Origin of the sequence: Acidovorax sp. HDW3 (genome assembly GCF_011303755.1) — a bacterium.
In the GTDB taxonomy this organism is placed as follows: Bacteria; Pseudomonadota; Gammaproteobacteria; order Burkholderiales; family Burkholderiaceae_C; genus Paenacidovorax.
Map to the genome: position 1 here is coordinate 656,796 of NZ_CP049885.1, position 55,943 is coordinate 712,738.

General features: G+C 66.0%; 54 protein-coding genes and 1 tRNA gene (2 of these 55 cut by a window edge). 41 read left to right on the forward strand and 14 right to left on the reverse strand.

The features are described from left to right. From G7045_RS02920 to G7045_RS02935, 4 genes are all read left to right on the forward strand, one after another. Nucleotides 1-164 carry the 3' end of a coniferyl aldehyde dehydrogenase gene (locus G7045_RS02920; RefSeq protein WP_166157074.1) on the forward strand. Its footprint begins 1,276 nt before the window's first position, so 164 of the gene's 1,440 nt are visible here — the last part of the coding sequence; the start codon falls outside the window, past its left edge; the stop codon is at nucleotides 162-164. Between the two features lie 159 nt (nucleotides 165-323). After that, a complete protein-coding gene (locus G7045_RS02925; RefSeq protein ID WP_166157077.1) occupies nucleotides 324-845 on the forward strand; it encodes a GNAT family N-acetyltransferase in 522 nt (173 codons plus the stop codon). A gap of 78 nt (nucleotides 846-923) precedes the next feature. Beyond that, nucleotides 924-2,024 (forward strand): class I SAM-dependent methyltransferase, encoded by a 1,101-nt coding sequence (locus G7045_RS02930; protein ID WP_166160327.1) that lies wholly within the window; start codon nucleotides 924-926, stop codon nucleotides 2,022-2,024. Between the two features lie 45 nt (nucleotides 2,025-2,069). Continuing rightward, the gene (locus tag G7045_RS02935; RefSeq protein ID WP_370521701.1) at nucleotides 2,070-3,059 is read left to right on the forward strand and encodes a tRNA dihydrouridine synthase; all 990 of its coding nucleotides are present in this window, start codon (nucleotides 2,070-2,072) and stop codon (nucleotides 3,057-3,059) included. On the opposite strand, the gene mnmH is transcribed toward G7045_RS02935, so the two are convergent. The 7 genes from mnmH to sufB all read right to left on the reverse strand — a co-directional run bounded on the left by mnmH (nucleotide 3,001) and on the right by sufB (nucleotide 10,414). Then, a complete protein-coding gene (gene mnmH, locus G7045_RS02940) occupies nucleotides 3,001-4,071 on the reverse strand; it encodes a tRNA 2-selenouridine(34) synthase MnmH (RefSeq protein WP_166157080.1) in 1,071 nt (356 codons plus the stop codon). The genes G7045_RS02935 and mnmH overlap by 59 nt on opposite strands. A gap of 36 nt (nucleotides 4,072-4,107) precedes the next feature. Continuing rightward, on the reverse strand, nucleotides 4,108-4,662 hold the full coding sequence (gene sufT / locus G7045_RS02945; protein ID WP_166157083.1) for a putative Fe-S cluster assembly protein SufT: 555 nt from the start codon (nucleotides 4,660-4,662) through the stop codon (nucleotides 4,108-4,110). Next, complete coding sequence (gene sufU, locus G7045_RS02950) at nucleotides 4,659-5,126, reverse strand: Fe-S cluster assembly sulfur transfer protein SufU (RefSeq protein ID WP_166157086.1); 468 nt, start codon at nucleotides 5,124-5,126, stop codon at nucleotides 4,659-4,661. The genes sufT and sufU overlap by 4 nt, the downstream gene beginning before the upstream one ends. Further along, a complete protein-coding gene (locus G7045_RS02955; protein WP_166157089.1) occupies nucleotides 5,123-6,364 on the reverse strand; it encodes an aminotransferase class V-fold PLP-dependent enzyme in 1,242 nt (413 codons plus the stop codon). Before G7045_RS02955 ends, sufU begins: the two co-directional genes overlap by 4 nt. A 465-nt stretch (nucleotides 6,365-6,829) precedes the next feature. Next, entirely contained in the window at nucleotides 6,830-8,053 is a 1,224-nt protein-coding gene (locus G7045_RS02960; RefSeq protein ID WP_166157092.1) for a SufD family Fe-S cluster assembly protein, read from the reverse strand. 2 nt (nucleotides 8,054-8,055) lie between these two features. Continuing rightward, nucleotides 8,056-8,838 (reverse strand): Fe-S cluster assembly ATPase SufC, encoded by a 783-nt coding sequence (gene sufC / locus G7045_RS02965; RefSeq protein WP_166157095.1) that lies wholly within the window; start codon nucleotides 8,836-8,838, stop codon nucleotides 8,056-8,058. A 94-nt stretch (nucleotides 8,839-8,932) separates the two neighbouring features. Next, on the reverse strand, nucleotides 8,933-10,414 hold the full coding sequence (gene sufB / locus G7045_RS02970; protein ID WP_166157098.1) for a Fe-S cluster assembly protein SufB: 1,482 nt from the start codon (nucleotides 10,412-10,414) through the stop codon (nucleotides 8,933-8,935). Between the two features lie 246 nt (nucleotides 10,415-10,660). Here sufB and rpsO point away from each other — a divergent pair, with 246 nt between their 5' ends. The 34 genes from rpsO to G7045_RS03140 all read left to right on the forward strand — a co-directional run bounded on the left by rpsO (nucleotide 10,661) and on the right by G7045_RS03140 (nucleotide 45,068). Beyond that, the gene (gene rpsO / locus G7045_RS02975; protein WP_166157101.1) at nucleotides 10,661-10,927 is read left to right on the forward strand and encodes a 30S ribosomal protein S15; all 267 of its coding nucleotides are present in this window, start codon (nucleotides 10,661-10,663) and stop codon (nucleotides 10,925-10,927) included. Nucleotides 10,928-11,148: 221 nt separating this feature from the next. After that, on the forward strand, nucleotides 11,149-13,386 hold the full coding sequence (pnp, locus tag G7045_RS02980; RefSeq protein ID WP_166157104.1) for a polyribonucleotide nucleotidyltransferase: 2,238 nt from the start codon (nucleotides 11,149-11,151) through the stop codon (nucleotides 13,384-13,386). Between the two features lie 84 nt (nucleotides 13,387-13,470). Beyond that, nucleotides 13,471-14,463, forward strand: coding sequence for an NAD(P)H-quinone oxidoreductase (locus G7045_RS02985; protein WP_166160329.1), 993 nt, complete (start codon nucleotides 13,471-13,473; stop codon nucleotides 14,461-14,463). Nucleotides 14,464-14,468: 5 nt separating this feature from the next. Further along, nucleotides 14,469-15,218, forward strand: coding sequence for a triose-phosphate isomerase (gene tpiA, locus G7045_RS02990; RefSeq protein ID WP_166157107.1), 750 nt, complete (start codon nucleotides 14,469-14,471; stop codon nucleotides 15,216-15,218). A gap of 35 nt (nucleotides 15,219-15,253) precedes the next feature. After that, a complete protein-coding gene (gene secG, locus G7045_RS02995) occupies nucleotides 15,254-15,625 on the forward strand; it encodes a preprotein translocase subunit SecG (RefSeq protein ID WP_166157110.1) in 372 nt (123 codons plus the stop codon). A gap of 116 nt (nucleotides 15,626-15,741) precedes the next feature. Beyond that, nucleotides 15,742-15,826, forward strand: a tRNA-Leu gene (locus tag G7045_RS03000). Nucleotides 15,827-15,902: 76 nt separating this feature from the next. After that, nucleotides 15,903-16,262, forward strand: coding sequence for an NADH-quinone oxidoreductase subunit A (locus G7045_RS03005; protein WP_166157113.1), 360 nt, complete (start codon nucleotides 15,903-15,905; stop codon nucleotides 16,260-16,262). A 38-nt stretch (nucleotides 16,263-16,300) separates the two neighbouring features. Further along, on the forward strand, nucleotides 16,301-16,780 hold the full coding sequence (locus tag G7045_RS03010) for an NADH-quinone oxidoreductase subunit B family protein (protein WP_166157115.1): 480 nt from the start codon (nucleotides 16,301-16,303) through the stop codon (nucleotides 16,778-16,780). A gap of 10 nt (nucleotides 16,781-16,790) precedes the next feature. Next, a complete protein-coding gene (locus G7045_RS03015) occupies nucleotides 16,791-17,399 on the forward strand; it encodes an NADH-quinone oxidoreductase subunit C (RefSeq protein ID WP_166157117.1) in 609 nt (202 codons plus the stop codon). 26 nt (nucleotides 17,400-17,425) lie between these two features. Beyond that, nucleotides 17,426-18,679: an NADH-quinone oxidoreductase subunit D gene (locus tag G7045_RS03020; protein WP_166157120.1), complete on the forward strand. Its 1,254-nt coding sequence runs from the start codon at nucleotides 17,426-17,428 to the stop codon at nucleotides 18,677-18,679. Then, nucleotides 18,676-19,167, forward strand: coding sequence for an NADH-quinone oxidoreductase subunit NuoE (nuoE, locus tag G7045_RS03025; RefSeq protein WP_166157123.1), 492 nt, complete (start codon nucleotides 18,676-18,678; stop codon nucleotides 19,165-19,167). The genes G7045_RS03020 and nuoE overlap by 4 nt, the downstream gene beginning before the upstream one ends. Next, nucleotides 19,164-20,519: an NADH-quinone oxidoreductase subunit NuoF gene (nuoF, locus tag G7045_RS03030; RefSeq protein ID WP_166157126.1), complete on the forward strand. Its 1,356-nt coding sequence runs from the start codon at nucleotides 19,164-19,166 to the stop codon at nucleotides 20,517-20,519. Before nuoE ends, nuoF begins: the two co-directional genes overlap by 4 nt. Nucleotides 20,520-20,534: 15 nt before the next feature. After that, complete coding sequence (gene nuoG / locus G7045_RS03035; protein ID WP_166157129.1) at nucleotides 20,535-22,652, forward strand: NADH-quinone oxidoreductase subunit NuoG; 2,118 nt, start codon at nucleotides 20,535-20,537, stop codon at nucleotides 22,650-22,652. Continuing rightward, the gene (gene nuoH, locus G7045_RS03040) at nucleotides 22,649-23,725 is read left to right on the forward strand and encodes an NADH-quinone oxidoreductase subunit NuoH (RefSeq protein WP_166157132.1); all 1,077 of its coding nucleotides are present in this window, start codon (nucleotides 22,649-22,651) and stop codon (nucleotides 23,723-23,725) included. Before nuoG ends, nuoH begins: the two co-directional genes overlap by 4 nt. A gap of 14 nt (nucleotides 23,726-23,739) precedes the next feature. After that, entirely contained in the window at nucleotides 23,740-24,258 is a 519-nt protein-coding gene (nuoI, locus tag G7045_RS03045; protein ID WP_166157135.1) for an NADH-quinone oxidoreductase subunit NuoI, read from the forward strand. A 35-nt stretch (nucleotides 24,259-24,293) separates the two neighbouring features. Continuing rightward, nucleotides 24,294-24,941: an NADH-quinone oxidoreductase subunit J gene (locus tag G7045_RS03050; protein WP_166157138.1), complete on the forward strand. Its 648-nt coding sequence runs from the start codon at nucleotides 24,294-24,296 to the stop codon at nucleotides 24,939-24,941. Beyond that, nucleotides 24,938-25,246, forward strand: a complete 309-nt coding sequence (nuoK, locus tag G7045_RS03055) for an NADH-quinone oxidoreductase subunit NuoK (RefSeq protein ID WP_166157141.1) — start codon at nucleotides 24,938-24,940, stop codon at nucleotides 25,244-25,246. Before G7045_RS03050 ends, nuoK begins: the two co-directional genes overlap by 4 nt. Nucleotides 25,247-25,276: 30 nt before the next feature. Next, nucleotides 25,277-27,307, forward strand: a complete 2,031-nt coding sequence (gene nuoL / locus G7045_RS03060; protein ID WP_166157144.1) for an NADH-quinone oxidoreductase subunit L — start codon at nucleotides 25,277-25,279, stop codon at nucleotides 27,305-27,307. 13 nt (nucleotides 27,308-27,320) lie between these two features. Further along, the gene (locus tag G7045_RS03065; protein WP_166157147.1) at nucleotides 27,321-28,796 is read left to right on the forward strand and encodes an NADH-quinone oxidoreductase subunit M; all 1,476 of its coding nucleotides are present in this window, start codon (nucleotides 27,321-27,323) and stop codon (nucleotides 28,794-28,796) included. 24 nt (nucleotides 28,797-28,820) lie between these two features. Then, complete coding sequence (nuoN, locus tag G7045_RS03070) at nucleotides 28,821-30,314, forward strand: NADH-quinone oxidoreductase subunit NuoN (RefSeq protein ID WP_166157150.1); 1,494 nt, start codon at nucleotides 28,821-28,823, stop codon at nucleotides 30,312-30,314. After that, nucleotides 30,314-30,622, forward strand: coding sequence for a DUF2818 family protein (locus G7045_RS03075; protein ID WP_166157153.1), 309 nt, complete (start codon nucleotides 30,314-30,316; stop codon nucleotides 30,620-30,622). The genes nuoN and G7045_RS03075 overlap by 1 nt, the downstream gene beginning before the upstream one ends. Before the next feature lie 360 nt (nucleotides 30,623-30,982). Continuing rightward, complete coding sequence (locus tag G7045_RS03080) at nucleotides 30,983-31,291, forward strand: DUF3649 domain-containing protein (RefSeq protein WP_166157156.1); 309 nt, start codon at nucleotides 30,983-30,985, stop codon at nucleotides 31,289-31,291. Then, on the forward strand, nucleotides 31,288-32,979 hold the full coding sequence (locus G7045_RS03085) for a PepSY domain-containing protein (protein ID WP_166157159.1): 1,692 nt from the start codon (nucleotides 31,288-31,290) through the stop codon (nucleotides 32,977-32,979). The genes G7045_RS03080 and G7045_RS03085 overlap by 4 nt, the downstream gene beginning before the upstream one ends. Nucleotides 32,980-32,983: 4 nt before the next feature. Continuing rightward, nucleotides 32,984-33,328: a DUF3325 domain-containing protein gene (locus G7045_RS03090; RefSeq protein WP_166157162.1), complete on the forward strand. Its 345-nt coding sequence runs from the start codon at nucleotides 32,984-32,986 to the stop codon at nucleotides 33,326-33,328. Nucleotides 33,329-33,419: 91 nt separating this feature from the next. Continuing rightward, nucleotides 33,420-35,564, forward strand: a complete 2,145-nt coding sequence (locus G7045_RS03095; RefSeq protein ID WP_166157165.1) for a TonB-dependent siderophore receptor — start codon at nucleotides 33,420-33,422, stop codon at nucleotides 35,562-35,564. A gap of 262 nt (nucleotides 35,565-35,826) precedes the next feature. Next, a complete protein-coding gene (locus G7045_RS03100) occupies nucleotides 35,827-36,993 on the forward strand; it encodes a PepSY domain-containing protein (RefSeq protein WP_166157168.1) in 1,167 nt (388 codons plus the stop codon). Next, complete coding sequence (locus G7045_RS03105) at nucleotides 36,990-37,220, forward strand: hypothetical protein (RefSeq protein ID WP_240919256.1); 231 nt, start codon at nucleotides 36,990-36,992, stop codon at nucleotides 37,218-37,220. The genes G7045_RS03100 and G7045_RS03105 overlap by 4 nt, the downstream gene beginning before the upstream one ends. 89 nt (nucleotides 37,221-37,309) lie before the next feature. Continuing rightward, a complete protein-coding gene (locus G7045_RS03110; RefSeq protein ID WP_166157171.1) occupies nucleotides 37,310-38,035 on the forward strand; it encodes a DUF4198 domain-containing protein in 726 nt (241 codons plus the stop codon). 42 nt (nucleotides 38,036-38,077) lie between these two features. Then, nucleotides 38,078-40,183, forward strand: a complete 2,106-nt coding sequence (locus G7045_RS03115) for a TonB-dependent siderophore receptor (RefSeq protein ID WP_166157174.1) — start codon at nucleotides 38,078-38,080, stop codon at nucleotides 40,181-40,183. A gap of 245 nt (nucleotides 40,184-40,428) precedes the next feature. Beyond that, nucleotides 40,429-41,199, forward strand: coding sequence for an ABC transporter ATP-binding protein (locus tag G7045_RS03120; RefSeq protein ID WP_166157177.1), 771 nt, complete (start codon nucleotides 40,429-40,431; stop codon nucleotides 41,197-41,199). Nucleotide 41,200: 1 nt separating this feature from the next. After that, a complete protein-coding gene (locus G7045_RS03125; protein WP_166157181.1) occupies nucleotides 41,201-41,911 on the forward strand; it encodes an ABC transporter ATP-binding protein in 711 nt (236 codons plus the stop codon). Nucleotides 41,912-41,949: 38 nt separating this feature from the next. Next, a complete protein-coding gene (locus tag G7045_RS03130) occupies nucleotides 41,950-43,146 on the forward strand; it encodes an ABC transporter substrate-binding protein (RefSeq protein WP_166157184.1) in 1,197 nt (398 codons plus the stop codon). A 36-nt stretch (nucleotides 43,147-43,182) separates the two neighbouring features. Further along, entirely contained in the window at nucleotides 43,183-44,067 is an 885-nt protein-coding gene (locus G7045_RS03135; protein ID WP_166157187.1) for a branched-chain amino acid ABC transporter permease, read from the forward strand. Between the two features lie 17 nt (nucleotides 44,068-44,084). Further along, the gene (locus G7045_RS03140) at nucleotides 44,085-45,068 is read left to right on the forward strand and encodes a branched-chain amino acid ABC transporter permease (protein ID WP_166157190.1); all 984 of its coding nucleotides are present in this window, start codon (nucleotides 44,085-44,087) and stop codon (nucleotides 45,066-45,068) included. On the opposite strand, the gene G7045_RS03145 is transcribed toward G7045_RS03140, so the two are convergent. The 5 genes from G7045_RS03145 to mutL form a co-directional block, all read right to left on the reverse strand. Then, nucleotides 45,065-45,358 (reverse strand): hypothetical protein, encoded by a 294-nt coding sequence (locus G7045_RS03145; protein WP_166157193.1) that lies wholly within the window; start codon nucleotides 45,356-45,358, stop codon nucleotides 45,065-45,067. The two genes, G7045_RS03140 and G7045_RS03145, sit on opposite strands and share 4 nt — an antisense overlap. Before the next feature lie 91 nt (nucleotides 45,359-45,449). Further along, nucleotides 45,450-46,523 carry a PLP-dependent cysteine synthase family protein gene (locus G7045_RS03150; RefSeq protein WP_166157196.1) on the reverse strand — a complete coding sequence of 358 codons (1,074 nt, stop codon included), beginning with the start codon at nucleotides 46,521-46,523 and terminating at the stop codon, nucleotides 45,450-45,452. Nucleotides 46,524-46,560: 37 nt separating this feature from the next. Next, nucleotides 46,561-47,574, reverse strand: a complete 1,014-nt coding sequence (miaA, locus tag G7045_RS03155; RefSeq protein ID WP_166157199.1) for a tRNA (adenosine(37)-N6)-dimethylallyltransferase MiaA — start codon at nucleotides 47,572-47,574, stop codon at nucleotides 46,561-46,563. A gap of 75 nt (nucleotides 47,575-47,649) precedes the next feature. After that, entirely contained in the window at nucleotides 47,650-48,993 is a 1,344-nt protein-coding gene (gene gdhA / locus G7045_RS03160; RefSeq protein WP_166157202.1) for an NADP-specific glutamate dehydrogenase, read from the reverse strand. Nucleotides 48,994-49,169: 176 nt separating this feature from the next. After that, a complete protein-coding gene (mutL, locus tag G7045_RS03165; protein ID WP_240919257.1) occupies nucleotides 49,170-51,041 on the reverse strand; it encodes a DNA mismatch repair endonuclease MutL in 1,872 nt (623 codons plus the stop codon). Between the two features lie 67 nt (nucleotides 51,042-51,108). On the opposite strand from mutL, the gene G7045_RS03170 reads away from it, so the two are divergent. After that, nucleotides 51,109-51,753 (forward strand): DedA family protein, encoded by a 645-nt coding sequence (locus G7045_RS03170; RefSeq protein ID WP_166157208.1) that lies wholly within the window; start codon nucleotides 51,109-51,111, stop codon nucleotides 51,751-51,753. Nucleotide 51,754: 1 nt separating this feature from the next. On the opposite strand, the gene G7045_RS03175 is transcribed toward G7045_RS03170, so the two are convergent. Both G7045_RS03175 and tsaE read right to left on the reverse strand, forming a co-directional pair. Then, a complete protein-coding gene (locus G7045_RS03175; protein ID WP_166157211.1) occupies nucleotides 51,755-53,155 on the reverse strand; it encodes an N-acetylmuramoyl-L-alanine amidase in 1,401 nt (466 codons plus the stop codon). Further along, complete coding sequence (gene tsaE / locus G7045_RS03180; protein ID WP_166157214.1) at nucleotides 53,152-53,685, reverse strand: tRNA (adenosine(37)-N6)-threonylcarbamoyltransferase complex ATPase subunit type 1 TsaE; 534 nt, start codon at nucleotides 53,683-53,685, stop codon at nucleotides 53,152-53,154. The genes G7045_RS03175 and tsaE overlap by 4 nt, the downstream gene beginning before the upstream one ends. Nucleotides 53,686-53,697: 12 nt before the next feature. Between tsaE and queG the strand changes: the two genes are divergently transcribed. Then, entirely contained in the window at nucleotides 53,698-54,771 is a 1,074-nt protein-coding gene (gene queG / locus G7045_RS03185) for a tRNA epoxyqueuosine(34) reductase QueG (protein ID WP_166160331.1), read from the forward strand. A gap of 171 nt (nucleotides 54,772-54,942) precedes the next feature. Next, nucleotides 54,943-55,943 carry the 5' portion of a diguanylate cyclase gene (locus G7045_RS03190; RefSeq protein ID WP_240919258.1) on the forward strand. It continues 1,561 nt past the right edge of the window, so only the first 1,001 of its 2,562 coding nucleotides appear in the window; the start codon lies at nucleotides 54,943-54,945; its stop codon lies beyond the right edge, outside the window.

The window sequence follows — 55,943 nt, forward strand, 5'->3', positions numbered from 1 at the left end:
GCGATAGTGGCATTGGCGCCTACCACGGCGAGATCGGTTTCTTGCGCCTGACGCACCAGAAGGCGGTGCTGCTGCAGTCGCCGCTGTCCATGGGCTGGCTGTTCTACCCGCCCTACGGCGCGCGTTTTGACCGCGTGATGGCGCTGCTGCGGCGCTGGTTGTGAGGGGATGGCGTGAGGGGATTACGGCTGGCTTGTGACGCTTGTCAAGGCCGAAACCAGTATGTGCACGGGGCAGTTGCACAGGGGGGCTAGAGGTGTAGCGGGCAAATTTGCGACAATCGCAGGTTTTCCGAATTTCCCCCTCTCTCCCGGTTCCCCCCCATGTCGAGTATCCAGGTTCGTCCGGCCACGTTGCGTGATGCCAAGGCCATTGCACAGATTCACACCACTTCCGCGCAAGAGGCTTACAAAGGGCTGTTGCCCGATGATCAATTGAAATCCATGTCTTCGGTGGAGAAGCGCCAGGCTTACTGGCGCGAAGCCATCGAGTACTGCGAGCCCCAGGTGCAAGTTGCCGTCGATGGCGACAAGATCGTCGGCTTCGTCGGTTTTGACCGTTCGCGCGACGCCAAATCGCGCCAAACCACGGGCGAAATCTGGGCCATCTACGCCGCCCCCAGCCACTGGAACCAGGGCGTGGGCGTGGCCTTGTGGGACGCCGCCCGCGACGGCCTGTCCGAAGAGGGCTGCACCACCGTCACCGCCTGGGTGCCGCTGCGCAACGAGCGCGCGCTGCGCTTTCATGAAATGGCCGGCTTCAAGCGCGAGATGAGCACCGCCAAGACCGCCGTCGTCGGCGGCGTGAAGATCGAAGAAGTGCGCCTGCAGCGCCCCCTGAGCTAAACCACCGTGACTGCCGCCGCCACCCTCAGCTGGCACGAGCAAGGCCAGGAACGCAGCGCCCTGTGGCGCAGCGAGAGCATGGCCGCGCCGCCCCGGCGCGTGCAGTGCGTGGACGACACCCTGAACGCCGACGCCGCCTACCGCCTGGCCTGCGAGGGCACGGCGCTGCTGTGGCGCGGTGACTTCCACAACGCCCGCCAGCTGCTGCTGGCGCTGCAGCGGCGCCTGGCGCGCCCGCCGCGCAAGGGTGACAAGGGCGGTCAGGGCGGCAAGGGCGGTAAAGCGCCGCCGGCCAAGCCTTTTCCCGAAGCCTTTCACCTGCACCGCCTGGCGCAGGCCCAGCGTGCGCGCGTGTTGTCGATGCTGCTCATCGAGCTGGCGGGCGACTACAGCGTGGCCCTGCGCCGCGCGCCCGACTGGCGCGCCGCCTGCACCGAGGCCTGGGGCCCGGCGCCGGGCCAGGCCCTGGTCATGCCGCTGCGCCAGCTGCTGGGCGCCAACGGCGCGCACGAGTGGCGCAAGAAAGGCGTGCCGATTCCTGCCCTGGGCGGCGCGCACATCCACCCGCACTACGGCGTGTTCTCGCCGGTGCGCGGCGAATACGTCGAGCTGCTGGCCCAGGCGCCGCTGCCGCCCGCTTGTGCGCTGGCGTTCGACATCGGCGTCGGCACGGGCGTGCTCTCGGCCGTGCTCGCGCGCCGGGGCGTGGCGCGCATCGTCGCCACCGACCAGGACGCCCGCGCCCTGGCCTGCGCGCAGGACAACCTGCAGCGCCTGGGTCTGGCGGCGCAGGTGCAGCTGCTGCACACCGATTTGTTTCCGCCGGGGCGGGCGCCGCTCATCGTCTGCAACCCGCCCTGGCTGCCCGGGCGTGCCAGCAGCGCCATCGAGCGCGCCGTGTACGACGAGGACAGCGCCATGCTGCGCGGCTACCTGGCGGGGCTCAAGGCGCACCTGGCGCCCGGGGGCGAGGGCTGGCTCATCCTCTCCGACCTGGCCGAGCACCTGGGCCTGCGCCCGCGTGCGCAGCTGCTGGCCTGGATCGAGGCCGCCGGCCTGCGCGTGCTCGCGCGCCACGACACGCGCGCGCAGCACCCCAAGGCGCAGGACGCGGCCGACCCGCTGCACGCCGCCCGCAGCGCCGAGCTGACGTCGCTCTGGCGCCTCGGAGTGCTATAAATTTCATAGCTGCTTGCGCTTGTGTATCAAGCGCTGGAGCCTGATTTGACCCATAAACCACTGCTGCTGGCGCCGATGGAGGGCCTGCTCGACTGGGTGCTGCGCGACCTGCTCACGCGCGTCGGCGGCGTCGATCGCTGCGTCAGCGAGTTCATCCGCATCACCGACCAGCTGCTGCCCGAGCGGGTGTTTTTGCGCACCCTGCCGGAGCTGCAAAACGGCAGCTGTACGCCCGCGGGCGTGCCGGTGCGCGCGCAGCTGCTGGGCTCGAACCCGGCCTGCATGGCCGAGAACGCCGCGCGCCTGGCGCAGCTGGGCGCCGAAGGCATAGACCTGAACTTTGGCTGCCCGGCCAAGACCGTGAACCGCCACGGCGGCGGCGCCGCGCTGCTGCGCGAGCCCGAGCGCATTGGCGCCGTCGTGGCCGCCGTGCGCCGCGCCGTGCCGGCGGCGCTGCCGGTGTCGGCCAAGATGCGCCTGGGCTGGAGCGACAGCGCGCAGGCGCTCGATTGCGCCCTGGCGATGCAGGATGGCGGCGCGGGCGAGATCGTGGTGCACGCGCGCACCAAGGAGGACGGCTACCGTCCGCCGGCCTACTGGGAGCGCATTCCCGCGCTGCGTGCGGCGCTGCGCGTGCCGCTGGTGGCCAATGGCGAAATCTGGACGCTCGAAGATGCGCTGCGCTGCCGCGCGCTCGCCGGCTGCGACGCGCTCATGCTCGGGCGCGGCGCCGTTGCCGACCCGGGGCTGGCGCTGGCGATCCGCGCGCACGACGCTGGCCAGTGCGGCGCTGCCGTGCTGCCCTGGAGTGCGCTGGTGCCGCAGCTGCAGGCGTTCTGGCAGCTGGTCAGCGGCTGCATGTCGGCGCACCAGCGCGCCGGGCGCATCAAGCAGTGGCTCAACCTGCTGCGCCGGCGCTACCCCGAGGCCGAGGTGGCGTTTGCCGAGCTGCGCCTGCTGCGCGAGGCGCCGGCCATCACGGCCTGGGTGCAGCAGCTGGCGCCAGCTGTGCAATCGCCTGCGCCAGGGCGTTGACCGAGGCGGGCGTTAAATCGTCGGTGGCGACGCTTTGGCGCGTGGCCCACTGGAACAGGTTTTTGCTCTGCGAGCGCTGGTACAGCGGGTCGTAGTGCAGCGCCATCAGCTCCGCAAACAAGGGCGCCAGGGTGCGCTCGTGTGCCCAGGCCTGCCAGCGGGCAATGACCTCGCTGCCGTGCAATTCCTTGAGGGTGCCCAGCAGCCGCGCCAGCTGCGCCGGGTCGTCGCCCAGGTTGGCGTAGTCGCGCAGCAGGAAATCCAGGCGTGCGGCGGTGCCGGCCTCAATCTCGATGCAGGGGCTGGCGCGCAGGCGGCCGAGCAGCGCCAGGGGCACGTTCAGGCGGCCAATGCGCGCGCTTTCGGCCTCGATGTAGATCGGACGCTGCAGATCCATGGCGTCGAGGGCGGCGACGATCTGCGTCTCGAACGCGGTTTGTGCCGGCTGCGCCACGCCGGGCAGGGCACCGAGCACCGAGCCCCGGTGGCGGGCAAACCCTTCGAGGTCGAGCACCTGCGCGCCCTGCGCGGCCAGCGCCTGCAGCACGCGCGTCTTGGCGCTGCCGGTGGGGCCGCAGAGTACGCGCAGCGCCAGCTGCGGCGCCAGGGCGTCGAGCTGGTCGATGACGTGGCGGCGCCAGGCTTTGTAGCCGCCGTACATTTGCTGCGCATCCCAGCCCACCAGGCGCAGCCACTGCACCATGGTGCCGCTGCGCATCCCGCCGCGCCAGCAATACACCAGCGGGCGCCAGTGCGCGGGTTGCTCGGCCAGCGGGCCGCGCAGGTGCGCCGCCAGGTTGGCCGCCACCATGGCGCCGCCCACGCGCCGTGCCTCAAAGGCGCCTTGCTGCTTGTACAGCGTGCCGACGATGACGCGCTCTTCGTTGCTCAGTACCGGCAGGTTGATGGCGCCGGGGATGTGGTCGAGGGCGAATTCTGCGGGCGTGCGGGCGTCGATCAGGGTGTCGTAGCGGTGCCGGTCCGTGACGCGGCAGGGGGGGCGGTGGCTCATGGGGGCGCGATGATAAACGCCGCGCTCAGAGGCGGCTCATAACCCCAGCGTCAGCTGCGCCTCTTCGCTCATCATGGAGCGCTCCCAGGGCGGGTCGAACACCAGGTTGACGGTGATCTCGCCCACGCGCGGCAGGGCCAGCACCTTGTCGCAGACTTCGTTGGCAATCGACTCGCCCATGCCGCAGCCGGGGGCGGTGAGCGTCATGGTGACCACGGCGCGCACCTGGTCGCTGCCGTCGAGCGGCTCGAAGTCGAGCTTGTAGACCAGGCCCAGATCGACGATGTTGACCGGGATCTCGGGGTCGTAGCAGGTGCGCAGCGTGTCCCACACCAGGGGTTCGAGGTCGTCCAGGTGCAGGTCGGCCGGGGCGCTGATGGCCTGGGGCGGCTCTTTGCCGATGGCGTCGGCGTCCTGGCCTTTCAGGCGCACCATCTGCCCCTGCGCCACCAGGGTGAAGGAGCCGCCCAGGGCCTGGGTGATCTGCACGATCTGGCCTTCCTGCAGTTCGTAGGGCTGGCCGCTGGGCACGGTTTCCACCATCACGGTGCGGCGCACCAGCACGTCTTCGCGTTCGCGGCGGTGCATCATGGCTGCGCTCCTTCTTCGGTGCTCACGGCCTGCGCGTCGTTGCTTGCAATGGCGTGCATGAGCGCGTGCCAGCCCAGCAGCGCGCACTTGATGCGGCTGGGGTACTGGCGCACGCCCGCCAGGCTCACGAGCTTGCCCAGCGGCGCTTCCTCGGGGTCTTCCTCGCCCGTGAGCACGGCGCGAAAGTGCTGCTGCAAAGTCTTGGCCACGTCCACGTCGCGGCCCTTGACGGCCTCGGTCATCATCGAGGTCGAGGCCATGCAGATGGCGCAGCCCTGGCCGGAAAAGCGGATGTCCTGCACAGTGCTGCCGTCCATGCGCAGCTCCACGGCCACGCGGTCGCCGCACGAGGGGTTGGTGCCCTGCGCCTGGTGCGTGGGGTCTTGCAGGTGGCCGAAGTTGCGCGGGGCGCGTTTGTGCTCCAGCACCACTTCCTGGTAAAGATCGTTTTCTGCGCTGCTCATCGGAGAACTTTCAGTGCGTGGGCAACGCCGTCGAGCAGGCGCTGCACCTCGTCGGGGGTGTTGTAGAGGGCAAAGGAGGCGCGGGTGGTCGGCCCCAGGCCCAGGTGGTCGTGCAGGGGCTGGGCACAGTGGTGGCCGGTGCGCACGGCGATGCCGCGCTCGTCGAGCAAGGTGCCGATGTCGTGCGGGTGCACGTCCTGCACCACAAAGGACACCAGCGCGGCATCGACGGCGTGGGGCGCGAGCACCGTCACGCCGCCCAGCGCCTGCAGGCCCGCCACGGCTTGCGCGCGCAGGTGGTGGATGTGCGCATCGATGCTGCTGCGGCCTATGCCGGTGATGAAGTCGGCCGCCGCCGCCAGGCCCACGGCGCCGGCGACGTTGGGCGTGCCGCCTTCGAGGCGGGCGGGCAGGCCGGCGTACAGGGCGCGCTCGCAACTGACGTCTTCGACCATGTCGCCGCCCAGGCGCAGGGGGTAGAGGCGCTCAAGCGCCGCACGCCGCCCCACCAGGGCGCCCGTGCCCATGGGGCCGTACATCTTGTGGCCGGAGAAGGCCATGAAGTCGCACGCCAGATCGGCCAGCGCCGGCATGGCGTGGGCCACGGCCTGGGCGGCGTCGAGCACGGTGAGTGCGCCCACGGCCTGGGCCTGGGCCAGCAGGGCCTCGTAGGGCGGGCGCTCGCCGCTGGCGTTGGCCGTGGCCGTCAGCGCCAGCACGCGGGTGTGGGGCGTGAGGGCGGCGGCCAGGGTGGCTTCGGTGATGCGGCCAGCGGCATCGGGGCGCAGCACCACCAGCTCGGCGCCGCTCATGCGCGCGGCGTGTTGCCAGGGCACGAGGTTGGCGTGGTGCTCCAGCGCGGTGCTGATGATGCGGTCGCCCGGACGCAGCCAGGCGTGGCCGGGGCCGCCGGCCCACAGGCCCCAGGCGACCAGGTTCAGCGCCTCGGTCGTGCCGCTGGTGAAGACCAGTTCGTGCTGCTGGCCGGCGCCGACAAAGGCCTTGAGCGTGGCGCGGGCGCTGTCAAAAGCGTCGGTGGCGCGCTGGCTCAGGCTGTGCACGCCCCGGTGGATGTTGGCGCGGTCGTGCTGCTCAAACTGCTGCAGCACCTGCTGCACGGCCAGCGGTGTTTGCGTGGTGGCCGCGTTGTCCAGGTAGGCCAGCGGCTGGCCGTGGATGGTTTGCGCCAGGATGGGAAACTGCGCGCGCAGGGTAGGGGGGAGCAGGGGGCTAGCCATGGCAGCGGCTCCTGTGCAGTGTGTTCTTGCGCGTGTGGCCCCCCCTCTCCCCAACCCTCTCCCGCAAGGGACTTATGTATGCACACATCTTTTTTTGATAGCGCACAACGCTTGTTTGGCGCTGGTTTGCACTCCCTCTCCCCTTGCGGGAGAGGGTTGGGGAGAGGGGTGAATAGGCAAGGTGCTGCCAGCGCCCCCTCTCCCCCGGCCCCTCCCCCGCGAGGGGGGAGGGGAGCAAAAACCGCTCTTTGACCAGGCGGATGGGAGCCGTCAAAAGATGTGTGCATACACAAGCCCGCAAGGGGAGAGGGAGTGAATGCGGGTGCAGGCTGGGCGCGGCCATGCTCCCCTCCCCCCGCGTGGGGGAGGGGCTGGGGGAGAGGGGGTTGAGGTTAAAAATGGCGCTAACGCTTGCTGGGTAAGCGCTAGCAGCTATCAAATTAATAGCTATCAAATCCATGGCTTTCATGCGGTGCTCCCGCTGCCGCCCTGGGCGTGCGTGGCCAGGCGCTGGGCGAGCCAGCCGGTGTCGAGCCACTGGCCCAGCCAGTCGCTGCCTGGCAGGGTGGCTTCGAGTACGGCGCGGGCCATGCCCTGGGTGATGAGGGCGCGGGCCTCGGCCTCGGCCAGGCCGCGTTGGCGGGCGTAGAACAGGGCGTCTGGTGGCAGCGCGCCCCAGGTGGCGCCGTGGGCGGCCTGCACCTGGTCGTGCAGGATTTCCAGGTGCGGGCGCAGGATCAGGCGCGGCGCGCCGTCCAGTGGAATGCCCGTGAGGCGCTGCAGCACCTGGGCCTCGTCGGCGCCGGGGGCGATGCGGGTGTAGGCGTTGCTCACGGCGCGCGCGCCGCTGTGCGCCAGCACCAGGGAGCGCACGGCGCTGTGGCTGTGCGCAGCTTGCAGGTCGGTGTGGGTTTGCTGGTCGATTTGCTGGGCGTCGAGCAGCAAGAGCGCGCCCTGGCGGGCCTGCGCGCCCCGGCCTTGCAGCTGCACGCTGTGGCGCTGCAGGTGGTAGGCGCTGTCGCTGGCGACCAGGGCCTGGGCGTACTCGGCCTGCGCGGCCAGCGTGGCGTGCACGTGGTGCGCCCACTGCGCGCCGCTGCCGGGCGTGGCCAGGCGCAGGTGCTGCAGCTGCGCGCCCGCGCCCAGGCGGATGTGGCTGTGCAGGTTGTGCGTGCCGCTGCCCGCGTGCTCTTCGCGCAGCAGGCAGCGCGCGCCGGGCGCCAGCTCGACGATGAGCGCGGGCGCGCTGACGGCGCTGTGCGGCTGGTGGCGCAGCGTGATCACCACGGGGGGCGCATCCGCGCTGGCGGGCGCGGCAATGCGCAGGTGCAGGCCCTGGCGGCACAGGGCGCGGTGTGCCCAGGCAAAGGGTGCGGCTTCTTGCGCCTTGGCCGGGCCTGCGCCGGGGGCGGGCAGGGCGGCCAGGAGCGCGGCGCGGTCGCGGGCGTTGAGGGCGCTCAGCCATTGCACCTGCACGGCGTCGGCGCTGCCGCTGTCGATGTGCAGCTGCCATTCGGGTGCAGTTGGGGTGGTGGGGGCGATGTTGTCGGGCGTGGCCTCGTCAGCGCCCAGCCACTGCGCCAGCGCGGGCGGGGGCAGGTGGTGGAAGGCTTCGCTGCGCCGGGCGATCCAGCCGCCTTGCTGCAGCTGGGCCTGGGCGGCCTGGCGGTCTTGCAGTGCGCTGTCCATGTTCAGGCCCCTTGCGTGGCGGGGGTGGCGCTGGCGGCGGCAAAGCCGGTGCGGGCGATGCGCTGGGCCAGGGCCAGGTCGCCCACCTCGGCAATGCGGCCCTGGTCCAGGCGCAGCACGGCGCTGGGCGCGAGCTGCTCGATCATCTGCAGGTAGTGCGAGATGACGATGAAGGCCATGCCCGCCGCGCGCAGGCGGGCGACTTGCTCGACCACGGTGCGCACGCCGTCCACGTCCATGCCGGAGTCGATCTCGTCGAGCAGCGCCAGGCGCGGCTGCAGCAGGGTCAGCTGCAAGAGCTCGTTGCGCTTGCGCTCGCCGCCGGAGAAGCCCTCGTTCACCGGGCGGCCGAGCATGGCGGCGGGCAGGCCCAGGTCTTTGGCGGCGCTCTTGGCGCTGGTGAGGAAGTCAAAGGCGTCCAGCGGCGCCTCGCCCCGGGCCTCGCGCACGGCGTTGAGCGCGGTGCGGATGAAAAGGTTGTTCTTCACGCCCGGGATGTCCGGTGGCGCCTGGAAGGAGACGAACAGCCCGGCGCGGGCGCGCTCGTGCGCGGCCATGGCCAGCAGGTCTTGCCCGGCGAGCAGCGCCTGGCCGCCCTCGACGCGAAAGTTCGGGTGCCCGGCCAGCGCCAGCCCGAGGGTGGATTTGCCGCTGCCGTTGGCGCCCATCAGCACCGTGAGGCTGCCCGGCTGCACGTCAAACGACACCGACTGCAAGATGGTGCGCTCGCCAACGGCCACGCGCAGGTCGCGCACTTGCAGCAAGGGGGTGGGGGAGGTCGTCATGGGGTGGGGTTCCTGTTATTTGCTATTGTTTTGATAGCTGCTGGCGCTTGTCCATTGGGCGTTGCAGCCTGATTTGTTCTTGAAAATCGCAGTGTTAGCCAACGGCGCCTTCGAGCGACACGGCCAGCAGCGCCTTGGCTTCCAGGGCAAATTCCATCGGCAGTTCTTCGAGTACCGCCTGGCAAAAGCCGCCGACGATGAGGGCGGTGGCCTCCTCGGGGTCGATGCCGCGCTGCTGGCAGTAAAACAGGCGCTCCTCGCTGATGCGGGTGGTGGTGGCTTCGTGCTCGACCACGGCGTCGCTGCGCGCCGTATCCACGTAGGGGAAGGTGTGCGCGCCGCAGTGCGGGCCGATCAAGAGCGAGTCGCACTGCGTGTGGTTGCGCGCGCCCTCGGCGCCGGGGTTGATGCGCACCAGGCCGCGGTAGGCGTTGTGCGCGTGGCCGGCGCTGATGCCCTTGGAGACGATGCGGCTGGTGGTGTTCTTGCCCAGGTGGATCATCTTGGTGCCGGTGTCGGCCTGCTGGCGGTGGTTGGAGACGGCAATGGAGAAAAACTCGCCGCTCGAACCCTCGCCGCGCAGCACGCAGGAGGGGTACTTCCAGGTGATGGCCGAGCCGGTTTCGATCTGCGTCCAGGCAATGCGCGAACGTTTGCCGGCGGCCAGGCCGCGCTTGGTGACGAAGTTGTAGATGCCGCCGACGCCGTTCTCGTCGCCGGGGTACCAGTTTTGCACCGTCGAATACTTGATGAAGGCGTCGTCCAGCGCCACCAGCTCGACCACGGCGGCGTGCAGCTGGTTCTCGTCGCGCTGCGGCGCGGTGCAGCCCTCCAGGTAGCTCACCGAGCTGCCTTCCTCGGCAATGATGAGGGTGCGCTCGAACTGCCCCGTGCCCTTGGCGTTGATGCGAAAGTACGACGACAGCTCCATCGGGCATTTCACGCCCTTGGGGATGTAGACGAAAGAGCCGTCGGAGAACACGGCGGAGTTGAGCGCGGCGTAGAAGTTGTCGCCCTGCGGCACGACGGTGCCCAGGTATTTTTCGACCAGCTCCGGGTGGTGCTGCACCGCGTGCGAGAAGGAGCAAAAAATCACGCCCACGTCGGCCAGCTGCTGGCGGAAGGTGGTGCCGACCGAGACGGAGTCGAACACCGCATCCACCGCCACGCCCGCGAGCGCGGCGCGCTCGTGCAACGGCACGCCGAGCTTTTCGTAAGTTTCGAGCAGCTTGGGATCGACCTCGTCGAGGCTCTTGGGCTTGTCCTTGAGTGACTTGGGCGCGCTGTAGTACGACAGCGCCTGGAAGTCGATGGGCGCGATCTTCAGGTGCGCCCAGTCGGGCAGCTCCATCGCCTGCCAGCGCTCGAATGCCGCCAGGCGCCAGTTGAGCAAGAACTCAGGCTCTTTTTTCTTGCGCGAGATGGCGCGGATGGTGTCCTCATCGAGCCCGGGGGGCAGGCTGTCGGACTCGATGTCGGTCGTGAAGCCATGCTGGTAGGGGCGTGCCAGCGCCTGCGTGAGTGCAGCGTCCTGGACGGGGGCGGTGGTGGCGGGCTGGGCGGGCGGCTGGCTCATGGTGGGGTGGGGTTGTTTTTATAAACGTGCATATCGTATGCATCTTTAGCCAATTTTGCAGCGCAAACGGCGAGCCCGTACCTGGGGTGGGGGGATTGGGCGGGAGCAACTGTAGAGGCAAAAAAGCCCCGCGCGTTATAATCGACGGGTTTTGCATGGTGCAAGACGCACGCCGCAGGCCCTTCCAGCCCACGGCGCAAGTAACCCCGGCGGCTTTCATGGCCGCCTACATTGAAGGAAAAAATCATGATCGCTGCCTCCATCAAGGCTGAAGTCGTCAAAGCCAACCAACGCGCCGAAAACGACACCGGCAGCCCGGAAGTGCAAGTGGCCCTGCTGACCGCCCGCATCAACGAGCTGACGCCCCACTTCAAGACGCACGCCAAGGACCACCACGGTCGCCGTGGCCTGCTGCGCATGGTGAGCCGTCGCCGCAAGCTGCTGGACTACCTCAAGGCCAAGGACGCTGACCGTTACACCGCCCTGATCGCCAAGCTGGGCCTGCGCAAGTAAGCGCTGCACGGCACGCAAACGCCTGAGTTGGTTCGCTGGCTCAGGCGTTTTTTACTTTTTCACTGGAGAGAAAAACAGAGCGAAGCTGTGTCATTCCATACCCGCACTGGCTATCAAAACAATAGCTGCCAGCGCTTGTCTGGAATGGCATCGCGGTCTGTTGAACCTCCAAACCCTTGCTGCTTGAGCGTAAGCAGCTATTTTTTCAGGAGCAAACCGCTATGACGATGTTCAACAAAGTCACCAAGACCTTCCAATGGGGCCAACACAGTGTGACCATGGAAACCGGCGAGATCGCGCGCCAGGCTTCCGGCGCCGTGCTGGTCAACATCGACGACACCGTGGTGCTGGCCACCGTGGTCGCCTCCAAGACCTCCAAGCCGGGCCAGGACTTCTTCCCCCTGACCGTGGACTACATCGAGAAGACCTACGCCGCCGGCAAGATTCCCGGCAGCTTCTTCAAGCGCGAGGCCAAGCCGTCGGAGCTGGAGACGCTGACTTCCCGCCTGATCGACCGCCCGATCCGCCCGCTGTTCCCCGAGGGCTTCTACAACGAGGTGCACGTGGTCATCCACACCATCTCGCTCAACCCCGAGGTCGATGCCGACATCGCCGCCATGATCGCCACCAGCGCCGCGCTGTCGGTGTCCGGCATCCCGTTCAACGGCCCCATCGGCGCCGCGCGCGTGGGCTACATCAACGGTGAATACGTGCTCAACCCCGGCCAGACCCAGCGCAAGGGCAGCCAGATGGACCTGGTGGTGGCTGGCACCGAAGCCGCCGTGCTGATGGTTGAATCCGAAGCCCTGCAGCTGCCCGAAGACGTGATGCTGGGCGCCGTGGTCTATGGCCACGAGCAAAGCCAGATCGCCATCAACGCCATCCACGAGCTGGTGCGCGAGGCCGGCAAGCCGGTGTGGGACTGGCAGCCCGAAGCCAAGGACGAGGCCCTGATCGCCCAGGTGACCGCCCTGGCCGAAGACAAGCTGCGCGCCGCCTACCAGAACCGCAACAAGCAGCTGCGCACGCAAGCCTGCCGTGAAGCCTACGCCGCCACCAAGGCCGGCCTGACCGAGCAGGGCGTGGCGTTTGACGGCGTCAAGGTCGATAACATGCTGTTCGACATCGAAGCGCGCATCGTGCGCGGCCAGATCCTGGCCGGCGAGCCGCGCATCGACGGCCGCGACACGCGCACCGTGCGCCCCATCGAGATCCGCAACAGCGTGCTGCCGCGCACCCACGGCTCGGCCCTGTTCACGCGTGGCGAGACGCAGGCGCTGGTCATCTCCACCCTGGGCACCGAGCGCGACGCGCAGCGCATCGACGCGCTGGCCGGCGAGTTCGAAGACCGCTTCCTGTTCCACTACAACATGCCTCCCTTTGCCACCGGCGAAGTGGGTCGCATGGGCTCGACCAAGCGCCGCGAAGTCGGCCACGGCCGCCTGGCCAAGCGCGCGCTCGTCGCCTGCCTGCCGAGCAAGGAAGAGTTCCCCTACACCATCCGCGTGGTATCGGAGATCACCGAGTCCAACGGCTCTTCGTCCATGGCCTCCGTCTGCGGCGGCTGCCTGTCGATGATGGACGCCGGCGTGCCGATGAAGGCGCACGTCGCCGGCATCGCCATGGGCCTGATCAAGGAAGACAACAAGTTCGCCGTGCTGACCGACATCCTGGGCGATGAAGATCACCTGGGCGACATGGACTTCAAGGTCGCCGGTACCACCGCCGGTATCACAGCGCTGCAGATGGACATCAAGATCCAGGGCATCACCAAGGAAATCATGCAAGTGGCGCTGGCCCAGGCCAAGGAAGCGCGTATGCACATCCTGGGCAAGATGCAGGAAGCCATGGGCGAAGCCAAGGCCGAGATCAGCAGCTTCGCGCCCAAGCTCTTCACCATGAAGATCAACCCCGAGAAGATCCGCGACGTGATCGGCAAGGGCGGCTCCACCATCCGCGCGCTGTGCGACGAGACTGGCTGCCAGATCAACATCGAGGAAGACGGCACCATCACCATCGCCGCCACCGAAGCCGCCAAGGCCGAAGAGGCCAAGCGCCGCATCGAGGAAATCACGGCGGAAGTGGAAGTGGGCAAGGTCTATGAAGGCCCGATCGTCAAGATTCTGGACTTCGGCGCCCTGGTCAACGTGCTGCCCGGCAAGGACGGCCTGCTGCACATCAGCCAGATCGCCCACGAGCGCGTGGAAAACGTCAACGACTACCTCAAGGAAGGCCAGATCGTCAAGGTCAAGGCGCTGGAGACGGACGACAAGGGCCGCATCAAGCTGTCGATGAAGGCGCTGATCGAGCGCCCCGCCGGTATGCCCGAGCGCGAGCCGCGTGAACCGCGCGAGTACCGCGAGCGCGCACCGCGCCAGCCGCGCGAGTACCGCGAGCCGCGTGAACCGCGTGCCGAGCGCAGCCACGACGGCGCCCCTGAGCAGCCGTCGCAGGAATAATTTGCTCTTATTTTGATAGCTGCTGGCGCTTGTCTACCGGGCGCTAGTGGCCAAAATCATTGCAAATACCTGGTGCTCTCCATGATGCAAGCCATTGCTATTACCCAGCCGGGCGCCCCCGAGGTGCTGCAGCTGTGCCAGCGCCCCCGGCCCGAGCCGGGCGTGGGCGAGTTGCTGATCGAGGTGGCGGCCAGCGGCGTCAACCGCCCCGACGTGGTGCAGCGCCTGGGGCATTACGCCCCACCGCCGGGCGCCTCGGAGCTGCCGGGGCTGGAGGTGGCCGGGCGCATCGTCGCCGGTGATGCGGCGGCGCTGGCTGCGGCTGGCCTGGCGCTGGGCGAGCGCGTGTGCGCCCTGGTCACGGGCGGCGGCTATGCCGAGTATTGCGTCGCCCCGGTGGCGCAATGCCTGCCGGTGCCGCCCCCGCTGTCCGACGTGGAAGCGGCGGCCTTGCCCGAGACATTTTTCACCGTCTGGAGCAACGTCTTCGACCGAGGGCGCCTGCAGGCCGGGGAGTGGCTGCTGGTACAAGGCGGCAGCAGTGGCATTGGCGTGGCCGCCATCGCGCTGGCGAAGGCGTTTGGCGCCCAGGTCATCGTCACGGCGGGCGCGGACGACAAGTGCGCCGCCTGCCTGGCGCTGGGGGCAGACCATGCCATCAACTACCGCACGCAGGATTTCGTTGCCGAGGTGCAGCGCATCACCGGCGGGCGCGGCGTGGACGTGGTGCTCGACATGGTCGCCGGCAGCTACGTCGCACGCGAGCTCGACTGCCTGGCCGAGGACGGGCGCCTGGTGCTGATTGCCGTGCAGGGCGGCGTGCGCGCCGAGGTCAACGCCTGGCAGCTCATGGCCAAGCGCCTGACGCTCACGGGCTCGACCCTGCGCGCGCGCCCCGTCGCCTTCAAGGCGGCGATTGCGCAGCAGCTGCGCCAGCGCGTCTGGCCCCTGCTGGCCAGCGGCCAGATCAAGCCTGTGGTCTACCGCCACTTTCCCGCGTGTGAGGCGGCGGCGGCGCATGGGCTGATGGAGTCCAACCAGCACATCGGAAAAATCGTTTTGACCTGGAAAGAATGATTCCCATGAAGAAAAAACTCATTGCAGGCAACTGGAAGATGAATGGCAGCCTGGCCGCCAACGACGCCTTGCTGGCCGCGCTGCGCGCCGGCCTGGCAGCGCAGGCCCCGGGCTGTGACGTCGCCGTGGCCGTGCCCGCGCCCTACCTGGCGCAGGTGCAGGCCCTGGTGGCCGATACGGCCATCGCCCTGGCAGCACAGGATGTCTCGCAGCACGAGGCCGGCGCCTACACCGGCGAAGCCTCGGCGGCCATGCTGCGCGATTTTGGCGTGCGCTACACCCTCGTCGGTCATTCCGAGCGCCGCCAGTACCACGGCGAGAGCGATGCCGCTGTCGCGGCCAAGGCGCAGCGTGCGCTGGCGGCGGGCATCACGCCCATCGTCTGCGTCGGCGAAACCCTGGCCGAGCGCGAAGCCGGTCAGACCGAGGCCGTGGTCAAGCGCCAGCTCGCTGCCGTGATCGCGCAGGTGGGGCACTGCGTGAGCGAGATCGTCGTCGCCTACGAACCCGTCTGGGCGATTGGCACTGGCAAAACCGCCACCCCCGCGCAGGCGCAGGCGGTGCACGCCGTGCTGCGTGCGCAGCTGGCAGCGGCCAGCGCGCAGGCGGCCAACATGCGCCTGCTCTACGGCGGCAGCATGAACGCGGCCAATGCGGCTGAACTGCTGGCCCAGCCCGATATCGACGGCGGCCTGATCGGCGGCGCGGCGCTCAAGGCGCCAGACTTTTTGACCATCATCGCTGCCGCCGCCTGAGGTGGGCAGCCAATTTATAGGAATCGAGAACCGAGATGAACGTATTTGCGAATGTGATTTTGGGCGTGCAGATGCTGTCCGCGCTGGGCATGATCGGCCTGATCCTGGTGCAGCATGGCAAGGGCGCCGACATGGGTGCGGCCTTTGGCAGCGGCAGTGCGGGCAGCTTGTTTGGCGCCTCGGGCAGTGCCAACTTCCTGTCGCGCAGCACGGCGGTGCTGGCCACGGTGTTTTTCATTGCCACCCTGGCGCTGGCCTACTTGGGCAACAGCCGCCCGAGCAGCGCTGGCAGCGTGCTGGAGACGCCTGCGGCCGTGGCGCCGGCAGCGGCCGGTAGCGCGCCTGCAGCCGATGCGGCGGCCCCGGCGGCACCCGCAGAGGGCGCAGCGCAGATCCCCACCAAATAAAAAGTTGCAAATGGGTGCATGAGGCCCGAAAACGGGTTTTTACCGGGTAGAATCCCGGTTTGTCTGGAAAGCCAAAAACCTGTTCAGGTTCCTCATGCCATCCAGATGCATAACAAGCCGTCGTGGTGAAATTGGTAGACACGCTATCTTGAGGGGGTAGTGGCGAAAGCTGTGCGAGTTCGAGTCTCGCCGACGGCACCAATCACAAAAAACCCTGCCACAGCCAGCCAGGCAGTGGTGGTTGGAGGCAGGGTTCAAGCGGTGAGCGCAATCCCCGATGAACCTCGATCAGTACCTCCCCGTTCTTTTGTTCATCCTCGTGGGGGCTGCCATTGGCATCGTCCCTATCGCGTTGGGCTACATCCTCGGGCCCAATCGCCCCGATCCCGAAAAAAATTCGCCCTACGAATGCGGCTTCGAAGCCTTCGAAGATGCCCGCATGAAGTTTGATGTGCGCTACTACCTGGTGGCCATCCTCTTCATTTTGTTCGACCTCGAAATCGCCTTCCTCTTTCCCTGGGCGGTGGCTTTGCAGGATGTGGGTGTGGTCGGTTTTGCTGCGGTCGCGATCTTCCTCGCCATCCTCGTCGTCGGCTTTGCCTACGAGTGGAAAAAAGGCGCGTTGGATTGGGAATGAGCAGCTCGTTCTGAGCGGCTCCAACAAGGATAGACACGATGATTGAAGGCGTGATGAAGGAAGGCTTCGTCACCACCAGCTACGACGCGGTGGTGAATTGGGCCAAAACCGGATCCATCTGGCCCATGACCTTTGGTCTGGCCTGCTGTGCGGTGGAGATGATGCACGCGGCGGCGGCGCGCTACGACCTCTCGCGTTTTGGCGCCGAGGTGTTCCGCGCCTCGCCGCGCCAGTCCGATCTGATGATCGTTGCCGGCACGTTGTGCAACAAAATGGCGCCGGCGCTGCGCAAGGTGTACGACCAGATGAGCGAGCCGCGCTGGGTGCTCTCCATGGGTTCGTGTGCCAACGGTGGTGGCTACTACCACTACAGCTACTCGGTGGTGCGTGGCTGCGATCGCGTGGTGCCGGTCGATGTCTACGTGCCCGGCTGCCCGCCGACGGCTGAGGCGCTGATCTACGGCATTTTGCAGCTGCAGCAAAAAATCCGCCGTACCCACACCATTGCACGGGTTTGAGGGCCAGAACATGACAGAGATTGCCATCCGCCCCGAAGAAATCCGCGATGCCGTTGCTGCCGCCCTGGGCGACAAAGCGCGTGCGCTGACCATTGCCCTCGATGAAGTGACCCTGGTGGTCGCTGCCGCTGATTACCTGGCGGCCATGGCGCTGCTGCGCGATGCGCCCGGTTGTCGTTTCGACCAGCTCGTCGATCTGTGCGGCGTTGATTACTCCGCCTACCGCGACGTCGGCACCGATGGCCCGCGCTTTGCCGCCGTCTCGCACCTGCTGTCGGTCGAGCTCAACCAGCGCCTGCGCGTGCGCGTGTTCTGCCCGGATGACGATATGCCGGTGGTGGATTCGCTGACCGGCATTTGGGCCGGTGCCAACTGGTTCGAGCGTGAAGCGTTTGACCTGTTTGGCATCGTTTTCACTGGCCACGACGACCTGCGCCGCATCCTGACCGACTATGGTTTTATCGGCCACCCGTTCCGCAAGGATTTTCCGGTGTCCGGCCACGTCGAGATGCGCTACGACGCCGAGAAGCGCCGCGTGGTGTACGAGCCCGTCAGCATCGAGCCGCGCGAGATCACGCCGCGCGTCATCCGCGAAGAAAACTACGGGGGGCTGCACTGAGGGCGCCCGCGCCTTTGTGATTCACCATGGCTGAAATCAAGAACTACACCCTCAACTTTGGTCCGCAGCACCCGGCCGCGCACGGCGTGCTGCGCCTGGTGCTCGAACTCGACGGCGAAGTCGTGCAGCGTGCCGACCCGCATGTCGGCCTGCTGCACCGCGCCACCGAAAAGCTTGCGGAGAGCAAGACCTTCATTCAGTCGCTGCCCTACATGGATCGGCTGGACTACGTCTCCATGATGTGCAACGAGCAGGCCTACTGCCTGGCGATTGAAAAGCTGCTCGGCATCGACGTGCCGGTGCGTGCCCAGTACATCCGCACCATGTTTGGCGAAATTACCCGGCTCTTGAACCACCTCATGTGGCTGGGCTCGAACGGCATGGACTTGGGCGCCTCGACGGTGCTGATGTTCACCTTCCGCGAGCGCGAAGACCTGTTCGACATGTACGAGGCGGTGTCGGGCGCGCGGATGCACGCGGCTTACTTCCGTCCCGGCGGCGTGTACCGTGATCTGCCCGACAGCATGGCCCAGTTCAAGGCCAGCAAGCTGCGCAACGCGCGTGCCATGCAGGAGCTCAACCGCAACCGCCAGGGTTCGCTGCTCGACTTCATCGAAGACTTCTGTCAGCGCTTCCCCAAGCTGGTCGATGAGTACGAAACCCTGCTGACCGAAAATCGTATCTGGAAACAGCGCACCGTCGGCATCGGCGTCGTCTCGCCTGAGCGCGCCCTGAACCTGGGCATGAGTGGCGTCATGCTGCGCGGCTCCGGCATTGCCTGGGACCTGCGCAAGAAGCAGCCCTACGATGCCTACGACCGCGTCGATTTCGATATTCCGGTGGGTGTCAACGGCGACTGCTACGACCGTTACCTGGTGCGCGTGGCAGAAATGCGCCAGTCCACCCGCATCATCGAGCAATGCGTGGCCTGGCTGCGCGCCAACCCCGGCCCGGTCATCACCGACAACCACAAGGTGGCGCCGCCGTCGCGTGAACGCATGAAGTACGGCATGGAGGATTTGATCCACCACTTCAAGCTGTTCTCCGAAGGTTTCCGCGTGCCCGAGGGCGAGGCTTACGCCGCCGTCGAGCACCCCAAGGGTGAATTTGGCATCTACATCGTCAGCGACGGCGCCAACAAGCCTTATCGCCTGAAGATCCGCGCCCCCGGTTTTGCCCATTTGGCGGCATACAACGAATTGACGCGCGGCCACATGATTGCCGACGCGGTGGCCGTCATCGGCACCATGGATATCGTGTTCGGAGAGATTGACCGATGATTACCGAAGCGACCAAAGAACGTTTTGCCCGTGAGGTGGCAAAGTACCCGCCCGAGCAGAAGCAGTCGGCCGTCATGGCCTGCCTGTCCATCGTGCAGCAGGAGCAGGGCTGGGTCAGCCAGGAGAGCGAGGCCGTGATTGCCGCGTACCTGGGGATGCCCGAGATCGCCGTCCACGAAGTGACGACGTTCTACAACATGTACAACCAAAAGCCGGTCGGCAAATACAAGTTGGCGGTGTGCACCAACCTGCCGTGCCAGCTGCGCGGTGGCTACGAGGCATTGCACCACCTGGAAGCCAAGCTCGGCATCAAGATGGGCGAGACCACGCAAGACGGCATGTTCACTCTGCAGCAATGCGAATGCCTGGGCGCCTGCGCCGATGCGCCCGCCATGCTGGTGAGCGATCGCCACATGTGCAGCTTCATGGACAACGAGAAACTCGACCAACTGGTCGCGGGCCTGAAGGCAGCGGAGGGCAAGGCATGACCACCGCAGCACAAATCCTGCAGCAGTTCCAGGCCACGGGCGTGCAGACCTGCTTTCATGATCGCCATATCAACCCGCAGATTTACGCCGACCTGAACGGCAGCAACTGGAGCCTCAAGGACTACGAGGCGCGCGGTGGCTACCAGGCGTTGAAAAAAATCCTCGGCAAAGACGGCGGCGAAGGTCTGACGCAAGACCAGGTGATTGCCACCGTCAAGGAATCGGGCCTGCGCGGCCGGGGCGGCGCGGGCTTTCCCACGGGTCTGAAGTGGAGCTTCATGCCGCGCCAGTTCCCGGGGCAAAAGCACCTGGTGTGCAACTCCGACGAGGGCGAGCCCGGTACCTGCAAGGACCGCGACATCCTGATGTACAACCCCCACATCGTCATCGAGGGGATGATCATCGGTGCCTACGCCATGGGCATTACGCTGGGTTACAACTACATCCACGGCGAAATTTTCCAGGTCTACGAACGCTTCGAGGCGGCCCTGGAAGAGGCGCGTGCCGCCGGCTACCTGGGTGACAACATCCTGGGCAGCGCTTTTAGCTTTCAGCTGCACGCCCACCATGGCTTTGGCGCCTATATCTGCGGTGAAGAAACGGCGCTGCTCGAATCCATCGAAGGCAAGAAGGGCCAGCCGCGCTTCAAGCCGCCGTTTCCCGCCAGCTTTGGCCTGTACGGCAAGCCCACCACCATCAACAACACCGAAACCTTTGCCGCCGTGCCCTGGATCATCAGGAATGGTGGTCAGGCGTATCTGGAGTGCGGCAAGCCGAACAACGGCGGCACGAAGATTTTCTCCATCAGTGGCGACGTCGAGCGACCCGGTAACTACGAAATCCCGCTGGGCACACCGTTTGCCAAGCTGCTCGAGCTTGCCGGCGGCGTGCGCAAAGGCCGCCAGCTCAAGGCGGTGATTCCCGGCGGCTCATCGTCGCCGGTGCTGCCGGCCGACATCATGATGGCCTGCACCATGGACTACGACAGCATCGCCAAGGCCGGCTCCATGCTGGGCTCGGGCGCCGTCATCGTCATGGATGACTCGCGCGACATGGTCGAGTCGCTGCAGCGTCTGTCCTACTTCTACATGCACGAGTCCTGCGGCCAGTGCACGCCCTGCCGCGAAGGCACGGGCTGGCTCTGGCGCGTGGTGCACCGCATCCAGCATGGCCAGGGACGCAAGGAAGACATCGAGCTGCTCGACAACGTCGCCTTCAACATCATGGGCCGCACGATTTGTGCGCTGGGCGACGCGGCAGCCATGCCGGTGCGCGCCATGATCAAGCACTTCCGCCACGAGTTCGTGGCCAAGATTGAAGCCGCTGCCCAGCACGGCTCGTCTGCCGCCTGAGCGTGAGAAAAGCATATGGTTGAAATTGAACTCGACGGACAGAAGGTAGAGGTCACCGAAGGCAGCATGGTCATCCAGGCTGCCGAGCAGGCCAACGTCTACATTCCGCACTTCTGCTATCACAAAAAGCTCTCGATCGCCGCCAGCTGCCGCATGTGCCTGGTTGATATCGAGAAAATGCCCAAGCCCATGCCCGCCTGCGCCACCCCGGTGACGCAGGGCATGATCGTGCGCACCAAGACCGACAAGGCCATCAAGGCGCAAGAGTCGGTGATGGAATTCCTGCTCATCAACCACCCGCTCGATTGCCCGGTGTGCGACCAGGGCGGCGAATGCCAGCTGCAGGATTTGGCCGTGGGCTACGGCATGTCGGCCTCGCGCTACGACGAAGAAAAGCGCGTGGTGCCAAAGAAAAGTATCGGCCCGCTGATCTCCACCGAGGAGATGACGCGCTGCATCCACTGCACCCGCTGCGTGCGCTTTGGCGCCGAGATCGGTGGCGACATGGAGCTGGGCATGATCCACCGGGGTGAGCACTCGGAGATCACCACCGTCAAGGGCGACACGGTTGATTCCGAACTCTCGGGCAACATGATCGACATCTGCCCTGTCGGCGCGCTCACCAGCAAGCCCTTCCGCTATAGCGCCCGCACCTGGGAGCTGTCGCGTCGCAAGTCGATTGCGCCGCACGATTCGACAGGTGTCAATTTGATCGTCCAGGTCAAGAACCACAAGGTCATGCGCGTCGTTCCGTTCGAGAACGAGGCCGTGAACGAATGCTGGATTGCTGACCGCGATCGCTTCTCTTACGAGGCCCTCAACGGCCCCGAGCGTCTGACCAAGCCCATGCTCAAGCAGGGCGGCCAGTGGCAGGAAGTCGATTGGCAGACGGCGCTGGAATACGTGGCCAACGGCCTCAAGTGCGTGCGAGAAAAGCACGGCGACAAGGGTGTGGGCGCCCTGGTCAGCCCGCACAGCACGCTCGAAGAGCTGTTCCTGGCCGGCCAGCTGCTGCGCGGTCTGGGCAGCGACAACATCGACCACCGCCTGCGCCACGCTGAATTTGCTGCGACCGAAGGCGTGCGCTGGCTCGGCCTGCCGATTGCAGCGCTGTCGCAGCTGCAATCCGTGCTGGTGCTGGGCTCGAACCTGCGCAAGGACCACCCCCTGTTCGCGCAGCGCATCCGCCAGGCCGCACGCAAGGGCTGCAAGGTGTTTGCCATCAACCAACAGGCCTACGACTGGGCGCTGCCTGCTACACATTCTGTAGTGGATCACGCAGACTGGGCGCAGGCTCTGGCCGATATTGCTGCAGCCGTGGCACAAGAAAAAGGCATTGCCGCCCCGACCGCAGGCCAGGCGAGCGACGAGGCCCTGGCAATTGCCCGTGCCCTGCTTGCCGGCGAGCGCAAGGCCATCTTGCTGGGCAACGCCGCCGCCCACCATGCCCAGGCGAGCAGCCTGCTGGCGCTGGCGCAGTGGTTGGCGCAGCAGACGGGGGCCACCTTTGGCTACCTCACCGAAGCGGCCAACACCGTGGGCGCGCAGTTCGTCGGCGCCCAGCCGCGCCAAGGCGGGCTCAATGCCGGGCAAATGCTCGCTGGCCAGGTCAAGGCCCTGCTGCTGCTCAATACCGAGCCTGAGTTCGATTCGGCCGCCGGTAAGGCAGCAGCCAAGGGCCTGGCCGATGTCGATATGGTGGTCACGCTCAGCCCGTTCAAGACCAACCTCGACATCAGCGACGTGCTGCTGCCGATTGCGCCGTTCACCGAAACCTCGGGCAGCTTCGTCAACGCCGAAGGCCGCCTGCAGAGCTTCCATGCTGTGGTCAAGCCCCTGGGCGAAACCCGTCCGGCCTGGAAAGTGCTGCGCGTGCTGGCCAACCTGATGGGGTTGCCGGGCGTCGCCTTCGAGTCGTCGCAGGACGTGCTCGCCGCTGCCGCTGCGGGCACCACGCAACTGAGCGCCGAGCAGCTGTCCAACGCTACCCAGGCGCCGATTACCGTCGCCAAGGGCCCGGCAGCGGCGCCCGTGGTGGCCAGCATTTACCAACTCGACAGCCTGGTGCGCCGTGCACCCGCGCTGCAACAGACCGCTGACGCCCGCCAGGCAAGTAAAGGGGCCGCTGCATGATCGACGCGCTGTACAACGGGGGCCTGAACCTCATCGCCCAGTCCTGGTGGACGGGCGTGGCCTGGCCTGTGCTGTGGATTCTCATCAAGATCGTTTGCGTCATCGCGCCGTTGATGGGGGCGGTGGCCTACCTGACGCTGTGGGAGCGCAAGCTGCTGGGCTTCATGCAGGTGCGTGTGGGGCCCAACCGTGTGGGCCCGCTGGGCCTGTTGCAACCGATTGCCGACGGCCTCAAGCTGCTGACCAAGGAAATCATCGCCCCGACGGCGGCGAGCAAGGGCCTGTTCTTCCTCGGCCCGGTGATGGCCATCATGCCGGCCCTGGCGGCCTGGGTAGCGATTCCCTTCGGCCCCGATGTGGTGCTGGCCGATGTCAACGCCGGCCTGCTGCTCATCATCGCCATCACTTCGATCGAAGTGTACGGCGTCATCATTGCTGGCTGGGCGTCCAACTCCAAATACGCCTTTCTGGGTGCGCTGCGCGCCTCGGCGCAGATGGTGAGCTATGAAATCGCCCTGGGTTTTTGCTTCCTGGTGGTCATCATGGTCTCGGGCAGCATGAACCTGACCGACGTGGTGATGGCGCAGGGCAAGGGCACGATGGCGTCCATGGGCCTGTCCATCCTGTCCTGGAACTGGCTGCCGCTGCTGCCGATTTTCATCGTCTATCTGATCTCGGTGGTGGCTGAAACCAACCGCCACCCGTTCGACGTGGTCGAGGGTGAGGCTGAAATCGTGGCCGGCCACATGGTCGAGTACTCGGGCATGGGTTTTGCCATCTTCTTCCTGGGTGAATACGCTGCCATGTGGCTGGTGTCCATCCTGGCCGTGCTCATGTTCCTCGGAGGCTGGTTGCCGCCGGTGGATGCGCTGGCCTTCATTCCGGGCTGGATCTGGCTGGCGATCAAGACCTTCCTGGTCGTCTCCTGCTTCATCTGGATCCGTGCCACCTTCCCGCGCTATCGCTATGACCAGATCATGCGCCTGGGCTGGAAGATCTTCATCCCGGTCACGCTGGTGTGGCTGCTCGTCGTCGGTGCCTGGCTGCACTCGCCGTGGAATATCTGGAAATAAGGCGGGAAACGCACATGTCTGCTCAGACTGCAACCGAACCGTCCTTCTCGATCAAGGACTTTTTCAAGAGCTTCATGCTCTGGGAACTCGCCAAGGGCATGGCCCTGACGGGTCGCTACACCTTCGCGCGCAAGGTGACCGTGTACTACCCGGAAGAAAAAACGCCGCTGTCGCCGCGTTTTCGGGGGCTGCACGCCCTGCGCCGCTACGACAACGGTGAAGAACGCTGCATTGCCTGCAAGCTGTGCGAAGCCGTGTGCCCGGCGATGGCCATCACCATCGAAGCCGGCCCGCGCCAGGACGACGGCTCGCGCCGCACCACGCGTTACGACATCGACCTGACGAAGTGCATCTTCTGCGGTTTCTGTGAAGAAAGCTGCCCCACCGACTCCATCGTCGAGACGCAGATCTTCGAATACCACGGTGAAAAACGCGGCGACCTGTACTTCACCAAGGACATGCTGCTGGCCGTGGGCGATCGCTACGAACCACAAATTGCCGCTGCCAAGGCGGCGGATGCCAAGTACCGCTAAGGCGGCTCCTGAACCTCTACGAAAAGAATCGATTCATGGACGCCAAAACTGGTTTTTTCTATCTGTTCTCGGTCGTGCTGCTGTTTGCAGCCTTCCGCGTGATTACAGCCCGCAACCCGGTGCACGCCGTGCTCAACCTGATCCTGGCTTTCTCGCAAGCCGCTGGTATCTGGTTGCTGCTCAAGGCCGAGTTCCTGGGCATCACCCTGGTGCTGGTGTACCTGGGCGCAGTGATGGTGCTGTTCCTGTTCGTGGTCATGATGCTCGACATCCGCATGGATACTGTGCGCCAGGGCTTCTGGAAGCATTTCCCGTTGGCCGCACTCGTCGGCGCCATCATCGCCTTTGAAATGGCGCTGGTGCTGATGGGGGGCTTTCGGGGTATGGACGAGCCCAAGGCCGTGGCCACGGTGCTCGATGCTGCGGGCCAGGTCGTGCCGTATTCCAACACCAAGGCGCTGGGCAAACTGCTGTACACCCAGTACCTTTACCCGGTGGAGATCGCTGCCGTGATCTTGCTGGTGGCCATGATCGCCGCCATCGCCCTGACCCTGCGCAAGCGCAAGGACAGCAAGGTGATCGAGGCTGCCGAGCAAGTTTACGCACGCCCTGCACAGCGGATGCGCCTGGTCAAGATGGCGCCGACCCGCAAGCCGGCACAAGCACAGGAGGAGAAGGCATGACGTTGACCCTGGGCCATTATCTGACGCTGGGGGCAATGCTGTTTGCCATTGCCGTCGTCGGTATTTTTCTGAACCGCAAGAACCTGATCGTTCTGCTCATGGCCATCGAGCTGATGCTGCTGGCTGTGAACATGAACTTCGTCGCCTTCTCCAGCTACCTGGGGGACATGCACGGTCAGGTATTCGTGTTCTTCATCCTCACGGTGGCGGCGGCCGAGTCGGCCATCGGCCTGGCGATCCTGGTGCTCTTGTTCCGCAACAAGGTCAGCATCAACGCCGAAGACCTCAACACCCTCAAGGGTTGAGCCCCGGTCATTTGCCAAGGTTCTGAAGAAATGAGTCAAACCCTTTCTGCTTCGACGCTGCTGGCGGTGCCCCTGGCGCCGCTGGTGGGCTCTGCGCTGGCCGGCTTGTTCGGCACGGCATTTGCCGGTAACTGGATTGGCCGGCGCCTGTCGCACACGCTGACCATCCTGGGCGTGTTCGTCGCCTTCGTGCTCTCGGCCATGACGCTGTACAGCGTTGCCGCCGACGGCGCACGGTTCAACGAAACCCTCTACACCTGGATGGTGGTGGGGGGCCTGAAGATGGAAGTTGGCTTCCTCATCGACAGCCTGACGGCCATGATGATGGTGGTCGTGACCTTCGTTTCGCTCATGGTGCACATCTACACCATTGGCTACATGGAGGAAGACGAAGGCTACAACCGCTTCTTCTCCTACATCTCGCTCTTTACCTTCTCCATGCTGATGCTCGTCATGAGCAACAACATGCTGCAGCTGTTCTTTGGCTGGGAAGCGGTGGGCCTGGTGTCGTACCTGCTGATCGGTTTCTGGTTCAACAAGCCGACGGCGATCTTTGCCAACATGAAGGCCTTTCTGGTCAACCGTGTGGGTGACTTTGGCTTCATCCTCGGCATTGGCCTGATCGCGGCCTATACCGGCACGCTCAACTACGGCGAGGTGTTTGCCAAGTCGTCCGAACTCGGCAGCCTGGTGTTCCCGGGCACGGATTGGATGCTCATCACCGTGGTTTGCATCTGCCTGTTCATCGGCGCCATGGGCAAGAGCGCGCAGTTTCCGCTGCACGTCTGGCTGCCCGACTCCATGGAAGGCCCGACGCCCATCTCCGCACTGATCCACGCCGCCACCATGGTGACGGCCGGCATCTTCATGGTTTCGCGCATGTCGCCGCTGTTCGAGCTTTCCGACGCCGCGCTCAACTTCATTTTGGTGATTGGCTCCATCACGGCGTTGTTCATGGGTTTCCTGGGCATCATCCAGAACGACATCAAGCGCGTGGTGGCCTACTCGACGCTGTCGCAGCTCGGTTACATGACCGTGGCGCTCGGCGCTTCGGCCTACTCGGTGGCCGTGTTCCACCTCATGACGCACGCGTTCTTCAAAGCCCTGCTGTTCCTCGGCGCCGGCTCGGTCATCATGGGGATGCACCACAACCAGGACATCCGCTGGATGGGCGGCGTGCGCAAGTACATGCCGATTACTTGGATCACGTCGCTGCTGGGCTCGCTGGCGCTGATCGGCACGCCGCTGTTCTCGGGCTTTTACTCCAAGGACAGCATCATCGAGGCGGTGCACTTTAGCCAACTGCCGGCAGCTGGGTTTGCGCACTTCGCCGTATTGGCAGGTGTGTTCGTGACGGCGTTCTACTCGTTCCGCATGTACTTCCTGGTGTTCCATGGCGCTGAGCGCTACGACCAGAACCCGGATGCGCACCACCACGATAGCCATGGCCACGACGACCACGGCCATGGCCACGACGCCAAGCCGCATGAGTCGCCCTGGGTGGTGACCCTGCCGTTGGTGCTGCTGGCGATCCCCTCGGTGGTGATCGGTTTCCTGACCATCGGCCCGATGCTGTTCGGCGACTTCTTCAAGGACGTGATTTTCGTCAACCTGGCCCAGCACGGTGCCATGGGTGAGCTGGCGCAGATTTACCACGGCCCTGTGGGCATGGCTTTGCACGCACTGCAGACGGCGCCGTTCTGGCTGGCCCTGGCAGGTGTGGCGACGTCCTACTACATGTACATGGTCAACCCGGCGTTGCCGGCGGCGATCCAGCGTGCAGCGCAGCCGATCTACACCCTGCTGGAAAACAAGTACTACCTGGACTGGATCAACGAAAACATCCTCGCCCGTGGTGCGCGCCTGTTGGGCAGCGGCTTGTGGAAGGCGGGCGATCAAGCCGTGATTGACGGTGCCGTGGTCAACGGTTCCTGGAAACTGGTGGGCTGGTTCGCTGGCGTGGCACGCTGGGTGCAGTCGGGCTATGTCTTCCACTACGCGCTGGTCATGCTTCTGGGCGTGTTTGGGCTGATGACGTACTTCGTGTGGCTCAACAAATAGGAGAACTAGAAAAATGGGTTTGTTGAGTTTTGCGATTTGGACACCCATCGCCTTTGGCTGCATGTTGCTGCTGATGGGGCGAGAGGAAGATGTCAAGGCTGTGCGCTGGCTGGCGCTCATTGGTGCCCTGGCGGGGCTGGCGGTGACGCTGCCCCTGTACACCGGCTTCGAGGTCGGTACGGCGGCGATGCAGTTCGTCGAGAAGGCGCCCTGGATCGGACGTTTCAACGTCTTCTACCACCTCGGTGTGGACGGTCTGTCGTTCTGGTTCGTGCCGCTGACGGCCTTCATCACCGTGATCGTGGTCATCGCCTCCTGGCAGAACATCACCGAGCGCGTGAACCAGTACATGGGTGCGTTCCTGATTTTGTCGGGCCTGATGATCGGCGTTTTCAGTGCGCTCGATGGCCTGCTGTTCTACGTCTTCTTCGAAGCCACGCTGATCCCGATGTACCTCATCATCGGTATCTGGGGCGGCCCGAACAAAATCTATGCCGCGTTCAAGTTCTTTCTGTACACGCTGCTTGGCTCGCTGCTGACGCTGATTGCCATCATCTACCTGTACATCCAGTCCGGTGGCAGCTTCGACATTCAGGCGTGGCATCAGCTGCCGCTGTCTTCCACGGCGCAAACCCTGGTGTTCTTCGCTTTCTTCGCCGCCTTTGCCGTCAAGGTGCCGATGTGGCCGGTGCACACCTGGCTGCCGGACGTGCACGTCGAGGCGCCCACCGGTGGCTCGGCTGTGCTGGCCGCCATCATGCTCAAGCTCGGCGCCTATGGTTTCCTGCGTTTTTCCATGCCCATCGCCCCCGATGCAGCGCGTGAGTGGGCCTGGCTCATCATTGGCCTGTCGCTCACGGCCGTGATCTACGTCGGTCTGGTGGCCATGGTGCAGAAGGACATGAAAAAGCTCGTCGCCTATTCGTCGGTGGCGCACATGGGCTTTGTCACCCTCGGCTTCTTCATCTTCAACGACCTGGGCGTCTCCGGCGGCATCGTGCAGATGATCGCCCACGGCTTCGTCTCTGGTGCCATGTTCCTGTGCATTGGCGTGCTCTACGACCGCGTGCACTCGCGTGAAATTGCGGCCTACGGCGGCGTGGTCAACACCATGCCCAAGTTTGGTGCCTTTGCCTTGCTGTTCTTCATGGCCAACTGCGGTCTGCCGGGCACGGCTGGCTTCGTCGGCGAGTGGATGGTGATTCTGGCAGCCGTCAAGTTCAACTTCTGGACCGGCCTGGCAGCAGCTACGGCGTTGATCTGGGGCGCGGCCTACAGCCTGTGGATGTTCAAGCGCGTCTATCTGGGCGCACCGGGCAACGCCAATGTGCGCGCCCTCAAGGACATCAATGGCCGTGAATTCCTGGTGCTGGGCCTGTTGGCCGTGGCCACGCTCTACATGGGTATCTATCCCAAGCCGTTTACCGATGTGATGGATGCCTCTGTGGCCCAGCTGCTGCAGCACGTGGCCCAGAGCAAGCTTCACTGACCCGATGCAACTGAGAGATTCGAGATGATTGACAACATCAGCTGGCTGGCGGTCTACCCCGAGATCGTGCTCCTGGTCATGGGCTGCGTGATCGCCCTGGTGGATCTGGGCGTGGCCAGCAGCCGCCGCACCGCCACCTACGTTTTGACCGTGCTCACCCTGGGCGTGGTCGCCGCGCTGGAGGCCTTGTACGCCACCAGCGGCAACACCTTCTACGGCTGGGGCAACATGGTCGTCTCCGACGCCATGGGCAACTGGCTCAAGTGCTTTGCCGCGCTGGCCATGATTGCCACCCTGGTCTATGGCCGTCCCTACGCGGCCGACCGCGACATGCTGCGCGGCGGCGAGCTGTTCACGCTCGCCATCTTCGCTACGCTGGGCATGTTCGTCATGATCTCGGCCAACAACTTTCTGGTCATCTACCTCGGCCTGGAATTGCTGACGCTGTCGAGCTACGCCCTGGTGGCGCTGCGCCGCGACCATGAAGCCTCGGTCGAGGCGGCCATGAAGTACTTCGTCCTCGGTGCCATGGCCAGCGGTTTCCTGCTCTACGGCATGTCCATGCTCTACGGCGCCACAGGTTCGCTCGACATTGGTGAAGTCTTCAAGGCCATCAACGCCGGCCAGATTCGCCACCAGGTGCTGGTGTTTGGCCTGGTGTTCATCGTCGCCGGCCTGGCGTTCAAGATGGGCGCTGTGCCCTTCCATATGTGGATTCCGGACGTGTACCACGGCGCACCCACAGCGGTCACCCTCATCATCGGCGGCGCGCCCAAGCTGGCGGCCTTTGCGGTCACCATCCGCTTGTTGGTGGACGGCCTGCTGCCGCTGGCGATCGACTGGCAGCAGATGCTGGCGGTGCTGGCCATTGGCTCGCTGTTCGTTGGCAACGTCATGGGTGTGATGCAGAGCAACCTCAAGCGCATGTTGGCTTACTCCACCATCTCGCACATGGGCTTCATGCTGCTGGGCCTGATGTCGGGCGTGGTCAACGGCCAGGTCGATGCTGCCACGGCGGGCAACGCCTACAGCTCGGCCATGTTCTACGTCGTCACCTACGTGCTGACCGCGCTGCCGGCCTTTGGCGTCATCGTGCTGCTGGCGCGCGAAGGCTTTGAGAGCGAAGAAATTGACGACTTCGCCGGCCTGAACCAGCGCAGCCCGCTGTACGCCGGCGTCATGGCGGTGTGCCTGTTCTCGTTGGCCGGTATTCCGCCGCTGGTGGGTTTTTACGCCAAGCTGTCGGTGCTGCAGGCGCTGGTGGCCTCGGGTAGCGGCTTCAACATCGCCCTGGCGGTGTATGCCGTCATCATGTCGTTGATTGGCGCCTTCTACTACCTGCGCGTCGTCAAGGTCATGTACTTTGACCAGCCGCTTACCGCCAGCACCGTGGCCGCGCCCATGGACGTGCGCATGGTGCTGACCTTCAATGGCGCCCTGGTGCTGGTATTGGGCCTGCTGCCCGGCGGCCTGATGGCGCTGTGCACCGACGCCATCGTGCGCGCCCTGGCTTCCTGATGTCACAGTCGGCTGCCATTTGGCTGGTGATCGTGGCGGCTTTTGCCGCCGCCAACCTGCCGTTCCTGAGCCAGCGCTGGTTGCTGCTCGGCCCCCGGCCGCAGCAGGGCGCCAAGCCGCTGCTGGCGCGCCTGGGCGAGTTGCTGCTGCTGTACGCGCTCGTCGGCGGCCTGGCCTTTGTGCTCGAACGCCGCGCCGGCCAAGTCGCCCCCCAGGGCTGGGAGTTCTACGCCGTCACGGCGGCCCTGTTTATCACCTTTGCCTTTCCGGGTTTTGTCTACCGGTACCTGCTACGCCACCGGCATTGAAATCAGCGCCTTTCGAGGCGCTTTTTTATTGCCAAATGCTATCAAAAAAGTAGCTATTCACGCTTGATTGATGTGGCCTGCGCAGTGTTTTCGTTTTGAAAACAAGTCTTGGGCTTCGGCCCATTTTTTGTTGTGTATGCGTAGCAAGGCTTATCCATCTTCTGCGCAAATGCGAATTTGTATCATTTACAAGCGATAATGCACTGATATCGCCAGCCCGCAGCGCCCAGCCCACAGCGCCACTGCAGCCAGCCACTGTTGTGCAACCTGTCCGGAGCCTTTGCCAATGCTGCGCCTTTCCTCGCGCTGCGTATGCCGTGCTGGCCTGGGCCGCTCGCCCGCTGGGGCCGGGGGCCATCCATGCGCGTGACGCACCCCCTGTGGCGTTATCGCCTGAACATCGCTTCACGCAGCCTGGCTGCAGCCTTGGGCGGTTACGCATTGGCAGCCGCCGTGGCTGCGGCGCTGTCACTGGTGCTGGCGCCCGCCATGGCACGGGTCGATGCCGTGCTCAGCGCCACCATGCTGGCCTGGTTTGCCTATGCCGCCGCCGCAGGCTGGGCGTTTTACGCGCGCAGCGCCTGGACGGCCTGGGCCGGTAACCTGCTGCCCGCGCTGGCCCTGGGCGCGCTGGCGCTGGTGCTGCGCAGCCCTGGAGCCGCCGCATGACCCAGCCCGCCACCCCCGAGCGCGAGGGCCTGCGCCAGGCCATGGCCTGGCTGCACACCTGGTCGGGGCTGGTGCTGGGCTGGTTGATGTTTGCCATCTTCCTGACCGGCACCTTGAGCTTTTACCGCCAGGAAATCAGCCTGTGGATGCGGCCCGAGCTGCAGGCTGGCTATGGCCCAGGCCAGCCACCTTCTGCCCAGGCCTTGCTCGCCGCGCAGCGCGCTGCAGCGCAGTCCGCGCAATGGAGCCTGCGCCTGCCCGACGAACGCGACCCCACGCTCACGCTGCAAATGCGCCCCAGTGGCGAACAGCAGCGGCCACAGACCCTGCGCCTGCACCCGCAGACGGGCGAGGTGCTCACCTCGCGAGAAACCATGGGCGGCGACTTCTTCTACCGCTTCCACTTCGAGCTGCGCACCGCCCAGAACGGGCGCTGGGTGCTGCAGGGGCGCTGGGTGGTGGGCGTGGCCACGCTGCTGATGTTCATTGCGCTGCTGTCGGGCATCGTCACGCACCGGCGCATCTTCAAGGACTTCTTCACCTTCCGGCCCGGCAAGAACGCCCAGCGCGCCTGGCTGGACGCGCACAACCTCAGTGGCGTTCTGGTGCTGCCCTTTTATCTGATGATCACCTTCAGCGGGCTGATGATTTTCCACGGCCTCTACCTGCCGGTGGGCATTGCCGCAGCCTACCCCGGCCCGAGCGACAACGACGCCGCCGCCTACTTCGCGCAGTTGCGCGGCGAACCAGGCGACTTGCGCCAGCGCACCGAACGCGGCACGCCCACGCAGCCGCTGGGCGGACTGGACCTGGCGCATTGGCTCGCGGCCTCCACGCAGCGCAGCAAGCACCCGATTGCCCTGCTCCAGGCCTACCGCAACCCGCAGGGCCAGCCCATGGTAGAAGCTGTGGTGACCGACCGCACGCGCCTGCAATACCGCCCCGAGCGCTGGGTGTGGGACGTGCGCAGCGGCGAGCTGGCACACCACCTGAACCCCACAGGCCCTGCCGTGCGCACCTACGGCGTGCTGTACGGGCTGCACATGGCGCGCTTTGCCGGGCCAGGGCTGCGGGCCTTGCTGTTGCTGCTGGGCCTGCTGGGCTGCCTGATGATTGCCACCGGCCTGGTGCTGTGGACCGTCAAGCGCGGCGCGCGGGCGCAGGCTGGTGCGCGCCGGGGCGCAACGCCCCCCACTGTCCCCGCCAACCGCCCCTGGGGCGGGCGCCTGGTGGCAGCCACCAACATGGCCGCGCTGGGCGGCCTGTCGCTGGCCTGCGCTGCCTACCTGGCGGCCAACCGGCTGCTGCCCACCCAGTGGCCCGACCGGCCCGACGCCGAGTTGGCCTGCTTCTTTGCCGCCTGGGGCCTGGCGCTGGCCTGGGCGCTGGCCAGCAACCTGCTGCGCCCCCACCGCTGGGGCTGGCCGGTGCTGATGGGCCTGGCAGGCGCACTGTGGGCGGCCTTGCCGCTGATCAGCGCCTTCACCACCCCAGCCCACCTGGGCCGCACGCTGGCGCAAGGCGCCTGGCCCTGGGCCCTGGCCGACCTGGCCTTTGCCTGCACGGGCCTGGTACTGCTGGCAGTGGCGTACAAGCTGCGACCGCGCCCTCAGCCTGCAACACAGCGCCCCGTTTGCACCACGGGCGCCGACCTGCCCCCTGCGCCCCACGCGGCATCCGGAGCCTGAACCCATGGATGCCGCGTTTCTGTTGTGCTTTGCGGGCTGGTGTGCCCTGGCCCTGGGCATGGATCGCCACCACCTCGACGTGTTTGGCTCCGACGCCAGTACCCGGCGCCTGGCCTCGCTGCGGGCCTGTGGCTGGCTGGTGTTGCTGCTGTCGCTGGCCCTGGCGCTGCAAGCACCGGGCGTGAACGCGCCGCCAGAGCCTGCCTCGCTGCGCGCGACGGCGTGGGCCGTGGTGTGCTCCCTGGCGGCGTTCTCGGTGGCGGCCTGCCTGAGCTGGTGGCCACGCCACGCCCCCACCCTGGCGCCCCTCGCGCTGACAGTGGGACTGCTGCTACACGCCAGCCACTGAAGCCCCCCTTTCCCCTTGGCGCGCTGGCCGGTCACGGCACCGGCAGAGCCGCGCCATGCCGTCCTGATTTTTGAAGAGAGGAAAAAAAACCATGCGATCTCCTTATGCCATTGCCTTGAACCCGCTGGCCGCCGCACTGCTGGCAGCCTTTGGCAGCGCCGGTGCGCTGGCCCAGACGCCACCACAGACGCTGGGCGAAGTGACCGTGCAGTCCAGCGCGCAGCAGGACGGCTACTCCCCCGCCGCCAGCACCGCTGCCACCAAGGGCAGTGCCCCGCTGCGCGACATTCCCCAGGCCGTGAACGTGGTGCCGGGCCAGTTGCTGCGCGACCAGGGTGCGCGCTCCATGGAAGACGCCTTGCGCAACGTGCCCGGCGTGGCCATGAGCCATGGCGACGGCCAGCGCGACCAGGTGGTGATCCGGGGTTTCACCGCCATTGCCGACCAGTTTGTGGATGGCGTGCGCGACGATGCGCTGTACTTCCGCGACCTGGCCGACATCGAGCGCATTGAGGTGCTCAAAGGCCCGGCCGCCGTGCTCTATGGGCGCGGTTCTTCGGGCGGGCTGATCAACCGCGTGACCAAGAAGCCGCACTGGAACCGCAGCGGCGGCGAAGCCACGCTGTCGCTGGGCAGCCACGAACTGCGCCGTGCCACCGCCGACATGAACCTGGTGGTGAACGACAGCGCGGCCTTGCGCCTGAATGCCGCCATCGAGGACTCGGGCAGCTACCGCGACCAGCAATTCGTCCAGCGCCACAACCTGGCGCCGTCCCTGGCACTCAAGCTCGCCACCGACACGCAACTGCTGCTGCAATACACCCACGCCGCCGACAAGCGGCTCACCGACTTTGGCATTCCCGCGCTCAACGGCCGCCCGGTGAATGTGCCTGCGGGCACCTACTATGGTTCCTCCAACGCCGCCCAGGACGACACCACCACCAGCGGCAACCAGGCCTTCACCGCCACGCTGAACCACCGCTTCAACGATGCCTGGTCAGTGCGCAACATCACGCGCTGGTACGACTACGAGCTCGACCGCTACAACACCCTGCCGGGCGGCACCACCGACCCCGCCACACGCACCGTGGGGCGCACGCGCGCATTCATCCTGCGCGACGAAAGCGGCCTGTTCAACCAGACCGACCTGACCTGGCGCAACCAGCTCGGTGGCCTGCGCCAGGAATGGCTCATGGGCATGGAGCTGGGCCAGCAGAAGAAGCGTTCCGAATCGGTTTCGGGCGGCGCCGACCGGGTGCCCCTGTTCAACCCCCAGGGCCGTCCGGCGCCCACCATTCCCGCTGCCAACTACAACGCCGACAACGCCATCCCCAGCCACACCACGCAGGACACCGCCGCCCTTTACTGGCAGAACCAGATCACCCTGGCCCCGCAGTGGAAGGCCCTGGTGGGCGTGCGCTACGACGTGTTCGACCAGGACACCCGCTTCGAGCGCAAGCTGGCCACGCTCGCGCGCACCGACAAGAAGTTCAGCCCCCGCGTCGGCCTGGTATGGCAGCCCAGCGAGGCCGTGTCGTACTACGTGTCGTACAGCAAGTCCTTCCAGCCCTCGGCCGAATCGTTTGCGCTGAGCAGCAGCAACACCGACAACGCGCCGGAGATCACCGAGAACAAGGAAATCGGCGTCAAGCTGGATCTGATGGACGGCCAGCTCAACCTCACGGGCGCGCTGTTCAACCTGGAGCGCAGCAACATCAAGAACACCGACCCCAGCAACCCCACCCGCCAGATCAATGTGGGCGTGCAGCGCACCAACGGCCTGGAGCTCACCCTCAACGGCCGCCTGCCCGGGCGCTGGGATGTGAGCGCAGGCTACGCCTTTCTGGACGGGCGCATGGTCAAGTCGCTGGCGCGCGTGACCTCCATGCAATTGCCCACGCAATCGGTGGTGGTGCAGGGCAAGGTACCTGCCCTCACACCGCGCAACTCGGCATTCCTGTGGGCCATGAAGGACCTGGGCAATGGCCTGCGCATGGGCGGCGGCCTGCAGTACGTGGGCGCGCGCTTCACCTCGGTGAGCAACCTGGTCACGCTGCCCGCCTACACCACGCTGGATGCGGCCTTGCAGTACACGCTGGGCGCCTGGGGCCTGGACGTGAACCTCAAGAACCTGACCAACCGCAAGTACTACGTGTCCAGCCACGGCAGCAACGACAACCTGATCCTGCCCGGCTCGCCGCGCGCGCTGCAGGTCACGCTGCGACGCGAGTTCTGAGTCCGCCAGGCCATCAAGCAACAATAATAATTCTCATTTAAAATGAAAATGAAAGCGCAAGCCAGGGTTCTGCACAGCAAAACGCCACGCACCACCGCCAGCGCACGCCTATCGACCAATTTCACGCGCCGCAGCGCGTCTGATTGCGAAAGGCGCTGGTGCACCCAAGCTTGCCCCCTTTCGCGTGGCCTTACCCCAGGCGCGCGTGCATGGGCTCGGTGGTGCCTGCGCCCGCAAGCAGGCGACACGGACGCCCCATGCCATGCTTTCATCTGCTGCTCTGCGCCGCTGGAGCTGGGTCCACAAGTGGTCCAGCCTGGTGAGTACCGTGTTCATGCTGCTGCTGTGCCTCACCGGCCTGCCGCTGATTTTTCACCACGAAATCGGCCACCTGCTGGGCACGGAGGTGGAAGCCCCGGCCATGCCGGACAACACCCCGCGCGCGAGCCTGGATGCCGTGCTGGCCCAGGCACAGGCCTTGCACCCCGAACGCGTGGTGCAGTTTGTCTCGCAGGCTGCGGACGACGACAAGGTCTGGTTCGTCACCCTCACCCCCACGCCTGAGCCCACCAACGACTTCAAGTCCGTGGCCGTGGATGCACGCAGCACGGACATTCTCTCGCGCCGACCGGTCAACGAGGGCTTCATGTACGTGATGTTCCGCCTGCACGTGGATCTGTTTGCCGACCTGCCGGGCAAGCTGTTCCTGGGCCTGATGGGGCTGCTTCTGCTGGTGGCCATCGTGACCGGCGCGGTGCTGTACGCCCCCTTCATGCGCCGTCTGGCCTTTGGCGAAGTGCGGCGCACACAGTCGCCCCGGCTGCGCTGGCTGGATCTGCACAACATGTTGGGCATCATCACCCTGGTGTGGGCCCTGGTGGTGGGCGCCACGGGCATGGTCAACACCTGGGCCGATCTGCTCGTCAAGTACTGGCAGTACGACCAGCTCGCCAGCCTGCTGGCGCCCTACAAGGGCCAGCCTACCGTGCCACTGGCCGAGCGCGCACCCATGCAGCGCGTGCTGGAGGTGGCGCAGGCCCAGACACCCGGCATGAAATTCGCCTTTATCGCCACGCCAGGCACCGCCTTCTCCAGCCCGCACCACAACACCGTGTTCCTGCGCGGCACCACGCCACTGACCTCGCGCCTGCTGCACCCCGTGCTGGTGGACGCGCGCAGCGCTCAGGTGAGCGCAGCCCCTGCACTTCCCTGGTACCTGACGGCGCTGCTGGTGTCCCAGCCGCTGCACTTTGGCGACTACGGCGGCATGCCCATGAAGATTCTGTGGGCGCTGCTGGACATCGCCACCATCGTGGTGCTGGGCAGCGGCCTGTACCTCTGGCTGCGCAAGGGGGCCGCGGCCACACGCAGCGCCCCGGCGGCCAGCACCGCCCTGCCCACCACGGCATCGCTGGAGGGGTACCCATGATGACCTCCCCCACAGCACACCGCACCTGGCCAGGCCCCATCGCCATGGGCCTGCTCACGGCCACCGGACTGGCCACCGCCCTGGTGTCCGACACCTGGGGCGACTGGTGGTCCTGGGTGGGGCTGGGCGTGCCCACACTGGCCATGGCCTGGTTTTCCTGGCGGCCCGCTGCCCCAGCGCACTCACCGGCCCCAGCCAAGAAATCCTCAAGCAAAAAACCCCTCTAACGCCCTATGAGAAAGCGCGAGCAGCTCACTTTTTGATAGCAAATCATCTCTGTCCCTTGGCCCTTTGAAACACCGAAAGAAACCCAGCCATGCCCATTCCCTCCCGCTTTGCCAGCCTTGCTGTTGCCCTGCTCACCCTGGGCACCACCGCCGCGCACGCCCACCAGGTGTGGATTGAAAACGCCGACGGCCAGGCCCGCCTGCACTTCGGCGAATTCCACATGAACCTGCGCGAGACCTCGCCAGGTTCGCTGGACAAGTTCCTCGCCGCCCCCACCCTGGAGCAGCGCAGCAGCGCCGGCAGCACGCAGTTGCCCAGCACGCTGGGCAAGGACGCCTTTGTGGCGAGCCCGCAGGCAGACGCCCAAACCCTGTTCGCCACCGCCCCCTACCCCGTGATCGACCGCAGCAAGCGCAATCTGCCCGCCATGCTGTGGGTGCCCGCTGCGCGCTGGGTGGCCCAGGCGGCCCAGGCGGTTGCCCCCCACGCCAAGGCGCTGGATCTGGTGCCCACGGGCAAGCCCGGCGAGTTCAAGGCGGTGTTCAACGGCGCGCCACTTTCTAAGGTGGTGGTGGAAATGGTGGCGCCCTCGGGCTGGTCGCTCAGCCAGCACAGCGGCGAGGACGGCACCGTGACCTTCGCCCTGCCCTGGAAGGGCCAGTACGTGGCCGAGGTCAAGCACACCGACAAGACGCCTGGCGAAGCCCACGGCAAGCCCTATGCCGAGGCCAGCTACGTGACCACGCTGAGTTTTGTGCAGAAAGACGGCATGGCCTCGCCCGCCTTGCCCGAGCCACCCGCCAAGGGCCACTGATCGCGAGCTTCCTCCAATCCACTCTGAACACACTGAACCACCATGCCAACGCTACGCACTCCTTTCACACTGGCGCCGCTGGGAGCCGCCATCGCGCTCTTGCTTTCCCCTTCTGCCTGGGCCGAGCAGAGCACCGCTGCCGATGCGGCCCTTCCCACCGTGACGGTAAAGACCGCCTCCACACCCGACGGAGTGGTGACCCAGAACCAGACCCCCACCGTGGGCAAAAGCCCTGCCACCGTGCACGAAACACCGTTTTCCATGTCCGTCATCCGCGTGGAACAAATGCGCGAAGCGGGTGCCAAGACGGTGGAAGACACCTTGCTCTATAGCGCAGGCGTCTATGCCGGGCGCTATGGCTTTGACACGCGGGGCGACTGGGCCGCAGTGCGCGGCCTGTCCCCGTCGATGTACCAGGACGGCCTGCGCAGCCTGTACGGCTACTACAACACCGTGCGCCCCGAGATCTTCACGCTGGAGAGTGTGGAAGTGCTCAAGGGCCCCTCTTCGTCCCTGTACGGCCAGGCCGAGCTGGGCGGCATCGTCAACGTGGTGAGCAAGCAGCCCCAGAAAACCCCGGCCAAGGAGATCGAGCTGCAACTGGGCTCGCACAGCCGCAGGCAACTGGCCGCCGACTTCACGGGGCCGCTGAACGCCGACCAGACCTTGCTCTACCGCCTGGTGGCCCTGGGCCGCAAGAGCAATACGCAGGTGGACTACGTCAACGACGATGCGCTGGCGCTGATGCCCTCCGTCACCTGGCAGCCCCATGCCGACACGCGCGTCACGGCCACCTTCCTGCACCAGCAGAACGACACCAAGGTGTCCTCGCAGTTCCTGCCCTACCAGGGCACGCTCGGGGCGGCGCCACTGGGCACCATCCCCAGCAACCGCTTCGCCGGAGAACCCAACTGGGACCGCTACGAGATGCGCAAGAACGAACTGAGCCTGGCCTGGGAGCAGCGCCTGGCGGCCTCGTGGAAACTGGCAGGTGCCTTGCGCAAGACCCAGTCCTCCAGCATCACGCGCGAGATCTACACCTCGGTCGGCCCCATCCCCACGGCAGCGGGCAACATTGCGCGCACCGTGCACGCGGCAGACCGCAAGACCGACGTGCTGGGCACCGACCTGCGCCTGGAAGGCACGCTGCAGGCCGGCCCCACCCGGCACCAACTGGGCTTTGGCGTGGACCACCAGAACGCCCTGTGGGAGGAGTTCAACTACTTCAGCCAGTCGGGTGTGGGCAGCTTCAACCTGTACAACCCGGTGTATGGGTCGGTGGGCTCGCTCGACCTGTCCCGTCTGCCCCTGGCCGACCGGCCGGACAACAAGATCGTGCAGACCGGCTTCTACGCCACAGACCACATCACCTGGGGCCCCTGGATCGCCTCGGCCGCCGTGCGGCGTGACCAGGCGCGCAACGAGGTGCTCAACCTCTCGGCCCCCAATGCCGTGGTCAAGAACACGGCCACCACCGGCCGCCTGGGCCTGATGTACCAGTTTGCTGCGGGCGTGGCGCCCTATGCCAGCATCTCCAACGCCTTCACGCCCAACCTGGGCACCGATGGCACGGCCAGCGCCAGCTACCTCAAGCCCACCACCGGCACGCAAAAGGAAGTCGGCGTGAAGTACCTGGCCCCCAACGGCAAGACCTCTGCCGCCTTTGCGTGGTTCGACATCGAACAGAAAAACCGCGTGGTGGACGGCTCCACCCCTGGCGGCCGGGAACAGGTCGGTGCCGCCATCCAGGGCTGGGAGCTGGAAGCGCGCCACCGCATGGGCGCATGGGACCTGATGGCCAACTACACGCACATGGACGCCGTCAACGCCACCACCGGCAAGCGCCTGAGCGCCATCGCCGACAAGACCGCATCCGCCTGGGTCGAATACTATTTTGCAGGTGGTTGGCGCGTGGGCCTGGGTGGCCGCTACATCGGCACCCTCACGGGCAACGGTGGCGCCCCTGTGGTTCCTTCCGTGGCGCTGTACGACGCCATGGCCGGCTACGCCACTGGGGACTGGGATTTCCGGCTCAACATCAAGAACCTGGCGGACAAACAATACGTCTCATGGTGTCGCGGCCCCAACCAGGATTGCGGATACGGCGAACGCCTGAGCGCATCGCTGACCGCACGCTACCGGTTCTGACAGTGCCGTCTTGCCTGCAGAAACGCGCAACCAGATTCAAGGCCAGCCTTTGCGTCCCAGCCCCATGCGGCCAAGCAGCCCGTCGCGCAGCACGAACTGGTGGTACAGCGCCGCTGTCGAGGGCAAAGAGATCGTAAGCATGCGCTGAGGCGTTACTGCCTAGGCATTTGTCCCAGTTTCGGCGCCTTGTGCTGGGGGCATAGGATGCAGTGCCGCATTTCCTTCCCCCCAGACCGCCGCCGCGCATGAGTGACACGATCCTCGAAACCTCCCGTCTGACCAAAGAATTCAAGGGCTTTACCGCCGTCAGCGAGGTCAATCTGGCCGTGCGCCGGGGCTCCATCCATGCGCTCATCGGGCCCAATGGTGCGGGCAAAACCACCTGCTTCAATCTGCTGACCAAGTTCCTGGAACCCACCTCGGGCAGCATCCGCTTCAACGGTCAGGACATCACGCGCGAGCCGCCGGCGCAAATTGCTCGCCGGGGCATCATCCGTTCGTTTCAGATTTCTGCCGTGTTCCCGCACCTGACGCTGCTGGAGAACGTGCGCCTGGGTCTGCAGCGGCGCCTGGGCACGGCGTTTCACTTCTGGCGCAGCGAAAAATCCCTGTACCAGCTCAACGACCGCGCCTGCGAGCTGCTCGAACAGGTTGGCCTGCTCGATCTGGCGCAGGAGGTGACGGTGAACCTGCCGTATGGCCGCAAGCGGGCGCTGGAGATTGCCACCACCTTGGCGATGGAGCCCGAGCTCATGCTGCTCGACGAGCCCACGCAGGGCATGGGCCATGAAGACGTCGATCGCGTCACGCAGCTCATCGCGCAGGTGGCTGCCGGGCGCACGATCTTGATGGTCGAGCACAACATGAAGGTCATCGCCCGCATTGCCGACCGCATCACCGTGCTGCAGCGCGGCGCGGTGCTGGCAGAGGGCAGCTACGCCGAAGTGTCGGCCAATCCCCAGGTGATGCAGGCGTATATGGGCAGCGCCGAAGGCGCGCTGCAGGGAGCGCACTGACATGGCCAGCCCTGCGCTTGAAATCAAGGATTTGCACGCCTGGTATGGCGAATCGCATGTGCTGCATGGCGTGAATATGGTGGTGCAGCCCGGTGAGGTGGTGACGCTGCTCGGGCGCAACGGCGCCGGGCGCACCAGTACGCTGCGCGCCATCATGGGCTTGACGGGGGTGCGCAAGGGCTCGATCCGCGTGCATGGGGTGGAAACGATGGGCCTGCCCACGCACCGCATCGCCCACCTGGGGCTGGGCTACTGCCCGGAGGAGCGCGGCATTTTCTCCAGCCTCTCGTGCGAGGAAAACCTCTTGCTGCCGCCGCAGCTCAAGGGCGGCGGCGCGGGCATGACGCTCGATGAAATCTACGCCATGTTCCCCAACCTGGCCGAGCGCAAATACAGCCAGGGCACGCGCCTGTCGGGTGGCGAGCAGCAGATGCTGGCGGTGGCGCGCATTCTGCGCACCGGCGCCAAGCTGCTTTTGCTCGACGAAATTTCCGAGGGGCTGGCGCCGGTCATCGTGCAGGCGCTCGCGCGCATGATCAGCACGCTGCGCGCGCAAGGCTACACGGTGGTCATGGTGGAGCAGAACTTTCGCTTTGCCGCGCCCTTGGCCGATCGGTTTTATGTCATGGAGCACGGCGCCATGGTGCTTGAATTCGGCGCCGCCGATTTGTCGGCCAACATGCCGCTGCTCAACCGCCTGCTGGGCGTGTAGCCGCAGTGCATTCGGTTTTTTTACACAAGGAGACAGACATGAAGCGCAACCCCACCACATTGGCTCTGATGCTCGCCGCTGCCGGCCTCGTCAGCCCCTGGGCGCAGGCGCAGGACAAGGTCAAGATCGGCTTCATCACCGACATGTCCAGCCTGTACGCCGACGTCGATGGCAAGAACGGCGCGCTGGCCATCCAGATGGCGATTGATGATTTTGGCGGCCAGGTGCTGGGCAAGCCGATCGAGCTGCTCTCTGCCGACCACCAGAACAAGGCCGACATTGCCGCCAGCAAGGCGCGCGAGTGGATCGACACCCAGGGCCTGACCATGCTCTTTGGCGGCACCAACTCCGGCACCGCCCTGGCCATGGCCAAGATTGCCGAGGAGAAAAAGCGCGTCTTCATGGTCAACGGCGCGGGCTCGTCGGCGCTGACGAATGAGCAGTGCACGCCCTACACCGTGCACTACGCCTACGACACCGTCGCCCTGGCCAAGGGCACGGGCGGCGCCGTCGTCAAGCAAGGGGGCAAGACCTGGTTCTTCCTCACGGCCGACTACGCTTTTGGCATGGCGCTCGAAGCCGATACCGCCAAGGTGGTGAAAGACAATGGCGGCCAGGTGCTGGGCTCGGTCAAGCACCCGCTCAACGCCTCGGATTTTTCCTCTTTCCTGCTGCAGGCGCAAAACTCCAAGGCGCAGATTCTGGGCCTGGCCAACGCCGGCGGCGACCTTATCAACGCCGTCAAGGCGGCCAAGGAATTTGGCATCAACAAAACCATGAAGATGGCGGGCCTGCTGGTGTTCATCACCGACGTGCACAGCCTGGGCCTGAAAAACACCGAGGGCCTGCTGCTGACCACCAGCTGGGATTGGAACCTCAACGACAAGACGCGGGAATTTGGCAAGAAATTCTTCGCCAAAACCAAGCGGATGCCGACCGACATCCACGCCGCCGACTACTCCGCCACCATGAACTACCTCAAGGCCGTGCAGGCAGCGGGCACGCTCGATGCCGACAAGGTCATGGCAACGCTCAAGTCCACCCCGATTGATGACTTCTACGCCAAAGGCGTGATCCGCCCCGATGGCCGCTTTGCGCACGACATGTACCTCATGCAGGTCAAGGCGCAAAAAGAATCGCAGCAGCCCTGGGATTACTACAAGGTCGTTGCCAAGCTGCCGGCCGAGCAGGTCTGGACGACCAAGGCCGAGAGCAAGTGCGCGCTCTGGAAGTGACACCCTGACCGACCACCCCCCCAGCCCCTTGCGTCCATGGAAATCTTTGGCGTCTCCCTTCCTGCCATGCTCAGCCAGCTCCTGCTGGGGCTGGTCAATGGCTCGTTCTACGCCATCCTGAGCCTGGGGCTGGCGGTGATCTTCGGCCTGCTCAACGTCATCAACTTTGCCCATGGCGCGCTCTTCATGCTGGGGGCGCTGCTCACCTGGATGGGCATGAACTACTGGCAGATCGACTACTGGGTCATGCTGGTGGCTGCGCCGCTGCTGGTGGGGCTGCTGGGCGTGTTGATTGAGCGCTTGTTGCTGCGCTGGATTTACCGCCTCGACCACCTCTACGGCCTGCTGCTGACGCTGGGCCTGACCCTGCTCATCGAAGGCGTGCTGCGCTCGGTCTATGGCGTCTCGGGCCTGGGCTACGACGCGCCTGAGCTGCTCGAAGGTGCGAGCAACCTGGGCTTCATGGTGCTGCCCAACTACCGCGTCTGGGTGGTGCTGGCCTCGTTGGTGGTGTGCTTTGCCACCTGGTACGTGATCGAGAAAACCAAGCTTGGCGCCTACCTGCGCGCGGGCACCGAGAACCCCCGCCTGGTCGAAGCCTTTGGCGTCAACGTGCCGCTGATGATCACCCTGACCTACGCCTTTGGCGCCGCCCTGGCGGCCTTTGCCGGCGTGCTCGCTGCACCCATTTACCAGGTGACGCCGCTCATGGGGCAGAACCTCATCATCGTCGTCTTTGCCGTCGTCGTGATTGGCGGCATGGGCTCCATCATGGGCTCCATCCTCACCGGCCTGGGCCTGGGCGTGGTCGAGGGCTTTACCAAGGTGTTCTACCCCGAGGCATCGTCCACCGTGGTCTTCGTCATCATGGCCATCGTGCTGCTGATCCGTCCCGCCGGCCTGTTCGGCAAAGAAAAGTAAGCCGGAAAGCCCCTGCCATGGACTTGCAAAAAATCACACCCTGGGGCTACGGCCTGCTGTTGCTGGGCCTGGTGCTGGCGCCGTTTGCCGGCGCCTACCCGGTGTTCGTCATGAAGCTGCTGTGCTTTGCCCTGTTCGCTTCGGCCTTCAACCTGCTGCTGGGCTACACCGGCCTGCTGTCCTTTGGCCATGCCGCTTTCTTGGGCGGCGCTGCCTACGTCAGCGGCCACGTGGTCAAGGTCTGGGGCGCCACGCCGGAGCTGGGCCTGCTCGCGGGCCTGCTCAGCGGCGCCTTTCTGGGCCTGGTGATGGGCTGGTTCACCATTCGCCGCCAGGGCATTTACGCCACCATGATCACGCTGGCACTGGCGCAAATGCTGTTTTTTGCCTGCCTGCAGGCGCCGCAAACCGGCGGTGAGGACGGCTTGCAGGGCGTGCCGCGCGGCAAGCTGCTGGGGCTGCTCGATCTTGCCGACGATAGGGTCATGTACTACGTCTGCCTGGCGGTGGTGGTGCTGGCCTTTTTGCTCATCGTGCGCACCATCCATTCGCCCTTTGGCCAGGTGCTCAAAGGCATCAAGGAGAACGAGGCGCGCGCCATCTCGCTCGGTTACGACACGCAGCGCTTCAAGCTGCTGGCCTTCGTCATCTCCGCCGCCGTGGCCGGCCTGGCGGGGGCGCTCAAAACCCTGGTGCTGGGCTTTGCCACCTTGTCCGATGTGCACTGGAGCGCCTCGGGCCACGTGGTGCTCATGACGCTGGTGGGCGGCATGGGCACGCTCAGCGGCCCGCTGGTGGGGGCGGCGGTGGTCGTGCTGCTGGAGAACAAGATTGGCGACCTCGGCCAGTGGCTGGCGCAGGCGAGCGGCATCGACTGGTTCAACAGCCTGGGCGAGTCGGTGACCATCGTCACCGGGCTGATCTTCGTCGTCTGCGTGCTCGCCTTCCGGCGCGGCATCATGGGCGAGCTCATCGCCTGGGTGGGGCGCTGGCGTCATTAAAACGCCAGTATTACCGGCACTACCAGCGCTGCCAGCAGGCCCGGCAGCCACATGGCGGCGTGCACCCAGGCGGGCGGTGGCTTGCGCCAGAGGTAGTACACCCAAATACCCAACTGCCCCAGCAGCAACGGGCCGCCGGCGCCAATACCGACGATGACGAGTGTTTCTGTGTTGCTCAGCTTGTGGCTGGCCGCCGCCATGCCCAGCACCGAGACAAAGGCCGCGAGCAGCAGCCCCAGCACCGGGCCGGCGATGTAGGTGGGGGTGGCGGGATTGGTGCGATTGCTCATAAAAGAATAGCTGCTAGCGCTTGTGTTGATTGGGTTTTGCTGCAAAAAGGCTCACAAAACCTTGTTTTACAAGCGCTAGCAGCTATTGTTTTTATAGTGCCTGCAAGCAGCAATCCTGCGCCAGTTGCTGCTGGGCGCGGCTGCAGTCGCCCATGCTGCGCTGCACCCAGTCGGGGTCGTGGTAGGTGGGCAGGTAGCGCTCGCCCGCGTCGCACAGCAGCGAGAGGATGGAGCCCGCCTCGCCGCGTGCGCGCATCTCGTGCGCCAGGCGCAGCATGGCGACGAAGTTGGTGCCGGTCGATGGCCCCACGCGCCGCCCGAGCAGCTGCGAGAGCACGCGCATGGCGGCGATGGAATCCACATCCTGCACCTCCTCCATGCGATCGACCAGGGCGCGGATAAAGCTCGCCTCCACGCGCGGGCGGCCAATGCCTTCGATGCGCGAGCCCGGCGCCGTGAGGCTGGCGTCGCCCGTGCGGTGGTAAGCGGCGAACACCGAGCCCGCCGGGTCGGCCACGCACACTTGGCTGGCGTGCTTTTGGTAGCGCACATAGCGGCCTATGGTGGCGCTGGTGCCGCCCGTGCCGGCGCCCACGACGATCCAGCGCGGCACCGGGTGGCGCTCGCGCTGCATCTGCGTGAACATGCTCTCGGCAATGTTGTTGTTGCCGCGCCAGTCGGTGGCGCGCTCGGCGTAGGTGAACTGGTCCATGTAGTGGCCGCCCGTTTGCTGCGCGATGGCGCGGGCCGCGTCGTACACCTCGCCCGCGTGTTCCACAAAGTGGCAGCGCCCGCCGTAGAACTCGATCAGCGCCACCTTCTCGGCCGAAGTGCTGCGCGGCATGACGGCGACAAAGGGCAGGCCCAGCAGGCGCGCAAAGTAAGCCTCGCTCACGGCGGTGGAGCCGCTCGATGCTTCGACCACCGTCGCGCCCTCGCGCACCCAGCCGTTGCACAGCGCGTACAAAAACAGCGAGCGCGCCAGCCGGTGCTTGAGGCTGCCGGTGGGGTGGGTCGATTCGTCCTTGAGGTACAGGTCTATGCCCGCTGCGGCAAAGGCCGGCAGGGGCAGGGCGATGAGGTGGGTGTCGGCGCTGCGCTGGTAGTCGGCCTCGATGCGGGCGATGGCCTGGTGCAGCCAGGAGGAGGTGGTGGCGAAAGTCATGGCGCCATTGTGGCGCCTTGTATGGTGCTTGGCCGGCTCAGTGGGCGGGCAGCAGCGCCAGGGCGGCGCGCAGAAATTGCGCGCAGGCATCGGGCTGGTCGCAGGCCAGGGTGCGGCGCGTGGGCATGGAGCGCAGCCAGGTGATCTGGCGCTTGGCCAGCTGGCGCGTGGCGGCGGCGCCGCGTTCGCGCAGGCCCGCCAGGTCGAGGGCGCCGCCGCTGGCCGCCTGCGCATCGAGCGCCTGCCAGGCCTGGCGGTAGCCCACGCAGCGTATGGCGGGCAGGCCCAGGTGCAGATTGCCGTGCGCGCGCAGTTGGCGCACCTCGTCGAGCAAGCCCGCATCGAGCATGGCATCAAAGCGCGTGCCAATGCGCTGGTGCAGCCAGGCGCGGTTCTCTGGTTCCAAGGAAAAAAAGGCTCCAGGGCTTATCAGGCAAGCGCGAGCAGCTCCTTTTTTGATAGTGTGAAAGCTCGATAAAGGCCGCCCCGAGAGCTGCCACACCTCCAGCGCCCGCTGAATGCGCTGGCTGTCGCCCGGCGCCAGGCGCGCGGCGGTGGCGGGATCGACCTGCGCCAGCTGCGCGTGCAGCGCCGGCCAGCCCTGGGCGGCGGCCTGGGCGTCCAGGCTGGCGCGCACGGCGGGGTCGGCGGCGGGCAGGTCGTCCAGACCCTCCATCAGCGCCTTGAAGTACAGCATGGTGCCGCCCACCAGCAGCGGCACGGCCCCCCGGGCGCGAATGGCCTGCACCAGCTGCGTGGCGTCGCGCACAAAATCGGCCGCGCTGTAGGCGGTGGTGGGCTCCAGAATGTCGATCAGGTGGTGCGGCACGGCAGCGCGCTCGGCGGCGCTGGGCTTGGCCGTGCCAATGTCCATGCCCCGGTACACCAGGGCGGAATCGACGCTGACGATCTCGCAGCCCAGGCCGCGCGCCTGCAGCGCTGCCGCCAGCGCCAGCGCTGCCGCCGTCTTGCCGCTGGCCGTGGGGCCGGCCAGGGCGATGCAGGGCAGGGCAGGGGGGGCGGTGTGGGCGGCGGCGGGGGTGTCAGGCATAGGGCCGCGAGGGTAACAAAAAAAGCCCCGGCAGGCGCGCTGCACGGGGCTTGGGGCACTGGCGCTGTGAGGGGGTTAGACCACGCCTTGCGCCACCATGGCGTCGGCCACCTTCACGAAACCAGCCACGTTGGCGCCGTCGATGTAGCTCACCGAGCCGTCGGCGCGCTGGCCGTACTTCAGGCAGGCGGCGTGGATGCCCTGCATGATGATCAGCAGGCGTGCGTCCACTTCTTCTGCCGTCCAGGACAGGCGCATGGCGTTCTGGCTCATCTCCAGGCCCGAGGTGGCGACGCCGCCGGCGTTGCTCGCCTTGCCCGGGGCGTAGAGCACGCCGGCCTTTTCAAAGGCTTTGGCGGCCTCGATGGTCGATGGCATGTTCGCGCCTTCGGCCACGCACAGCACGCCGTTGGCGATCAGCACCTTGGCATCGTTTTCGTCCAGCTCGTTTTGCGTCGCGCAGGGCAGGGCGATGTCCACCTTGATGTGCCAGGGCGTCTTGCCGGGCAGGAACTCGGCGTTCACCTTCTTGGCGTAGTCGTTCACGCGGCCATAGTGGTGGTTCTTCACCTCCATCAGGATGGCGAGCTTCTCGGGCGTAAAGCCCGCCGGGTCGTACACCGTGCCCGAGGAGTCGGACACCGTCACCACCTTGGCGCCCAGCTGCATGGCTTTTTCCACCGCGTACTGCGCCACATTGCCCGAACCGGAGACGGACACCACCTTGCCCTCCAGGCTCTGGCCGCGTGTCTTGAGCATTTCCTGCGCAAAGTAGACCGTGCCGTAGCCCGTGGCTTCGGGGCGGATCAGCGAGCCGCCAAACGACAGGCCCTTGCCCGTGAACACGCTGGCGGCGCTGTTGGCGAGCTTTTTGTACATGCCGGCCATGAAGCCCACTTCACGCCCGCCCACGCCGATGTCGCCCGCCGGCACATCGGTGTCGGGGCCGATGTGGCGAAACAGCTCGGTGACGAAGGCCTGGCAAAAACGCATGACTTCGGCCGGGCTCTTGCCCTTGGGGTCGAAGTCGGAGCCGCCCTTGCCGCCGCCCATGGGCAGGGTGGTCAGGGCGTTCTTGAAGGTCTGCTCAAAAGCCAGGAACTTGAGCACCGACTGGTTCACCGAGGGGTGAAAGCGGATGCCGCCCTTGAACGGGCCAATGGCCATGCTGTGCTGGATGCGAAAGCCCCGGTTGACCTGCACCTGGCCCTTGTCGTCTTGCCAGCTGACGCGAAACTGGATGATGCGCTCGGGCTCGACCAGGCGTTCGAGCAGGCCGTGCTCGGCGTACTTGGGGTGTTTTTCAATGAAGGGCCACAGGCTTTCCATGACCTCGGTCACGGCCTGCAGGAACTCGGGCTGGCCAGGATTGCGGGCGGCCACGTAGTCCAGGAATTGGCCAACGGATGCGTACTTCATAGAAAAACCCTCAGAGCAGAAAGAAAAATGCGGCGTTGCAACATTGGATTATGCACAAAACGTATGCATCAATGCATAACTGTCGCGTCACTTTGGTGCATTAACCCAAGGGGTGCTCTTTGTTGGTGCGCGGTGGTGATGGATGGCGCCATCGTGGTGCTTGAGCGCGCAAAGACTTAGCGCCCGCGCAAAAACAAGGCGTCCAGCTCCTTCATGCTCAGCTGGCGCCAGGTGGGGCGGCCGTGGTTGCACTGGTCGGCACGCTCGGTGGTTTCCATCTGGCGCAGCAGGGCGTTCATCTCGTCGAGTGTGAGCTGGCGGTTGGCGCGCACGGCGCCGTGGCAGGCCATGGTGGCGAGGATTTCGCTCTGCGCGCGCTGCACCACGGTGCTGGCCTCGTGTGCGGCCAGTTCGGCGAGCACGCTGCGCGCCAGCTCCACGGCGTTGCCCTGCGCCAGGGTGCTGGGCACGGCGCGCACGGCCAGGGTTTTGGGCGAGAACGGCGTCACCTCCAGCCCCAGCTGCTCCAGCGCCGGGCCCTGCTCCTGGGCGCAGGCCAGCTCCTCGGGCGTGGCGGCAAAGGTGGCGGGGATGAGCAGCGGCTGGCTGGCAATGCGCGCGCCCTGGTCGAGCTGCGCCTTGAGCCGCTCGTAGACGATGCGCTCGTGCGCCGCGTGCATATCGACCAGCACCAGACCCTGGGCGTTCTGTGCCAGCACGTAAACGCCGTGCAGCTGTGCCAGCGCGCGCCCCAGGGGCCAGTCCGGGGACGCGACCGCCGGTGTGGGCGGTAGCGGCGCCGCCAGCGTGGCGCCGGCAGCGGGTTCGGTAGCGGTTGAGGGCGGCGCTGGTGTCCACAGCGCCCCCAGGTCGCTCACCTTGTGGCCGACGGGGTTCTCAAATTTGATAGCTGCTTGCGCTTGCCAGATGGGCGTTTGCGAGTATTTTTGTTCTGAAAATGGCTCTGGTTGAGCGCTAGAAGCTATTGTTTGTATAGCAACTGCCTGCGCTGTGCGCGGCGCCGCCAGGGCTTGATCGAGGGCGTGGAACACCGCCTGGTGCACCTCGCGGCTGTCGCGAAAGCGCACCTCGATCTTGGTCGGGTGCACGTTCACGTCCACGCGCAGCGGGTCGATCTCCAGGTACAGCGCGTAGCACGGCTGCTTGTGGCCGTGCAGCACGTCCTCGTAGGCGCTGCGCACGGCGTGCTGCAACACCTTGTCGCGCACGTAGCGGCCATTGACGTAGCAGTACTGCTGGTCGGCACGCGCGCGCGCGGCATCGGGCAGGCCGGCGCGGCCAGTGACCGTGAGTGGCCCGGCGCGGTATTGCACGGCCACCGATTGCGCCACGAACTCCTCGCCCAGCACGTCGGCCAGGCGCTGCGCCAGCGCCTCTGTGCTGGGCGCCTGGCCGGGGGCGAGGCAGGCGCGCCACTGCTGCACCAGCCGGCCTTCGTGCCAGATGGCAAAGCCGACGTCGGGCCGCGCCAGGGCGTGGCGGCGCACGGCCTCGGTGCAGTGCGCCAGTTCGGTGGCGTCGCTTTTGAGGAATTTGCGCCGCGCCGGGGTGCTGAAGAACAGCTCCTTGACTTCGATGGTGGTGCCCGTGCCGCGTGCTGCCGGGCGCAGCTCGCCGCTGCGCGCATCGAGCAAGAAGGCGCTGGCCTGGCCCGCCGGGCGCGAGAGCAGGGCGGTTTCCGAGACCGAGGCAATCGCCGCCAGCGCCTCGCCGCGAAAGCCCATGGTGGCCACGCTTTCCAGGTCGTGCAGGCTGGCGATCTTGCTCGTGGCGTGGCGGCGCAGGGCCACGGCCAGCTCGCCCTGCGGGATGCCGCAGCCATCGTCCTCGACGCTGACCAGGCGCACGCCGCCGGCGAGCAGGCGCACCGTGATCTGGCGCGCGCCGGCGTCGAGCGCGTTGTCCACCAGCTCGCGCACCACGGCGGCGGGGCGCTCGATGACTTCGCCGGCGGCGATCTGGCTGATGAGCTCGTCGGGCAGCTCGCGGATGGGGCGGCGGGTGGGGGCGGGGGCGGTGTCGTTCACCGGCGCGATTTTAGGAGCTGGGGATAATGCGCGGTTTGCCCTTTGCCCGCCGTCTGGCTCCGCCCCCATGGAAATCATTGCCTTTTTGATCGACTTCATCCTGCACGTGGACAAGCACCTGGAGGCCTTCGTTGCCAGCTACGGCGCCTGGGTGTATGCGCTTTTGTTCCTGATCGTGTTCATCGAGACCGGGCTGGTGGTGATGCCGTTTTTGCCCGGTGATTCGCTGCTGTTCATCGTCGGCGCGCTCAGCGGCGTGGGGCTTTTGAATTTTCCACTGGCCTGCACGCTGCTGTTGGTGGCAGCCATTTTGGGTGACCAGTGCAACTACCAGATCGGGCGCTATTTCGGCCCCAAGGTGTTCCAGTGGGAGCAGTCGCGCTGGTTCAATAAAAAAGCCTTTGACCAGGCGCACGCTTTTTATGAGCGCTACGGCGGCATCACCATCGTGTTGGCGCGCTTCATGCCGTTCATTCGCACCTTTGCGCCGTTCGTGGCTGGCGTGGCGGACATGAACCGCAAGAAGTTCACAGCCTTCAACGTCGGCGGCGCGCTCTTGTGGGTGCTGGGCATTGCCACGGCGGGGTACTTCTTTGGCAACCTGCCCTGGGTGCGCCAGCACCTGGAGAAGATCATCTGGGGCTTGATCCTGGTGCCGGGGCTGATCGCCATTTTTGGCGCCTGGCGCGCCGGCCGGGCGCCGACGGCTTGAATTACACCGTGCGGTTGCGTGCCAGCGGCGGGTTTTTGGCGAAGTAGCGCGTGATGCCGCGCATGAGGGCGTCGGCCAGCTGCACCTGGTAGGCGGCAGAGCGCAGCTTGGCTTCTTCCTCGGGGTTGCTGATGAAGGCGGTTTCGACCAGCACGCTCGGAATATCGGGCGCCTTGAGCACGGCAAAACCGGCCTGCTCCACGCGCGGCTTGTGCAGTTTGGCCATGCCGCCGATCTCGCCGAGCAGCACGCTGCCGAGCTTGAGGCTGTCGTTGATCTGCGCCGTGGTGCTCATGTCGAGCAGCGCGCTTTGCACGTGGCGGTCTTGCGTGCGCACGTTCAGGCCGCCCACCAGGTCGGACTGGTTCTCTTTGTTGGCCAGCCAGCGCGCCGCCGAGCTGGAGGCGCCGCTCTGGCTCAGGGCAAAGACGCTGGCGCCGTGGGCGCTGGGGGTGGTGAAGGCATCGGCGTGGATGGAGACGAACAGGTCGGCCTGCACGCGCCGCGCTTTTTCGACCCGCGTGCCCAGGGGCACGAAGTAGTCGTCGTCGCGCGTCAGGTAGGCGCGCATGGGGTTGCCGCCGATGCTGGCGGCGTTGATGCGCTCGCGCAGCAGGTGCGCCACCTTCAGCACCACGTCTTTCTCCCGCGTGCCGCCGGGGCCGATGGCGCCCGGGTCTTCGCCGCCGTGGCCGGGGTCGAGGGCGATGATGATCAGGCGATCGGTCTGCCGGCTGGGGCTGCTGTCTGCGCGGGGGCGGGCAGGGGGGGCAGCGGCCACGGGTGCGCTGGCGGGAGACGGGGCTGGGGTTGTTGCGGGCGTGGGCGTGGGCGTGGTTGCCGGGCGTTGGCCTTGCTGGGCGATGAGCTCGCCCAGCGGGTCGGGGGCGGCGGCGGTGGTTGCACTGACGGCGGGCGCAGGGTTGTCGCCCAGGTGCTCGGCGATCAGGGTTTCGAGCGGGTCGGCTTCTTGGGCCGGGTAGAGGTCAAATACCAGCCGGTGCTGGTAGGCGGCCACGGGCGCCAGGGTAAAAACCTGGGGCCGGGCGGCCTGCTTGAGGTCGATCACCAGGCGTACCACGCCGGGCGCGTTCTGGCCGACGCGGATGCCGGCGATGTTCGGGTCGTCGGCGCGCACCTTGGCCACCAGCTCGCGCAGCGCCGGGTTCAGGTCGATGCCCTCGATATCGACCGCCAAGCGCGGCGGCTGTGGCACGAAGCTGTGGCGGGTGACGAGTTTGCTGTCGGACTCGATGGTGACGCGCGAGTACTCCGGCGCCGGCCAGACGCGCACCGCCATGATGGCCGCGCCGCGTGCGATGTGCGGCAGGCCCAGCAGCAGCGCCAGCGAGCCCGTTTGCAGCAATTGCCGCCGTGCGGCACTGGTGGGGGATGGCTTCATGGGGATGGCTCCTGCGCTGCCTGCAAACCCTGCAGCAGCGCCTGACCGAGCGGGGTGTGCGCGCGCAGCGTGACCTGTCGTTGCATGGCGTCGGTTGCTTCCAAATAAATAGCTAGATCCGCAGGCGGAGTAAGCGCTGCAGCCTTTTCTGGCCATTCTGCCAGCTTGAGCCCGGGGGCGGCGAAGAGGTCGCGAAAGCCCGCATCCTCCCACTCGCGCGGGTCGGTGAAGCGGTAGAAGTCAAAGTGCCAGATGGCTAGGCCCGGCGCCTCGTGCGGTTCGACCACGGCGTAGGTCGGGCTCTTGATGCGCCCCTGCACCCCCAGGGCGCGCAGCAGGTGGCGCACCAGCGTGGTCTTGCCCGCGCCCAGGTCGCCGTGCAGCGTGACGTAAGCCTGCGCCAGCGCGGGCTGGGCGGCGAGCTGGCGGGCCCAGGCGGCGGTATCGTCCTCGTTGTGCCAGTGGGTGTGCAGCTCGGCCAGCACCGGGGGGCTTTCTACAATCGGGTGATGGTGATGGACGGCAGTCAATGGATTCCTCGGATACGGCAATGGGCGCAAGAGCTGGGATTTTCCCAAATCGGCGTCGCCGGTGTGGATTTGTCTTCGGCAGAGCCGGGGTTGATGCAGTGGCTGGCCCAAGGGTTCCATGGCGAGATGCACTATATGGAAAGCCACGGCCTCAAGCGCGCGCGCCCGGCGGAGCTGGTGCCGGGCACGGTGAGCGTCATTACCGCGCGCATGGATTACCTGCCGCGCGATACGCCCATTGATGCCCCACCGGGCTGGCAGGCGCTGGAGCTTGCGCGCCTGCAGCGCCCCGAGGAGGGCATCGTCTCGGTCTACGCCCGGGGGCGCGACTACCACAAGGTGCTGCGCGCGCGCCTGCAAAAGCTGTGCGACCGCATCGCGCAGGAGCTGGGGCCGCTCGGGCACCGGGTGTTTACCGACTCTGCCCCGGTGCTTGAAGCCGAGCTGGCGCGGCGCAGCGGCCAGGGCTGGCGCGGCAAGCACACGCTGGTGCTGCACCGCGAGGGCGGCTCGATGTTTTTTTTGGGCGAAATTTACGTCGATATGCCGCTCGCGCCCAGCGACCCCGTGACGGCGCACTGCGGCAGCTGCCGCGCCTGCATGGACGTGTGCCCGACGCAGGCCATCATCGCGCCCCACCGGCTCGATGCGCGCCGCTGCATCTCCTACCTCACCATCGAACATTCCGGCCCCATCCCGCTGGAGCTGCGCCCGCTGATCGGCAACCGCATCTACGGCTGCGACGATTGCCAGCTCGCCTGCCCCTGGAACAAGTACGCCCGCGCCAGCGTGCTGCCCGATTTTGACGCCCGCAGCCCCCTGGTCGGCCAGCCGCTGGTGCAGCTCTTTGCCTGGGACGAGGCCACGTTTTTGCGCCACACCGAAGGCGGGCCCATGCGCCGCATTGGCCACGAACGCTGGCTGCGCAACATCGCCATCGCCCTGGGCAACGCGCTGCGCAGCGCCGACGCCGCCAGCGCCCCGGCGCTGCGCGCGGCGCTGCACAGCCGCGCTGACGATGCCAGCGCCCTGGTGCGCGAGCATGTGCAGTGGGCGCTGGCACAAGGGGCCGTGCAGGCGCTGTAGGTGCGGGGGATTTGGGCATGAATACAACGCCGCTATCGGTACGATGGACGTTGTAGAGGCTTTCTGTTTGTGCATATGAGTGCAGCCGCACCTCCCCATCCTTGGACCCGATGGCTTGGCATCGTCTGGGCGGGCCACGTTTTTCGGGCCGTACTCATCGGCATTTTTTTCGTGCTGTTGGCGCTGGGGGCGTACTGGGCAGTGCAGTTTGACAGCGCCCGGGCGCAGCGTGAGGCCACCGAGCAGCAAGCCTGGCTGCGCGCCGAACAGGTGGCGCGGGCCGTGGCGGTGCAGGTGCAAACCCTGGTGTCGGGCCTGGACTACAGCCTGCGCACCATGCAAACCGAGTGGCAGGAGCGCCATACCCAAGACTTTGCGCATATGGTGCACAGCACCTTGCAAACCTACCCCCGGGGGGCCGTGCTGCAGGTGGCGGTGGCTGATGCGGGCGGGCGCATCGTTTATTCCAGCCTGCAACCTTCGGGGGCGGTAGCCGCGCCGGTATCGATTGCCGAGCGCGAGCATTTTCAGGTGCACCAGAAAAATCCCGGGGCCGGGCTGTTCGTGGGCCCGCCGGTGCAGGGCAAGGTCTCGGGCCAGTGGTCGGTGCAGCTGTCGCGGGCGCTGTACCGCCAGGGGCGTTTTGATGGTGCCATCGTGCTGTCGGTGTCGCCGCAGTACCTGGCAGGTAACTTTCGCGCCATGTTCGACGATCCGCAGGACGTGATTGCGCTGCTGCGCGACGATGGGCTGTTCCTGGCGCGCTCGCACCTGCAGGAGCAGGTGCTGGGCCAGAGCGTGCCGCCCGAGCGTGTGCGGCTGTTTGCCGATGGCCAGCTGCAGGGGCGCTACGTGACGGCGGCGCCGGTCGATGGCGTTGAGCGCATGTACGCCTGGCACCGGGTGGGTGATTTGGCCCTGATCGTCTCGGCGGGGCTGGAGCGGCGCGGTGTGTTTGCCGCTGTGGATACCGCCATCGGCCGCAGCATGGCGCGCAATGTGGCGGCCAGCGTGCTGGTGCTGCTGGGTTCGGCGCTGTTGCTCTGGTTGAGCTGGTTGCATCGCCAAAGTGAATTGCAGCGCTGGCAGAGTAAAAAACGCTTCGAGCGCCTGACGCAGGAAGTGCCCGGCGGCTTGTTTCAATACTGCCGTGATGCCAAAGGGCGCGGCCA

Coding starts and splice junctions, on each gene's coding strand:
- G7045_RS02925 (WP_166157077.1), top strand. CDS start 324: ATGTCGAGTATCCAGGTTCGTCCGGCCACGTTGCGTGATGCCAAGGCC.
- G7045_RS02930 (WP_166160327.1), top strand. CDS start 924: ATGGCCGCGCCGCCCCGGCGCGTGCAGTGCGTGGACGACACCCTGAAC.
- mnmH (WP_166157080.1), bottom strand. CDS start 4,071: ATGAGCCACCGCCCCCCCTGCCGCGTCACGGACCGGCACCGCTACGAC.
- sufT (WP_166157083.1), bottom strand. CDS start 4,662: ATGATGCACCGCCGCGAACGCGAAGACGTGCTGGTGCGCCGCACCGTG.
- sufU (WP_166157086.1), bottom strand. CDS start 5,126: ATGAGCAGCGCAGAAAACGATCTTTACCAGGAAGTGGTGCTGGAGCAC.
- G7045_RS02955 (WP_166157089.1), bottom strand. CDS start 6,364: ATGGCTAGCCCCCTGCTCCCCCCTACCCTGCGCGCGCAGTTTCCCATC.
- G7045_RS02960 (WP_166157092.1), bottom strand. CDS start 8,053: ATGGACAGCGCACTGCAAGACCGCCAGGCCGCCCAGGCCCAGCTGCAG.
- sufC (WP_166157095.1), bottom strand. CDS start 8,838: ATGACGACCTCCCCCACCCCCTTGCTGCAAGTGCGCGACCTGCGCGTG.
- sufB (WP_166157098.1), bottom strand. CDS start 10,414: ATGAGCCAGCCGCCCGCCCAGCCCGCCACCACCGCCCCCGTCCAGGAC.
- rpsO (WP_166157101.1), top strand. CDS start 10,661: ATGATCGCTGCCTCCATCAAGGCTGAAGTCGTCAAAGCCAACCAACGC.
- pnp (WP_166157104.1), top strand. CDS start 11,149: ATGACGATGTTCAACAAAGTCACCAAGACCTTCCAATGGGGCCAACAC.
- G7045_RS02985 (WP_166160329.1), top strand. CDS start 13,471: ATGCAAGCCATTGCTATTACCCAGCCGGGCGCCCCCGAGGTGCTGCAG.
- tpiA (WP_166157107.1), top strand. CDS start 14,469: ATGAAGAAAAAACTCATTGCAGGCAACTGGAAGATGAATGGCAGCCTG.
- secG (WP_166157110.1), top strand. CDS start 15,254: ATGAACGTATTTGCGAATGTGATTTTGGGCGTGCAGATGCTGTCCGCG.
- G7045_RS03005 (WP_166157113.1), top strand. CDS start 15,903: ATGAACCTCGATCAGTACCTCCCCGTTCTTTTGTTCATCCTCGTGGGG.
- G7045_RS03010 (WP_166157115.1), top strand. CDS start 16,301: ATGATTGAAGGCGTGATGAAGGAAGGCTTCGTCACCACCAGCTACGAC.
- G7045_RS03015 (WP_166157117.1), top strand. CDS start 16,791: ATGACAGAGATTGCCATCCGCCCCGAAGAAATCCGCGATGCCGTTGCT.
- G7045_RS03020 (WP_166157120.1), top strand. CDS start 17,426: ATGGCTGAAATCAAGAACTACACCCTCAACTTTGGTCCGCAGCACCCG.
- nuoE (WP_166157123.1), top strand. CDS start 18,676: ATGATTACCGAAGCGACCAAAGAACGTTTTGCCCGTGAGGTGGCAAAG.
- nuoF (WP_166157126.1), top strand. CDS start 19,164: ATGACCACCGCAGCACAAATCCTGCAGCAGTTCCAGGCCACGGGCGTG.
- nuoG (WP_166157129.1), top strand. CDS start 20,535: ATGGTTGAAATTGAACTCGACGGACAGAAGGTAGAGGTCACCGAAGGC.
- nuoH (WP_166157132.1), top strand. CDS start 22,649: ATGATCGACGCGCTGTACAACGGGGGCCTGAACCTCATCGCCCAGTCC.
- nuoI (WP_166157135.1), top strand. CDS start 23,740: ATGTCTGCTCAGACTGCAACCGAACCGTCCTTCTCGATCAAGGACTTT.
- G7045_RS03050 (WP_166157138.1), top strand. CDS start 24,294: ATGGACGCCAAAACTGGTTTTTTCTATCTGTTCTCGGTCGTGCTGCTG.
- nuoK (WP_166157141.1), top strand. CDS start 24,938: ATGACGTTGACCCTGGGCCATTATCTGACGCTGGGGGCAATGCTGTTT.
- nuoL (WP_166157144.1), top strand. CDS start 25,277: ATGAGTCAAACCCTTTCTGCTTCGACGCTGCTGGCGGTGCCCCTGGCG.
- G7045_RS03065 (WP_166157147.1), top strand. CDS start 27,321: ATGGGTTTGTTGAGTTTTGCGATTTGGACACCCATCGCCTTTGGCTGC.
- nuoN (WP_166157150.1), top strand. CDS start 28,821: ATGATTGACAACATCAGCTGGCTGGCGGTCTACCCCGAGATCGTGCTC.
- G7045_RS03075 (WP_166157153.1), top strand. CDS start 30,314: ATGTCACAGTCGGCTGCCATTTGGCTGGTGATCGTGGCGGCTTTTGCC.
- G7045_RS03080 (WP_166157156.1), top strand. CDS start 30,983: ATGCGCGTGACGCACCCCCTGTGGCGTTATCGCCTGAACATCGCTTCA.
- G7045_RS03085 (WP_166157159.1), top strand. CDS start 31,288: ATGACCCAGCCCGCCACCCCCGAGCGCGAGGGCCTGCGCCAGGCCATG.
- G7045_RS03090 (WP_166157162.1), top strand. CDS start 32,984: ATGGATGCCGCGTTTCTGTTGTGCTTTGCGGGCTGGTGTGCCCTGGCC.
- G7045_RS03095 (WP_166157165.1), top strand. CDS start 33,420: ATGCGATCTCCTTATGCCATTGCCTTGAACCCGCTGGCCGCCGCACTG.
- G7045_RS03100 (WP_166157168.1), top strand. CDS start 35,827: ATGCTTTCATCTGCTGCTCTGCGCCGCTGGAGCTGGGTCCACAAGTGG.
- G7045_RS03105 (WP_240919256.1), top strand. CDS start 36,990: ATGATGACCTCCCCCACAGCACACCGCACCTGGCCAGGCCCCATCGCC.
- G7045_RS03110 (WP_166157171.1), top strand. CDS start 37,310: ATGCCCATTCCCTCCCGCTTTGCCAGCCTTGCTGTTGCCCTGCTCACC.
- G7045_RS03115 (WP_166157174.1), top strand. CDS start 38,078: ATGCCAACGCTACGCACTCCTTTCACACTGGCGCCGCTGGGAGCCGCC.
- G7045_RS03120 (WP_166157177.1), top strand. CDS start 40,429: ATGAGTGACACGATCCTCGAAACCTCCCGTCTGACCAAAGAATTCAAG.
- G7045_RS03125 (WP_166157181.1), top strand. CDS start 41,201: ATGGCCAGCCCTGCGCTTGAAATCAAGGATTTGCACGCCTGGTATGGC.
- G7045_RS03130 (WP_166157184.1), top strand. CDS start 41,950: ATGAAGCGCAACCCCACCACATTGGCTCTGATGCTCGCCGCTGCCGGC.
- G7045_RS03135 (WP_166157187.1), top strand. CDS start 43,183: ATGGAAATCTTTGGCGTCTCCCTTCCTGCCATGCTCAGCCAGCTCCTG.
- G7045_RS03140 (WP_166157190.1), top strand. CDS start 44,085: ATGGACTTGCAAAAAATCACACCCTGGGGCTACGGCCTGCTGTTGCTG.
- G7045_RS03145 (WP_166157193.1), bottom strand. CDS start 45,358: ATGAGCAATCGCACCAATCCCGCCACCCCCACCTACATCGCCGGCCCG.
- G7045_RS03150 (WP_166157196.1), bottom strand. CDS start 46,523: ATGACTTTCGCCACCACCTCCTCCTGGCTGCACCAGGCCATCGCCCGC.
- miaA (WP_166157199.1), bottom strand. CDS start 47,574: ATGCCTGACACCCCCGCCGCCGCCCACACCGCCCCCCCTGCCCTGCCC.
- gdhA (WP_166157202.1), bottom strand. CDS start 48,993: ATGAAGTACGCATCCGTTGGCCAATTCCTGGACTACGTGGCCGCCCGC.
- G7045_RS03170 (WP_166157208.1), top strand. CDS start 51,109: ATGGAAATCATTGCCTTTTTGATCGACTTCATCCTGCACGTGGACAAG.
- G7045_RS03175 (WP_166157211.1), bottom strand. CDS start 53,155: ATGAAGCCATCCCCCACCAGTGCCGCACGGCGGCAATTGCTGCAAACG.